This is a genomic window from Aeromicrobium sp. Leaf291 (genome assembly GCF_001423365.1).
Classification (GTDB): domain Bacteria; phylum Actinomycetota; class Actinomycetes; order Propionibacteriales; family Nocardioidaceae; genus Aeromicrobium.
Window position 1 is genome coordinate 559963 of the sequence record NZ_LMNM01000003.1, and the last position, 55447, is coordinate 615409.

The window sequence follows — 55447 nt, forward strand, 5'->3', positions numbered from 1 at the left end:
CGCCGATGAGCTCCTCGAGGTCGTCGGGGCGCCGGTAGAGGCGGTCGGGATGCCAGGCGAGCACGGCGTCGAGCTGGCCGGCGGACATCGCCTCGAGCATCGCGCGGTAGGACGGGCGGGGCTTGCCGGTCGAGGCCGAGAGGTCGTTGTCGACGTAGACGGGGCCGACCTCGAGCCCGAGCCGGGTGGCGAGCTCGCGGCACTCGGCCTCCTGACGGGCGACGCCCAGGCCTTCGGCGGAGCGGTCCTTCGAGATGCGGACGTAGACTGCGGCACGGCGCGATTGTGTATTCATAGCAGGCCGCTGAGCGTAGACGCCCGTGACGTGTTCAGGCAACCCTGGCGGACTCGTCGGTGATGGACCTCATCTCCGCCGGCATCGGCGACAGCAAGAACCAGGAGGACTGACCTCCCGGTCCACGCTCGCCACGACGCCCCCACGCCACCCGGCGCGGGGGCGTCGTGCTGGTACGTCATGCAGGAGGCGAGGGATCGACAGCAGCGGGTCAGGTTCCGTTCAGCCGTTCCTCATCCGGGCCGGGGAGGCTGGAGCCATGGACTCCTCATCCCGCATCGACATCGTGTTCGCTGCCTCGGTGGTCGCCGGGGCCTCCCTCACGGGCGTGCTGCTGCGCCTCCTCGGTGCCTGACCCCTCTCCCTGATCGTCGTCGCGGCCCGCCGGTGGCCGCGCGCCACACCGCTGACCGCCGGTAGGGTCGTCCCATGAGCGAGCGCCAGCGAGCGAATCACCGACACGTCATGACGACACGCCCGTACCATGCTCCTTCGACGGGGGTGGCGTCATGAGCGAGCGCCAGCGAGCGAATCACCGACACGTCATGACGACACGCCCGTACCATGCTCCTTCGACGGGGGTGGCGTCATGAGTCATCGCGAGCCCGTGCGACCGATCCAGCCGGAGCAGCAGGACGAGCCGACGATCGGTCGGCTCGTCGCCGACGCCAGTCGTGACATCTCCGCGCTCGTCCAGTCCGAGATCGCCCTGGCCAAGAGCGAGCTCGTGGTCAGCGCGAAGGCCGGCGGCGTGGGCGCGGCACTCTTCGCCGTCGCCGGGTTCATCGGGCTGCTGGTGATCATCCTGGTCTCGATCGCCTTCGCGTTCCTGCTGTCGATGACCGGCCTGCACCCCGCGTGGTGCTTCCTGATCGTGGCCGGCGCCTACGTGCTGCTCGCCGGCGTCCTGGTCCTGGTGGGCGTGCGGCTCATGAAGAAGATCCGCGCACCGCAGAAGACGATCGCCACCGCCAAGCAGATCCCGGCGGCGCTCAAGGGCCAGCACCAGGGAAGCGGCGCGGCCCGACGCTAGAGCCGGCCGCTACGCGCGCCGCCCCACGAGCGCGCCGACCACGCCGAGCACGACCGCCACGGCCCCGCCGAGGGCGGTCCAGACGAGCCACCCGTCGAACGACGTCACGCCGACGTCGGCCAGGGCGCGGAGCAGGTCGGCCTGCAGGCCGCTCGCACCGGCGTCGGAGACCGCGCGGTCACGCACGAGCCGCGCGAGGGCGGCGTCGGCGCCCGCGGCCGCGGCCGCGCCGACCCCGAGCCAGACGAGGACGACGGAACGACGCCGGGCTGCCAGCAGCGCCACCGCCGCGGCGACCGCCGCCACCGCCCCGGCACCCAGCGCCAGGCGCGGGCTCGCGTCGACGGCACGCAGCGAGGTGCCCGACGGGCCGCCGGCCACCTCCACCACCAGCTGGTCGGGCGCCTGCACCAGGCCGTCGGAGCGGTCGGCCACCAGGGCGGCGAGCGGGGCGAGGTCGAGCGGGACGGTCGAGGGGGCCGAGCCGGCGGCCGGGTCGTCGAGCAGGGCGGCGTGCGTGCGTCGCAGCGTCTCCTCCCAGGCGGCGGCGACGCGGCGGTCGGCGAGGGCGCGGTCCGCGGCCTCCTCGAGCAGACGACGCCCGGACTCGACCACCTGCGAGGGCAGGCCGGCCTGCTCCACGAGCCGGTCGGCCACGAGGGCCGCGGCACTGTCGCGCACCGCGGCCGTCCCGGTCACGTCGCGCGACAGCGAGACGAACCCCTCCTCGTCCTCGACGTAGGTGCTCGTCCAGGCCGCCGGGAGGGCGACGGCGAGCGCCACCACGGCCACGAGCCCGGCCACCGTGGCCAGCAGTCCGCGCATCAGGCACACCTCCCGGTGTCGACGGCCCGGTCGGCGGAGATGCCTTCGCGTGCGTCGTCCTGCGCCTGCTCGGCGGTGACGGCGTAACCGGTGGAGCTGTCGGACACCGAGGCCGCGAAGATGACGCCGAGCACCGCGCCGTCGGTGCTCACGAGCGGTCCGCCGGAGTTGCCGGAGCGGACCAGGCTGCGCACCGAGAACGCCTCGCGCAGCACCTGTCCGCGGTCGTAGATGTCGGGGCTGCGCAACGTGAGCTGCGAGCGGATCCGGGCCGCCCGCGCGTCGAACGGTCCGTTCTCGGGGTAGCCCAGCACAGCCGCCTCCTGGCCGGCCACACCCGAGGTGTCGAGCTCGAGGGCGGGCACGCCGAGGTCGTCGGTGGCGATCACGGCGAGGTCGAGCTCGGGGTCGAAGACGACGACGCGCCCGTCGAGGCGCCGCTCGCCCTCGACCGTGACGGTCGGGTCGTCGACCCCGGCCACGACGTGGGCGTTGGTCATGACGCGACCCGGGGCGTACACGAACCCCGACCCCTCGATGCCCCGCCCGCACTCGGCCGAGCCGAGGATCTTGACCACGCTGCGCGACGCCTCACGCACCCCCGGCTGCGAGAGCGTGGCGTCGTCGGGCGGTCCGACGGCCGTGATGGTCTCGTCGGCGAACGGGTCGATGTACCGCGGGAAGAGGTTCGCGTCGAGGGTCCGGCTGAAGGCACGCAGCGTGTCGGTGGCGGCACCGGGCATGACGGAGTCGACCTTGGCCAGCACGGTGGAGTCGCGCGACGCCTTGGCCAGGTACGGGATGGAGGTGCCGCTGACCGCGTAGCCGAGCGCCCAGGACGCGACGAGGACCGCGACCATGCTCAGCGCGGCACCGCCGACCGCGTCGACCGCGCGCAGGGGCGAGGCCCTGAGGCCGCCGCGCAGGTCGGTGCCGACGTACGTGCCGACCGCCTGCCCGACGGCGGCCGCGCCGATGACGATGCCTAGGCCCAGCAGCGAGGTGGTCAGGGAGGGGTCCTGCCGGTCGAGCAGGCGCGGGACGAGCCAGATGGCGCCGGCGCCGCCGACCACGAGGCCCGTGGTGGCCACCAGGTTGACCACGAACCCCTGCACGTACCCCGAGACCGCGTAGGCCACGAGCAGGACGGCGATGATGACGTCGAGGGAGCTCATGACGACGCCTCCGGGGGCTCGGGCAGGGCGCGGGTCACGGTGTCGTCCCACGGCTCGGCCCAGCCGAGCCGCTCGAACAGCCTCGAGATGATGCCGGCGGTGAAGCCCCACAGCGGCATCTCGGTGCCGATCTCGAACGCCGGACCGCGCCAGCCCGACGGGTGCTCGACGCTGAACCGGTTGTCGGGGTCGACGAGCAGCCGGAGGGGGTGGTGGATCACGTGCCCCACCTCGGCCGCCGAGACCGGCTCGAGCCGACGCGGCGCCGACCAGTAGCCGAGCACCGGGGTCACGGCGAAGTTGCTGGGCGGCAGCCAGAGCGTGGGGAGCGTGCCGAAGACCGTGACCTGGGCGGGGTCGAGCCCGACCTCCTCCTGAGCCTCGCGCAGGGCCGTGGCCGCCGCGTCGGCGTCGTCGGGGTCGCACGCCCCGCCCGGGAAGGAGATCTGGCCGGCGTGGTTGCGCAACGTCGGCGCGCGCTCGGTGAGCAGCAGCTCGGGACCGTGCTCACCGTCGGCGAAGCAGATGAGGACGGCGGCCGGTCGGGCGTCGGGCGGAGGGTGCGGGAACCGGGGTGCCAGCTGCTCGGCCTGCACCGAGCCGGCCAGGTCGGCGAGCGGCACGAGCCAGTCGGGAAGCCCGGACGGCGTGGGGCCGTCGGCCGGCGCGCGCCCCGCGGAGGCCTCAGGGCTCACGGCTGGACCTCCAGGTGCTGACGGACGGCGGCGGTCAGGTCGTCGTACGAGGTGAACGGGACCCGCTCGGTGGCGACCATTCTTCCCTGCGCGTCGACGAAGACCGTCTGCGGCAGGCCGACGACGCGCAACGGACCGCGCGTGGTGGAGTCCGGGTCGACGAGCTGGGGATAGGTGACGCCGGCGTCGGACGCGAGCCGCACGGCCGCCTCCGGGTCGCTGTCCTGCACGTCGATCCCGACGACGGTGAGCCGGTCCCCGGTCCGCTCGTCGAGCCGGGCGAGCAGCGGGAGCTCCTCGCGGCAGGGCTTGCACCAGCTGGCCCACAGGTTCACGACCGCCGGTCCGCGCAGGCGGGAGAGGTCGACCGTGCCGTCGGCGCCGAGGCACGCCAGCTCGAGCTCGGGAAGGGCGGCGTCACCGGAGGCGGGGGCGTCGTCGAGGCGCAGGTCGGAGCACGGGCGGATGCCGGCGTCCTGGGCCGCGGCGCGCGCCGCGGTGGTGTCGGGGTCTGCGGCGGGGGCGCCGGGACCGGCCGTGCCGCCGAAGGTCGGCTTGTCCGGTCCGGTGTCGACGTCGCTGCAGGCGGTGAGCAGCAGGGCCGTCGCGACGGCGGCGATGGCGAGCCTCCTCACGCGCGGCCCTGCGTGGTGACCAGCTTCTCGGCCTCGACGGGATCGGTGGGTCCGGCGCCGAAGGCCGGGCACCAGTGGGCCACGGGGCAGGCGCCACAGGCCGGCTTGCGGGCGTGGCAGCGGCGGCGTCCGTGCCAGATGAGGCGGTGGCTGAGCATCGTCCAGTCCTTGCGGGGGAACAGCGCGGCCACGGCGTGCTCGGTCCTGACCGGGTCCTTGGCCGTCACCGGGTCGACCCACTCGAAGCGCTGCACGAGCCGCGCGAAGTGCGTGTCGACGGTCAGGCCCGGCACGTCGAACGCGTTGCCCAGCACCACGTTGGCGGTCTTGCGTCCCACCCCGGGCAGCGTGACCAGGTCGCGCAGCCGGGGCGGCACCTCGGCGTCGAACCGCTCGACCAGGGCCGCGGCGAGCCGGACGACGCTGTCGGTCTTGGCCCGGTAGAAGCCCGTCGACCGGATGATCTCCTCGACGTGCTCGCGCGGGGCGGCCGCGAGCGCGGTGGCGTCGGGGTAGGCGGCGAAGAGGACCGGCGTGACCGCGTTGACCCGCCGATCCGTGGTCTGAGCCGACAGCACGGTCGCGACGAGGAGCTCGAACGGGGTGGCGAAGTCGAGCTCGCAGCCTGCCTCCGGATAGGTCTCGGCGAGCACCCGGTGGGTCTTGCGGGCCCGGCGCACGAGGCTCGTCGGAGGCTTGGGGGAACCCCCGAGGGCGACGTCCGGCACGATGCCAGAGTACGTGGCGACACCGACACCGGCCCGGCGTGTGGCAATCGGGCGCCTGGTAGGACAGACTGTGACCGACTCAACAGCCGATAAGGATGCCTGTGAACGACGACGTGCTGCGCCAAGCGCCGCTCTTCTCCGGTCTCGACGACGATGCCGCAGGAGCCCTCGAGGCCTCGATGACCCCGCTCAGCCTGAAGCGTGGCGAGGTCCTCTTCAACGAGGGTGACGACGGCAACCAGCTGTACGTCGTCACCGACGGCAAGATCAAGCTCGGGCGCACGTCGCCCGACGGACGGGAGAACCTGCTCGCGATCCTCGGGCCCGGACAGATGTTCGGCGAGCTGTCGTTCTTCGACCCCGGACCGCGTTCGGCCACGGCCACCTCCGTCACCGACGTGACGGTCCAGAGCCTCAGCCACGAGGCGCTCACCCCGGTCCTGTCGAGCCACGCCGAGGTCGCGATGGCGCTGCTCAACCAGCTCGCCGGGCGCCTGCGGCGCACCAACGAGGTCGTCGGCGACCTCGTGTTCTCCGACGTCCCGGGTCGTGTCGCCAAGGCCCTGCTCGACCTCGCGAGCCGCTTCGGGCGCAAGGCCGAGGACGGCGTGCACGTCAACCACGACCTCACGCAGGAGGAGCTGGCCCAGCTCGTCGGCGCCTCGCGCGAGACGGTCAACAAGGCCCTCGCCGACTTCGCCTCGCGCGGCTGGCTGCGCCTGGAGCCCCGCTCCGTGGTCATCCTCGACCTCGAGCGTCTGCAGCGTCGCGCGCGCTGACCCCGTTCGACCGCGAGCCCCGGGACCTGCTGGTCCCGGGGCTTCGTCGTGCGCGACGCCTTTCGTCCTGCGGCTGCGTCGCGTCGGGTGGGTCTCGTCCTGCGGCTGCGTCTCTTGGCGGGGCCTCGTCCTGCGGCTGCGCTGCTCCGGCTGGGTCTCGGCTCGGTCTCCGAAAGGGCCTCGACCGGCGGACGGGCTTCCGCTCGGCCGAGCCCCGGTGCCGCGGGCCGGTCCTGGGGCGTCGGAGGTAGGTGACGCACCGACCCGGGGCGTCGGAGGTAGGTGACGCACCTCAAACGACTCGGATGGAGTGCGTCTCCTACCTCCCACTGCCCCAGCCGCGTGAGAGGTAGGTAGCCCGCGGAATCGAAGCGTCAGAGGTGGGTGACCCGCGGCATGGAGGTCCGTATCCGCGCGCCACCTACCTTCGCCGTGCGAATAGCGCGCGCCACCTACCTCGGACGGCACATCCGGGGCCGCGCCGACGGCGCCCGCGTCAGAGCACGCCGCGGGGGCGGAACTGCACGCTGATCCGCGGGCCCACCGGCCTGGCGGTCTTGAGCACGGCGTGCTCCCAGGTGCGCTGGCACGAGCCGCCCATGACGAGCAGGTCGCCGTGGCCCACGACGAAGCCGATGGTGTCGCCCGGGCCGTGGTCCGTCGGGCGCAGGCTGAGCCGACGCGGAGCGCCGAGCGACAGGATCGCCACCATCGTGTCCTCGCTGCGCCCACGGCCGATCCGGTCGCCGTGCCAGGCGACGCTGTCGCGACCGTCGCGGTAGTAGCAGAGCCCAGCCGTCACGAAGTCCTCGCCCAGCTCGGCGCCGTAGTGCCGGTTCAGCGCGTCGCGCGCGTCGTCGAGCGCCGGGTGCGGCAGCACGGCACCCGATCCGTAGTGCGCCAGCAGCCGCGGGACGTCGACCGTGTCGTCGTACATCTCCCGCCTCTCGGCCCGCCACCGGACCTCGGTCTGCAGGCTCAGGAACAACGGGTCGGCGCCCTGCACCCAGCCCGGGCGGACGTCGACCCATGCGCCGTGGGCAAGCTCCCTGCGCTGCACCGAGGCGCCCAGCGGACCGACGACGGCCTCGTCGCCGACGTCGAGCAGCGAACCCTGGAACCACACCCGAGCATCGTAGGCGAGTTCGAACAGATGTTCTAGACGCCACGCCTTCCGAGGCTCGCCGGGGCGCCGACTACGCTGCCCCCATGAGCGCTTGGGACGCCCTCCTCGACCTGGTCGACGTGATCGCCGACGCGCGCGCCGACGTCGACGATGCCGTGCAGGCCGAGCTGACCGAGCTGCTGGTGGGGGCCATGCGCGACGGGACCGCCGACCGCGAGCTGGACCCCGGCCAGGCGGGCCTGTGGCTCGCCGCCCTCCTGCGCACCCACGCCGAGGTCCAGGACGAGGGCGAGGAGCGCTCCGACGACGCCCTCAGCATGCTCCGCGTCATCATCACGCGCTGGCTGCACCCCGGCCGGCTCGACCAGGCACCCCCGACGTTCGGCACCTGAGTCCCTAGCAGAGGACCGGCAGCCGAAGGTCCGGTCCCGCCATCCGAAACCGGACGCGTCCGGGCGCCGACGAGACGGAGGCTGTCGGCATGACCGACCGCCAGGACCACCCTGCCCCGCCCCGCCCCGACCGCGATCCCGCCGTCGATGACGCGCGCCGCTTCCACCTCTCCGAGGACTGGCTCGCGACGATCGTCGGCCTGACGCTGGTCGTGCTGACCGCCGCCGGCGTCGTCACCGAGGGCTGGTTGCCGCTGTGAGCGCCGACGCCTCCGCCGACGACCGGTCGGTCGTGGAGTACGGCGACCGACTGCACTCCCCCGCCGTGCTGGTGGGTCTGGCCGTGGTCGTCGCCACGGGCGCGGCCGCCCGCCTCCTGACCGAGAACGTGCCCACGTGGCTCGCCGACACCGCGCTCGCCGACGTCGGCGACGCCATCGAGTATCCCGTCTACGCGATCGCGCTGGGCCTGCTCGTCAACGCCCTGCTGTCCTCGCTCGGGGTGCGCGACCGCCTCGCGGGCGGCTTCCGCACCGAGTTCTTCATCAAGACCGGCCTGGTCGTGCTCGGGGCCACGGTGGTGCTCTCGGTCATCGCGCGGGCCGCAGGACCAGCGATCCTCCAGGGCCTGCTGCTCATCACGGGCGTCTTCGCCTTCACCTGGTGGTTCGCCGGACGCCTCGGGCTGGACGATCGCCTGCGTGCCCTCCTCGCGTCGGCCGTCGCCATCTGCGGGGTGAGCGCGGCCATCGCGGCCGCCGGCGCGGTGCGGGCCCGCAAGGAGCAGCTGGCCTACACGGCCAGCCTCGTCATCCTGTTCGCACTGCCCTCGATCTTCGTGCTGCCGTGGCTCGCCGACCTCCTCGGCCTCTCGCCCGCCGTCACCGGCGCCTGGCTCGGTGGCAACATCGACACGACGGCGGCCGTCACCGCTGCCGGCGCGATCGCCGGCGAGGAGCCTCTCCAGATCGCCTCGGTGGTCAAGCTGACGCAGAACGCGCTCATCGGCTTCGTCGCGGTGGGCCTGACGGCCTGGTTCGCGTTCAAGGTCGAGCGCGACCCCCAGGGTGAGCGCCCCCGCGCCATCGAGCTGTGGCACCGGTTCCCGAAGTTCGTGCTCGGCTTCATCGCCGCGTCCGTGATCGCGACGCTCTACCTGGAGCAGGCGTCGGCCGCGCGGGCCGAGGCGTTCGACACCGTCGTGAAGGGCCTGCGCGACTACGCGCTCATCCTGGCGTTCGTCTCGATCGGCCTGGAGTTCAAGGTGTCCTCGCTGAAGGAGGCGGGCTGGCGTCCGATCGGCGTCTTCGCCGCCGCGACGCTCGTCAACATCGGGCTCGCACTGGCGCTGGCCTCGGTGCTGTTCGCCGGGTTCACGATCTAGCCGCGCCCCGACGCACGTCCGCCCCGGTCCGTGCGGACCGGGGCGGACGTCCTCGTCGGGTCAGCTGGGGTCGTCCGGGCGCCCCTGCCGGCTGACCGTCACGCTGTCGCCACTCTCCGAGGGCTCCACGACGAGCGAGAAGTCGCCGTCGTGCTCCTCGACGCCCACGGCCACGGCCTCCTCGACGGCCTCGAGACCGAGTCGGTGGCGCACGATGACCGGGTCCGTCTGGAGGTCCTTGTACAGCGCGAGACACAGGCCCACCATGACGAACACGAACGGCACGGACGCGACGATCGTGATGTTCTGCAGACCGGTCAGGGCGTCGGAGCCCCCGATCACGAGCATGATCGCCGCGACGGCGCCGGTGAGGGCGCCCCAGAAGATGACCGACGGCTTGCTCGGCTCGGTGGAGCCGCGCTCGCTCAGCGTCCCCATGACGATCGACGCCGCATCGGCACCGGACACGAAGAAGATGCCGACGAGCACCATGACCAGCACCGAGGTGATGCTCGCCGCCGGGTACTGCTCCAGCAGCTGGAACAGGGCGAAGTCGGACTGGACGGCGCCGTCTGCACCGACGATGCCCGCGCCGTCGCGCTGCTCGAAGATGCCGGCGCCGCCGAAGATCGCGAACCAGACGAGGCTCACGAGGGTGGGGACGAGCAGGACTCCGGTGACGAACTCGCGGATCGTGCGACCGCGGCTGATGCGAGCGATGAACATGCCGACGAAGGGGGTCCACGAGACCCACCAGGCCCAGTAGAAGATCGTCCAGCCGGAGAGCCAGGCCTCCATGGCGTCGTCGCCGCTGGCCGCGGTGCGCGAGGCCATCTCGGTCATCTGCGAGGCGTAGTCGCCGAGCGCGGTCGGCACGAGGTTCAGGATGAACAGCGTCGGCCCGGCCACGAACACGAACACGGCCAGCACGAGCGCCAGCACCATGTTGGTGTTGGAAAGCCACTGGATGCCCCGCTCGATGCCGGAGACGGCCGAGAGGATGAACAGGATCGTCAGCACGGTGATGACGGAGACGAGCACGATCTTGCTCGGCTCGTCGATCCACCCGTTGAACTGCAGTCCGGCGCCGATCTGCAGGGCGCCGAGGCCCAGCGAGGCGGCGGATCCGAAGAGGGTGGCGAAGATCGCCAGGATGTCGATCACCTTGCCGGCCGGTCCTTCGGCGCGTCGGCCGAAGAGCGGGACGAAGGCCGACGAGATCAGCTGCTTGCGTCCCTTGCGGAAGGTGCCGTAGGCGATCGCGATGCCGACGACCGCGTAGATGGCCCAGGGGTGCAGGCCCCAGTGGAACATCGTGGAGGCCATGGCGCTCTGGACGGCCTCGTCGCTCTGCGCCTCGCCCGTGCCGGGCGGCGGCGACGCGAAGTGCGACAGCGGCTCGGCCACGCCCCAGAACATGAGCCCGATGCCCATGCCGGCGCTGAACATCATCGCGATCCAGGAGACGGTCCGGAACTCCGGACCCTCGTCGTCGCGACCGAGCGGGATCCGGCCGTACTTGGAGGCCGCGAGCCACAGGACGTAGATCACGAAGAACGACGCGACGAGCACGAAGAACCAGCCGGTGTTCGTGATGACCCACGAGCGCGACGTGTCCGAGGCCGCCTTGAGGCCGGACGTGCTCACCAGGCCCCAGACGACGAACCCGATCGCCACCACGCCGGTGAACCCGAAGACGACGGGGTCGATCCGTCGCTTCCAGCGTCCTGCAGATGCATGTTCTCGGTCAGTGAGGGTACTCACGAGGGCACCACCTCTTCCTTCGGCTCAGTCGTCATCGGCACAGTCGTTCGACATCGTCAGTCAGGTCCTGCGCACCCATGGGTGCACGGGACAACCTTTCGACCATAGCGACGCTGGCGCCGAGGCGCGAATCGCGGACGGGTCAGACGCGGCTGCCGCGCAGCTGCGCGAGGTAGACCAGCGCGGCCACGGTGCCGACGAGGTTGAGCAGCGACAGCGGGCTCCAGAGCACCAGGTGCGCCGCGAGCGTGAGGCCCAGGATCACGAGCCACGAGCTCTTCGGGAGCGTGTCGGCCACGGCGAACCGGGCGGGCGCACGGGTGAGGCAGTCCACGAGCGCGAACGCCTTGACCGCGAACAGGGCGAGCGACAGCACCAGCATCAGACCCGACTCGACCTCGAACACGCCTGGACCCTACCGGACGCACGAAGCGGCGGGCCCCTGTCGGGGACCCGCCGCTCGTGTGGTGAGCCGTGGCTCAGGACTGGCTGGTGGTGCTGCCCGTCGAGCTGCTGCTCGACGAGGTCTTCTTCGCGGGCGACTTCTTGGCCGTCGTCTTCTTCGCGGTCGCGGTGGACGACGTCGTCTTGGCCGGAGCCTTCTTGGCCGTCGTCTTCTTCGCGGTCCCGGTGGAGGACGCCTTCTTGGCCGTCGTCTTCTTGGCGGTGCTCTTCTTGGCCGTCGTCTTCTTGGCAGCCGACGTGGTGGCCGGGGCCTTCTTCGCGGCGGTCTTCTTGGTGGTGCTCGCGGCGGAGGCGGTCTTGGCCGGGGCCTTCTTGGCCGCGGCGGTCGTCGAGGAGGCGGCCGAGCGAGCGGCGGCCGACGTCTTGGCCGGGGCCTTCTTCGCGGACGACTTCGAGGCGGGGGCCTTCTTCGTCACCTTCGACACGGTGGCCTGGGCCTCGGCGACGATGTCCTCGGCGCGCTTCTGCACGTCGTCGGCCACGTCCTCGGCGGCCTTGCGGGCCTCCTTGATGTTCTTCTTGGCGTCCTTGCGCAGGGCGTCGAGCAGCTTCTCGCCGCGCTTCTGCACGTCGTCGAGCTTGAGGGCGCGTGCCTGGGCGACGAACTCCTCACCCTTCTGGAGCAGCTCGGCGTAGCTGGACTGCGCCTGGGCCTGCGCGGAGCCGACGAAGCCGGTGGCCTGCGAGCGGAGGTCGTCGATCTCGACCTTCTTGAGGGTGTCGGTGAGGTTCTTGACCTCATCGACCAGGGTCTTGATCTGGGCGTTGATCTGATCGGTGATGCTCATGTGGGTGTCTCCTCGGGAGAGGTGTCGGGATTGGCCTGGGTGACCGTTTCGGCAAGTGCCTCGTCCGGTGCGACGTCGGTGCCGACGAACGAGCGGTAGATGTCCAGCAGTGCCGTCTTCTGCCGCTCGGTCAGTCGGGCGTCGAGGGCGATGGCGTCCTCGACCATCCGCGCGCCGGACTCGTCGATGTCGATGAGACCGGCACGGACGTAGAGCGACTCGGCCGAGATGCGCAGCGCCTTCGCGATCTGCTGCAGGACCTCTGCCGAGGGACGACGCACGCCCCGCTCGATCTGGCTGAGGTACGGGTTGGAGACCTCGGACTTCTCAGCCAGCTGTCGCAGGGACATCTGCGCCTGGCGTCGCTGCTCGCGCAAGTAGTCGCCGAGGTTCTCGACGGCTCCTCCTACGTCCAGCTTGGCCATGTCTCCAGTGTGCTTGCATTTGCAAGCAAGTGCAAGCAGATCTGCATGCGACCCGTCTCACAACCGGTCAGAGGACCGGCCGCACCTCCCCGACGGCACGCCCGCCACCGAGCACCACCGGACGTTCGCGCAGCAGGTCGGCCTCGACGCCGGCCAGCTCGAGCGCTCGGTGCAGCACCACGAACAGGGGACGCTCGCCACCGTCCTCGATCTTGACCGCGAGGGCGGAGCCGTCCGCCAGCCCGGCCACGACCACGCTCTCGGCACCCGACTTCACCAGCGATCCCGGCACGGCGCGGGCCAGCGCCAGGTCGGGTCGGCGGGTCCCGCTGACCTGCTCGGGGTGGGCCACCATCGCGTCGGCCACCCGTCGTGCCGCCGTCCCCGTCTCCGCCTGGACGAGCCGACCGATGCCGCGGGCGAGACGCTCGAGCGACGTCGCGAGCAGCGGGGCTCCGCACCCGTCGACCCCGACCGTGTCGGGCGGGCCCACCAGGGCGGTGAAGGTCTCGGTGACGGCGCGCTGGACCGGATGGTCCGGATCCAGGTAGTCCTCGGTCGACCACCCCCGGACCACGCAGGTGAGCAGCATGGCGGCGTGCTTGCCCGAGCAGTCCATCCGGATCGGCAGACGTCCCTCGCCGGCACGCAGGACGGCTGCGTGCTCGTGCGGGTCCAGCGGGTAGGACGCCGGCGTCTGCAGGGCCGACTCGTCGAGGCCGCCCAGCGCGAGGATCTCGCGCACCCCCTCGAGGTGGAACGGCTCCGCCGAGTGGCTCGCGGCCGCGAGCGCCAGCAGGCGGGGCTCGAGGTCCAGGCCCGCCTCCACGAGGCCGGTCGCCTGGAAGGGCTTGTTCGTCGACCGCGGGAACACCACGACGCCGGGATCACCCAGCGACCACACCGTCTCGCCGTCGGGACCGACCCGCACGGCTGCTCCGCGGTGGCGGCTCTCCACGAGCCCGGACCGGGTGACCTCGGCGACGACGTCCATCGCTCCAGCGTAGGGCTCCACCGGCGCGGTCGAGCCCGCCCGGCCCTCCTGACCATCGGCTCATCCCACCAGTCCCATTGGTCACTTTCTTCCCACCCGTGTCGTTCTTCCACTACAGTGCCCTGATCTGGTACGGCGCACTCGGGCGTCGGCTTCCCTCACCAGAAGAGGACTGCATGCCTTCCCTGCGTCACGCCTTCGGAGCACCTGCTCTCGTCGTCGCCACCGTCATCGCCCTGCTCACCGGTGCCACGACGACCCCGGCAGCGGCGGCCGTCCCGGCCCCCCGTCCCACCGTGAGCACCACGCAGGACGCTGCCACGGTCAGCTGGCCGGCCGTGAAGGGTGCCGACCGCTACGCCGTCTGCCTCGTCCGCAGCGTCGGCGACACCTCGTGCACCGAGGGCTTCTTCACCACGAAGACCTCGCACACCTTCACGAAGCTCACCCCCGTCGCCGGGACCGACTACCTCGTGCACGTGCGCGCCTACGACGGCAGCGCTTCCGCCGCCAGCCCCCGCGTCGCGATCGACCTGCGTCCGGCCGCGCCGAAGGTGTCGGTCTCCACCGGGACCGACACCGCCGCCGTCTCGTGGACGGCGATCCCCGACGCGGACCGCTACGCCGTCTGCCTCGTCCGCAGCCTCGCCCAGACGTCGTGCACCGAGGGCTTCTTCACCACGAAGACCTCGCACACCTTCACGAAGCTCACCCCCGTCGACGGGACCGACTACCACGTGCACGTGCGCGCCTACGTCGGCAAGGCGTCCGCAGCCTCGCCGCGCACCCCGATCGAGCTGACCCTCAAGCCGGAGGCCCCCACCGGCCTCAAGCACGCGGTCAAGAGCTCCTCGGCCACCATCACGTGGAAGGCGGCCAAGAACGCCACCTCCTACGACGTGTGCGTCATGACCTTCGTCAAGGCCACGGCGTGCGAGCAGGTGACGCCTCGCACCACCGGGACCACCGCGACGCTCACCGGGCTGTCCCCCAACCTCGGGACCGACTACGTCTACATGGTCCGCGCCTACCGCGGCGACGCCCGCGCCGACAGCGCCCGCGCCCGCTTCGACCTGCCCGTCGGCGACGTCGCCTGGATCACCTTCGAGTCCTCCACCCCCACCAGCCTCACGCTGATCTGGAAGGCCGCCACCAACGCCGAGACCTACGTCGTGGACGTGTCGACGAAGAAGGACTTCAGCTCGGGCGTCCGCACGCAGCAGGTCGCCGGCACCCGGACCACGTTCACGGGCCTGGCCCCCGGCGTCCGCTACTACGCGCGGACCCGTGGCGACAACGCACCGGTCAAGGGGGCCGTCCGGGGCGTCACCACCCGGATCCTGCCGACCTCCGACGTCGACGTCCGCGTGGTCACCTACAACCTCTGCGGCCAGGACAAGTGCCGCTCCTCGAGCGGGATCGGCAGCTGGAAGAGCCGCAAGTCGCGTGCGGCGGCCGCCGTGCTCGGCACCGGCGCCTCGGTCATCTCGACGCAGGAGTCCGGCGACAAGGACACCAACTTCGGGTCGGTGCTCCCCGGGTTCCGCCGCGCGGCCTACATCTCGGCCAAGTCGCTGTTCTACAAGACGTCGGTCTACAACCTCAACCGCTCGGGCACGCTGACCCTCGACGCGGACCGCAGGCGCTACGCCGTGTGGGCCGAGCTCGTCGAGAAGAGCTCCGGCACCCCGTTCATCGTCGTCGACCCCCACCTCGAGCCGTACAAGGGCAAGACGAACGACGACCGCCGGTACGCCCAGACGCGCAGGATGCTGTCGCTGGTCGGGGCGCTCAACACCCGCGACCTGCCCGTCGTCTACGCCGGCGACGTGAACTCCAACAAGAACAACGCGAAGTACGCCGGCGGCTACGACGGCGTGCGCAAGGCGTTCCTCGCCGCCGACCACGTCGACTCCTTCGACCGGGCCCGCGCCGCCGACAACGGCGACCGGGCCGACGGCCACGCCTACAACGTCCTGTTCAACTCCTCCAACCAGGGCCAGGTCGTGCCGATCAAGAACGGCGACCACGTCGACGCGATCTACACGACCCCGGACGTCACGTCGCGCACCTGGAAGGTGGTCGTGGACCTCACGTCGGCGAACCGGTACCGCACGCCGTTCGCGAGCGACCACAACCCGCTGACGGCCTACCTCGGCATCCCCGGGCAGACCCAGAAGCCCTGAGGTCGGCCGCCGGGCAGCGGCGCAGAGGGTGGCCCGGCGAGCGTTCCTGAGCACGAACCTGCGGACCGGCCCACCCCAGGCGGCCGAGCCGGTTAGAATTCGCGCAGTCCGTCAGTCCGCCGCCATCCTCGTGCTGGAGCCTCTCCGTTGGTCACCCGTCGCCGCATCCCTGCAGGCCGTCGTGTCGCGACGCGTCCTGCGGGCCCGCCCTCACGCGGCGGCGCCCGGCGACGTCCCGGCGCGCGCGGCGGACGCAGCGGACGGCGTCGGCCCCGCCTCGGTCGCGTCGGGCTGCTCGTGGCCCTGGTCGCGGGCCTCGCGGTGCTGGCCGGTGGGTTGTGGTCGTCGCGCACGCTGCTCGACGACACCGCACCGCCGACCCGCCTCGCGGCGGAGACCCTGTCGCCCACGAGCGTCGAGCTCACGTGGGCGTCCACCGACGAGGTCGACGAGTACGTCGTCCACGTCGGCAGCGACCGCGCCCTGACGAAGGACGCCCTCAAGGTCACCTCCACCAAGAAGCAGGTGCTGGTCGAGGACCTGCAGCCCACCACGCCCGGCGGCGACCGCTTCTTCCGCGTCGACGCGGTCAAGGACGGCGAGATCGTGCGGTCCCGCACCGGTCGCTTCGTGCTGCCCCCCGGCGAGATGACGAAGGTGGCGGTCGACAAGACCGGCACCACGGGCGCCCGGCTGGAGTGGAAGCCGGTCGTCAACGCCCGGCAGTACGACGTGCAGGTCGCCACCGACAAGGACTTCGGTGAGCTGGTCCAGTCCGTGCGCACCGTGGGCAGCGAGCCCGAGCTGGTCACGGACGCCCTCGAGCCGGGTCGCCCGTACTGGTTCCGCGCGCGGCCGGTCAACGGCGACGTGGTCGGCGAGTTCGGGGCTGCGGTCGCCACCGAGACGCTCCCCGAGGACGTGCGGTTCAACGTCGGCACCTGGAACGTGTGCTCGGAGAAGTGCAAGGGCTACGCCGGACGGGCCCGGCAGATGGCGGCCTTCCTCAACGCCGAGAAGCTCGACCTGTTCGTCCTGCAGGAAGCGGGCGGCAAGCGGGTCGGCGGCACCACCAACGCGATCTTCACCGGCGGCGAGCGTGGCTTCCAGCGTGCGACGGGCGGCGCGAAGGCGCGCTACATCTTCTACCGACCGGCCCTGTTCACCCAGGAGAGCGGCGGCTTCTTCCCCGTCGGCCACGGTCGACACGCCACGTGGGCCCGGTTCACGGTCAAGGAGACCGGCCGCCAGTTCTTCGTCGTCGACGTGCACCTGGAGAACGGTCACGGCAACGACGGCAAGCGGCGCAGCGAGATGAACACGCTGATCTCGCGCATGCGGTCCATCAACGACGGCGGCCTGCCGATCGTCTACGCCGGAGACTTCAACTCCGGTCGCCACCGCGGCGCCGACTCCCCCGGCTCCATGATGCGAGGCATCGGACAGCGCGACACCGTCGACGTCGCGAAGAAGGTCGAGAACCGCGAGTTCAACACGGGCCACACGTTCTCCACGCGTCCCCTGCGCTCCGGCGCCCACGTCGACCACATCTTCGCCTCCGAGGAGTTCCAGGTGCTCGCCTGGAAGCAGCTCGTGCGGATGTCGGGCAGCAGCTACGCGTCACCGGTGCTGACGGACCACAACGCCCTGCGAGCCACGCTGTCGCTCGAGGGCAAGAAGGTCGACGTCGGCGAGCCGACGCCGGTCGTCGACGTCCCACCGGTCGACGACGTCCCGTCGCCGGGCTGAGTCCACCGCCACGGCAGGAGACCCGAACCGCATGAGCCCCGATCCTCTGGGACCGGCCGATCTGGCCGACCTGCACGTCATCATCCCCGCCGGGGGCGCCGGCACCCGGCTGTGGCCCCTCTCGCGCGCCGGCCGGCCCAAGTTCCTGCTCGACCTCACGGGCTCCGGCCGCACACTGCTGCAGCAGACGTGGGACCGCGTGACGCAGCTCGTGCCGCCGGAGCGCGTGCACGTGGTCACCGGGCCCCGTCACGCCGACGCGGTCCGCGAGCAGCTGCCCGCGCTGACGAGCATCTTCGTGGAGCCGTCCCCGCGTGACTCGATGCCGGCCATCGGCCTGGCCACGGCCGTCGTCCACCAGGACCACCCCGACGCCGTGGTCGCGTCCTTCGCCGCCGACCACGTGGTCTCCGGGGCCGACCGCTTCGCCGACGCCGTCGTCCAGGCGGTGCGCACCGCTCGCGACGGTCACGTCACCACCATCGGCATCGCCCCACGGTCACCGTCCACGGCGTTCGGCTACGTGGAGTCCGGAGCGCCCCTGAGCGTCGAGGGCGCCCCGACCGCACGGACCGTCGTGCGCTTCGTCGAGAAGCCGGACGAGGAGACGGCCAAGGCCTACCTGCGCGCCGGGACCTTCAGCTGGAACGCGGGCATGTTCGTCACCCGCGCCGACGTCCTCCTCGACCACCTGGCTCGCCTCCAGCCCACCCTGCACGACGGGCTGCGGCGCATCGCCACGGCGTGGGCCGGCCCCGACCGGCAGGCCGTGCTCGAGCAGGTCTGGCCCACGCTCACCAAGATCGCGATCGACCACGCCGTCGCCGAGCCGGTCTCGCTCACCGGCGGCATCGCGACCGTCCCCGGGCGGTTCGGCTGGGACGACATCGGTGACTTCGCCGCCCTCCACGACCTCGGGCACGACCAGGCGTCCTCGCCCGACGGCTCATCGCGCGACGAGCACACCCTCTGGATCGACGCCGACGGGCTGGTGCGCGCCCGGCCGGGCGTCACGGTCGCGGTCGTCGGCATCCCCGGTGCCGTGGTGGTGCAGACCGACGACGCACTGCTCGTGACCACGCTCGAGCACGCCCAGCGCGTCAAGGAGGTTCCGGCCGCTCTGTCGGCAGCCGGACGCGACGACCTGGTCTGACTTCCTCTGCATCCGTGTGGCGGCGGGTGAGTGGTCGGCCGCGACTGCGGCGGCTGGCCTTCGTCCTGCGGGTGCGTCGCTGTGGCTCCACGTCGGGTCGGGCTCCGAAGGGCCTCGACCGGAGCAGYGGGTCTCGRCCCGGCTGGGTCTGCGGGGCGCGGCTGGGTTCTCGCTCGCTGCTGCGTCGCTGTGGCTCCGAGTCGGGGCGGTCTCCGAAAGGGCCTCGACCGGAGCAGCGGGTCTCGACCCGGYTGGGTCTGCGGGGCGCGGCCACGATTCTCCATCTGCGCGTGATCCACGCACGATTCTTCCTTCGCGTGGACCGTGCCACGCGAAGGGAGAATCGTGGCGACGAAAAGGGGCCCCGCACGGGCAGGGATTCTCCCTTCTCGTGGACCGTCCCACGCAAAGGAAGAATCCCTGCCCATCCGCCGCGCACCGGCGCCCCGGCGGACGCAGGATTCTGCCTTCGTGCGCAGAACCCCGAACGATGCTGCGTTCCGCACCGGATCCCGTAGCGAACGCAGCATCCTTCGCCCCCTCGCACACGAACGCAGAACCTTGCGTCACCCCCAGCCACGCTCCGAAAGCCCACCCGAGCCCGGACCCGCCGCCGGTCGAGGCCCTTTCGGAGACCGACCCGACTCGCACCCACAGCAACGCAGCCCCAAGGCACGACTCCGCCACAGCAACGCAGCAGCAGGACGACGACCCACCCACAGCAACGCAGCAGCGAGCGAAGACTCAGACGAGGTCGGTCAGCTCGGCGGGCGGGAGGTCGGGAGCCGGCGTGTAGGCCTGCGCCACCTCGCCCGTGCCCACCGCGTGCAGCACGCCGTCGGACTCGTCGGCGAAGAGGGCCTCGCCGCGGGCGAGCTTCTCCCGCTCCCCGATCTCGTTGACGACCTCCACGTCGCCCCCGAGGCAGACGACGATCCGCCGACCGTCGTCGGGCAGGCGCGCACCGTCGGGCTCGGCCGACGAGCACTGCGTGATCGACAGCGCGAACTCACGCAGGCCGGGGCTGTAGACGTCGGTGGAGAAGCCGAACTGGTCGGCCTCGACGCGCGCCAGGCGCGACATGCCGCGGTCGAGGCATCGCACCAGGCCCTGCGGGTCGAGGTGCTTGCCGGTGAGGCCGCCACGCAGCACGTTGTCGGAGGACACCATGACCTCCACGCACAGCCCGCTGAGGTGGGCGTGGATGATGCCCGCACCGAGGTAGGCCGCCTCGCCGGGCTGGAGGGTGAGCCGGTTGAGCAGCAGCGACATCACGACACCGACGTCGCCCGGATGGTGCTCGCCGACCAGGACCGCCGTGGCGTAGGCACGCTTGATGTCGATGCCGCGCTGCTCAGCGTCGCGGCACGCCGTCACGACCTCGGCGACCTCCTCGGGCGACGGCGGATCGGTCAGCAGGTCCTCCACGACGCGCACGATGCCGAGGAACCCGGGCTGACGACGCAGGCTCTCGACGAGGTCCTGGACCCGCGGGACGTCGATGGCGGCCAGCACGCGCAGGATCTCGGCCGTGGGCCGGAAGCCGACGAGCGTGTCGAACGCCGTCAGCGCGTAGACCATCTCCGGCTTGGGGTGGGGGTCCTTGTAGACGCGGTGGGGCGCGTCGAGCGGGACGCCGGCCGCCTCCTCGGCCCGGTAGCCCTCCTGGGCCATCACGGCGTTGGGGTGGACCTGGATGGAGAGCGGCCGGTCCGCGGCGAGGATCTTCAGCATGAAGGGCAGCTCGCCGGCGACCTCGCGCAACGAGACCGGACCCTTCGCGCCCTGCACGCGCGAGGGGTTGAGCGGGTGGGTGCCCATCCAGATCTCGGCCACCGGGCCCCCGGCCGGCGGCCGACCGAGGAAACGAGGGATCGCCTCCGGCGAGCCCCAGTCGTAGTCGCGATCAGGGTTCTCGAGTCGTCGCATCTCGTCCTCTCGGAAGGCCGTGGCCGCCGTCAGCCCTTGGGGTGGCGAGGCTTGCGGTACTTGTCCTTCGCGCCCTTGCCGGGCGGTCCGCCCTTCGAGCGGTAGCCGCCCGCACGGTCGTCGCGCCCGCTGCCGTGGCTGCGGCCCTGCGGGCCGCCGTCGCGCTTCAGGTCGATCCGCCGGCCGGAGATCCGGGTGTCCGAGAGCGCCTCGAAGACCGCGTCCGGCAGATCCTGCGGGAGCTCGACGACGGCGTGGTCGACGCCGATCGTGATCTTCCCGAAGTCGGCGCGCCGCAGTCCTCCCTCGTTGGCCAGGGCGCCCACGATCATCGAGGGCGAGACCTTGTGGCGCTTGCCCACCGCGATCCGGTACGGCGTCCACCCGTCCTTCGAGGGACGCGGTCCGCGGTCGCTCGTGTCGCGCGCCGGACGCTCGGGGCGCTCGCGCCGCGCCGCCTTGGGCGGGTCGGGGCGCAGGAAGAACTCCTTGTCGTCGGTGCTCATGACGGCCAGGGCGGCGGCGACGTCGAGCATCTCGACGTCGTGCTCGCGCACGTAGTCCTCGACCAGGCCGCGGAACGCGTGGAACTGGGGCGAGCCCATGCTGTCGGTGATGGCCTGGGCGAACTTGGCCGTCCGGCGGGCGTTCACCTCGTCGACGCTCGGCACGCCCGTCTCCTCGACGGCGCGACCCGAGACCTTCTCGATGGCCGACAGCAGACGGCGCTCACGGGGGGTGACGAAGAGGATCGCCTCGCCGCTGCGTCCGGCGCGCCCGGTGCGGCCGACCCGGTGCACGTAGGCCTCGGGGTCGTGCGGGATGTCGTAGTTGACCACGTGGGTGATGCGGTCGACGTCGAGCCCGCGGGCCGCGACGTCGGTGGCCACCAGGATGTCGAGCGCACCCGACTTGAGGGCGTTGACCGTGCGCTCGCGCTGGGCCTGGGCGAGGTCGCCGTTGATGGCGGCAGCCGAGAAGCCGCGCGTCCGCAGACGCTCGGCGAGCTCCTCGGTGGCCGACTTGGTGCGGACGAAGATGATCATCCCGTCGCCGCTCTCGACCTCCAGCAGGCGCGTGAGCGCGTCGAGCTTCGCGTGGTGCGAGACCGGGATCCAGCGCTGGCGCACCGTGCTCGTGGAGGAGCGCGCCTGCGGCGTCGCGATGTCGGCCGGGTCGTGGAGGTAGCGCTTGGCCAGACGACGGATCGCCGGCGGCATCGTGGCCGAGAACAGCGCCACCTGCTTGTACTCGGGGGTGTCGGCGAGGATCCGCTCCACGTCCTCGGCGAACCCCATCGCCAGCATCTCGTCGGCCTCGTCGAGGACGAGGTGGTCGAGACCGGTGAGGTCGAGGCTGCCGCGGTCGAGGTGGTCCATCACGCGGCCGGGCGTGCCGACGACGACGTGGGCGCCACGCTCGAGGCCCGCCAGCTGGGCACCGTAGCCCTGGCCGCCGTACACGGGCAGCACCCGGATCCGACGCCCCTTGGGCGTGTAGGACGTCATGGCCTCGCACACCTGGAGCGCGAGCTCACGGGTGGGGGCGAGCACCAGCGCCTGGGTGGAGGCACGGTCGGGGTCGATCTTCTGCAGGATCGGCAGGGCGAACGCGGCCGTCTTGCCGGTACCGGTCTGGGCGAGACCGACGACGTCACGACCGGCCAGGAGGGCCGGCACGGCCGCCTCCTGGATCGGCGTGGGGGTCTCGTAGCCGAGGCGCTCGAGGACCTGCACGAGCTCGTCGTCGAGACCGAGGTCGGAGAACGGCCGAGTCGGCGCGACCGGCTGGTCGGGGGCCGGCTCGACCACGGTGTCCGCAGGGCCGGTCTCGACAGGGCTCGCCTCGACAGGGCCGGCCTCGACGGGACCGGTGCCGCCGGGAGCAGGCTCGCCGGGGACGGTGTCGTCGGGGGACGCGGGCGCGGGTACGTCGTCGTTCATGGGACTCCTGGTGCTGACTGCGAGACGGGGGAACCCCGTCGTGACGCAGGGTGCAAGCGATAGTGTTCCGTACCGGTGCCCCCGAGACCAATCCCGGCGACCCGAGAAGGACCCTCAGCAGGCCCGCCCATCCCCCAGCCAGCAAGGAGACGGTGCGCGATGCCGACGCCGACCACCCGCCGTTCCCTCGGCTCGCGGTGGATCCTGGTCGTGGTCCTCGGCGTGCTCGGTGCCGTGGCGGGGCAGCTGCTCGTGTCCGGCATCACACCGCGCTACGAGGCCTCGGCCGAGGTCCTCGTCGAGCCGCCCGTCGGCACCGAGGAGGTGCCCGCCCGCACGCTCTCGGCCCGGACGCTCGAGTCGTACGGTCGGATCCTGGGCGGACCCGCGCTCGTGGGCCGCGCCGGCGAGGCGCTCGGCACCACGCCGATCCCCCGCGACGACGTCACCTCCGGCGTGGTCGGCGACAGCACGATCCTGAAGGTCACCGTGCGCGACGACAGCCTGGCCGACGCGCGCGAGGCCGCCGGACAGGTCGCCGAGGAGTTCACCACCTGGCTCGCCACGAAGCAGGAGGACCTCGACGCCGCACAGCGCGAGACCACGCTCGTGATCGACCCGGGCTCGGGCTCCGCCTCGCCCGTGGAGCCGACGCGGTGGCCCTACCTGCTCGGCGGGCTGCTCGCGGGCCTGCTGATCGGCCTGGCCGTGGCTCGGTGGCGCCAGTCGACCGACCGGGGCATCGCCACCACCGACGACCTCGAGGCGGCCACAGGCTCACCCGTGCTGGGCGCGATCGCGCACGACCGGGCCGCGCACGACTCCCCCCTGCTCACCTCGCTGTCCCCTCAGCACCCCCGCGCCGAGGCGGTGCGCATCCTGCGCACCAACCTTCAGTTCGTCGACGTCGACCACGACCGGACCGTCGTGGCCGTCACCAGTGCCGTCGAGGCCGAGGGCAAGACGACCACCGCCTGCAACCTCGCCATCGCCCTCGCGCAGTCGGGCCTGCGGGTCGCGCTGGTCGAGGGCGACCTGCGCCGGCCCCAGCTCGCGGAGTCGTTCGGCCTGGAGAGCACCGTCGGCCTGACGACGGTGCTGGTGGGCCGTGTCGACCTCGACGAGGCCTTGCAGGAGACCGAGGTCCCCGGGCTCGACGTCCTCGCGAGCGGCGCCCGTCCGCCGAACCCGGCCGAGATCGTGCAGACCGGTGCCATGGAGCGCCTCGTCGCCGACCTGCGCCAGCGCTACGACGTCGTGCTGATCGACGCACCGCCCCTCCTGCCGGTCGCCGACGCCGCGATCCTGTCGCTGCTCGCCGACGGCGCGCTGCTCGTGGTGCGCCACGGACGCACCGGGCACGACCAAGTGCGCGCCGCGGTCGACCGGCTCGACACGGTCGGCGCGAAGCTGTTCGGCAGCGTGCTCTCCATGACGCCCCGCCGGGCCGCCGGCCGCTACGGCTACGGGTACGAGTACGCCCAGGGGAAGTCCTCGCGCCGACGTCGGCGCTGACTACGTCGCCGGCGTCAGGCCGGCTGCAGCAGCGACAGCGTGCGCGCGATCGACGCCGTCGCCTCGTCGATCAGGTCGGCCGTGCCGCGGTGCACCGCCGGTGAGCGCCGGAAGGGGTCCGGCACGTCGGCGCGCGCCGGTCCCGTGCTGCGGCGGCGGGCCGCGTCGGCGACGAGCTCGGGCAGGTGCGTCGCCTCGTGCCCCTCGACGAGCGCCGCGAACTCGAGCAGCGTGAAGGTCTTGCGCAGGGCACCGGGGTCGAGCTCCAGCACGGCGGACCGGTGCTCCTTGGTGGCGGTCAGCACGAGGTCGGCGCCCCGGACGTGGCGCACCTCCAGCGGCTGCGAACGGAAGTCGGAGCCGTCGATCTCGAGCCGGGCGAGCTCGAGGCGCACCATGCTGTCGACGGGCGCGTCGCGCCAGCCCATCACCCCGGCGCTGGCGACCTCGAAGGTGGACGGGTCGAGTCGTTCCTTCAGGAGCAGCTCCATGAGGGGCGAACGACACACGTTGGCCGTGCACACCGCGAGGATGCTCCACCGACTGCGCTCGGGACGGGCGCCCACCTCAGGGGCCCGACCGCGGTCGGACGTGCAGCCCCACCTCGGGGTCGACCACGGGCTCCTGTCCTGCGGCCACACCGTCGACGACCAGCGCGGCGTCGACCGGGACCGAGCGCTTGACGAGGGCCAGACCGATGGGACCGAGCTCGTGGTGCAGGGCGCGCGACCCGAGCACGCCGACCGCCTTGCCCGGCTCGTCGGAGCGCTCCACGGCGCTGCCGGGTGCGGGCAGCCGGTCGGGCGAGCCGTCGAGGTGCAGCAGGACCAGCCGACGCGGCGGCCGGCCCAGGTTGTGCACGCGGGCGACGGTCTCCTGGCCCCGGTAGCAGCCCTTGTCGAGGTGGACGGCCCGCTCGAGCAGGCCGACCTCGTTGGGGATCGTGCGGTCGTCGGTGTCGACGCCGAAGCGTGGCGTCCCGGACGCGATGCGCAGGGCCTCCCAGGCCCACGTGCCTGCCGGGCGGCCGTACCGCTGGGGCCACGAGGCCACCGTGTCGCGCGGCTCGATGGCCCATCGCGCGCCCCTGCCGTCCTGCTCGGCGGCGTGCAGCCCCACGACGGCGTGGGTGGCGGTGACGTCGGCGACCTCGACCCGCGTCATGAACCGCATGCGGTCCAGGAACGTGACGAGCGCCGCGCTGGCGCCGGGCTCGGTGTGCGCCCAGAAGGTGGTGCCGTCGTCGACGCCCTCGAACGCGTGCTCGATGCGGCCCTGAGGGGTGAGCACGAGCCCCTCGGTGGCCAGCCCGGGCTCGAGCCGCTCGAGGTGCTGGGTCGTGAGCGAGTGCAGCCAGGTGAGCCGGTCGGGGCCGGTGACCGTCAGCACGTCCCGGTGCGAGAGGTCGACGAAGCCGTCGCCCTTCTCGAGACGACGTTGCTCGACGGTGAGCTCGCCGTAGTGGGCCGCGACGCCGTGGTCGGGGCGGTCGGCCTCGACGGCACCCTCGAGGTCGAGCAGGGGGCTGCGGCGCCGCGCCGGGGCGAGGCCGTCCGCGGCGGCGGGGTCGGGCTGCGGCTCAGACACGGGCGAGCTTCCCCCACAGGTGCGACTGCATGGTCTGGCCCTCGGCGGCCTTGTCGATCGCGTACATGAGCGAGCCTTCGACCAGGCCGTACATGCGCTGGCCGGCGGTGTACTCCGCCGCCGACTGGGTGCGGGCGACGATGTCGGTCGCGAGCGTGATGCGGGGTCCCTCGGCGACGCCGTACCAGACCTCGGCGTACCCGGTGGGGTGGGCGAGGACCAGCTCGACGTTGATGCCCTTGCCGCCCTCCACGAGACCGGCAGGCCTCAGGAAGCCGGTCTCGAGGTCGCCGGGGCCGATCCGCTCGCCGGACTCGTCGGTGACCCACGACCGGCTGAAGTAGTGCAGGAAGGGCCGGGTGTCGTGGGCGAGCACGACGTCCTGCTCGAAGGAGTAGGGCTCGATCGTCGGGTAGTCGCCACGCCCGTTGCCGTGCCAGGTGCCGAGCAACCAGGCCAGGGGCGCGACGTCGGGGTGGAGGTCGGCGGGGATCTCGAAGGCCATGGGGTCCATCGTATCGACGCGCGCTAACCTGCCGACGTGCGTGCGGTCGTCCAGCGGGTGAGCGAGGCCTCGGTCGTCGTCGACGGCGAGGTCGTCGGCTCCGTGGGCGGCACCGACGCGGACGCCGACCATCTCCTCGTGCTGCTCGGCGTCACCCACGACGACACCGTGCAGAAGGCCGACGCGCTCGCGCGGAAGGTGCACGGCCTGCGCATCCTGCACGACGAGGTCTCGGTCGCCGACACCGGCGGCGCGGTCCTCGTCGTCAGCCAGTTCACGCTCTACGGCGACGCGCGCAAGGGGCGGCGTCCCACGTGGACGGCCGCCGCACCGGGCGCCGTGGCCGAGCCGCTGTACGACGAGTTCTGTGCCGCCCTGCGGGCCCTGGGCACGACGGTCCCCAGCGGCCGCTTCGGTGCCGACATGCAGGTCCGCTCGGTCAACGACGGGCCGTTCACCGTCCTGCTCGAGCTGTAGCGCCTTCGCATTCTGACCGTCCTTTCAGGTGAAGGACGTAGGATTCTCGAATCGGCGTCGGCGAACGTGCCCCGGCGCCGTCGTCCTGACCCCACCAGAACATCGAACGGGAGTGCCATGTCGCGTCGCGAGAAGCGAGCGCGCCGCGAAGTCAAGGGCAAGCGTCGCGCCGGCGGCGTCCCCTTCCACCGCCGGCACCGCAAGCTGGTCGTGGGTGTCGTCGGCGCCCTCGTCCTCGTCCTCGGCACGGGCACCGCGTACGCCTACTACCTCAACGCCCAGCTGGGCAACGTCGGGCGGGTCGAGAACAAGCTGAAGGAAGCCGACCGCCCCGATCCCGACAAGGGCAAGGCGCTCAACATCCTGCTGCTGGGCTCCGACAAGGGCAAGAAGGTCGAGGGCGCCGAGGACACGACGCTGGCCGAGGACGCCGCCTCCGGGTCGTGGCCGGCCGGCAAGTACCGCAGCGACACGTTGATGATCGCGCACATCACGTCGGACCGGAAGAAGGTCTACCTCGTCTCGATCCCGCGTGACACCTACACCGACATCTACGACGAGACCGGCACCAAGCAGTCGACGCAGAAGATCAACGACGCCTTCGCGGAGTTCGGCCCGAACGGTGCGATCTCGACCGTCGAGAACCTCACCGACCTGCGCATGCGGCACCTCGCGATCATCGACTGGGACGGCTTCAAGAGCCTCTCCAAGGCCGTCGGCGGCGTGCCCGTCTACATCCCCCGGCCGTTCTACGACCCCAAGCAGAAGGTCCAGTGGGAGGCCGGCGAGCAGACCCTCGAGGGCAAGAAGGCCCTCGCCTACGTGCGCACGCGCTACGGCCTGCTCCGCGGCGACTTCGACCGCATCGCCCGCCAGCAGAACTTCCTGCGGTCGCTCATGAAGAAGATGCTCGCGCGCGACACCATGAGCAACCCCATCAAGCTGACCCGCACCCTCACCGCGGTCACCAAGAACCTCACCGTCGACGCCGGCTGGGACCCGGGCGACATGCGTGCGCTCGCGCTCTCGCTGCGCGGCACCGGGTCCGACGACGTCACGTTCCTCACGGCTCCGGTGGCCACCACCGAGACCATCCCGGTCGTCGGCAGCATCGTCAGGCTCGACGAGGCCAAGAACGCCGAGCTGTTCACCGCGCTGCGCGAGGACCGCATGGACGAGTACCTGGAGAAGTACCCCGACGACCAGCTCGCCGACGAGGACCAGATCGGCTGACGCGCCGGCTCAGCCGCAGGCCGAGCGGACCCGGACGTCGTTCGCGCCGGCCTCGATGCCGGGCGTGGTCGTGAGCACCGCGTCGCTCGTCTGCCCCTCGCCCGTGCGCACCTGGACCTCCAGGTCGACCGACTCCCCGGGTCGCAGGGTCACGGGGACGACCGTCACCCGACGGTCGCCGATCCGCCCGCCCGACGGTGTCCGCTCGACGTCGGCCAGCCGCACGCGCTCGAACACGCCGCCGGCCGGTGCCACGACCCGCACGGAGAGCCTCTGGTCCCCCGGGCGCAGTCCCGGGAGCTCGAGCCCCGTGATGGAGATCGGGAGCGCGGTGTCGGGGACCGTGGAGGTGAGCGTGGTGCGCAGCGTGAGCACCTGCGCCCGGTCGTCGACGCACCGCACGGAGCGGAGCGTGGACGACGCGTCGAGGTAGTACTGCAGCTTCGCGCCCTTGCTGTCGTCGACGTACACGCCCACGTGGGCCCGGTCCCGCGTCTGCGGGAGCGCACCCGCGACGCCCGTGGAACGGATGCGGCGCTGCTCGGACTCGTCAGCCGACCACACGAGGACCCGGTTGTCGACGCTGGCCTGCACGAGGGCCTCGAGCACGGGCTGGGTGGCGCCCTGCCCGTCCACGAACGCGTCGAAGATGCGGCGGGCGGCGTCCTCGAACACGGCGTCCTGCCCGAGCAGGTCGGTGGCGTAGCGGCGGTAGACGCCGTTGAGCAGCTCGTCGACGGCGTTCTCGGCCGTGAGCCGCGTGCCGTCCTCGAGCGTCACCGGCCCGAGCCCCTGCAGGAGGTAGCCCAGCGTCACCGGGTCGACGGACACGACGCCGTCGAAGCGCGTGTCGAGCTCCTCGCCCACGAGGGAGCTCGCGAAGGCCGCGGCCTCGGGGAAGTCGGGCACGGCGGTCGTGTTGCGCAGGTCCGTCGCGGCGGTCACCGGCACGGCACCGAGCTGGTCCTCCGGCACCGTCAGACGCGGCCTGTCGTTCGGCGGCACGTCGATGGCCGAGCCCTGCGTGCGCATGCGCACCTTGCCGCGATCGGCCTCGATGACGGCGAACGATCCCGGGATGCCGCCGAGCGAGCGGATCTCGGCGTTGTTCTGGATGAGCAGGAGGTAGCGGCGGCGCTCGCTCCCGCCCAGCATCTCCGGCAGCAGCGCGGCCGCGGTGTCCGCGACGCGTGCGGCCGACGCGGCGCTGGTCAGGGAGCCCTGCAGGCGGCGGACCGGCGCCTGGAGCCGGCCCGCGACCTTCTGCGGCTCGATCTCGCCCACGCCGCGTGCAGCGCGCTCGAGGGCCTCGCGCGGGCCGGCCAGGCGTGGTGCCACGGCCTCGAGGTTCGCGATGTCGACCCGTCCGTCGCGCGGCGAGAACGCGTCGAGCCCCACCTGGGCGGTGACGTCGACGATCGTGGGCACGGCCTGGGTGGCGACCCGGTCGACCTCGCGCGCGACCACGCGCACGGCGTCGACGTCGTCACCGACGATCGGGACGTGGGAGAACACCGCCCACAACGGACCATCCGTCGAGGCGTGCGCGCGGCCTGCGGCGTCGGTCAGGACCGCCGACGTCTGCCGCGCACCGTCCGCGTCGCCCTGCGCCACCTGGGCCAGGAGCAGCTGGGACTGGTCGCTCGCCCGCGACAGCAGGATCGCTGCGCGCACCCCCTGCCAGGCCAGGACCACGACGCAGACCGTGAGCACCGCTCCCGTCACGGCCAGACCCAGCCGGACCCACCCTGCCCGGTCGTACCGCTCGGGCAGGAAGCGTGGCGACGCCACGACGGGTCAGCTGCTGCGGCGGCGTTGGACCACGGCGCCGATGCCGGCGAGCACGAGCAGTGCACCGAGCACCAGCAGCCAGAGGTCGGTGCCACCGGTGCCGGGCAGGATGCCGGCCGCGTCGCCGGCGTCGGCGTCCGCGTCGGCCGCGGCGTCGCCGTCGTCGCCACCACCGACCACGACGAGCACCTCGGCGCTCACGGCGCCGAGGTCGCCGCACGTCGCGACGACCTGGGTGCTGCGGGTGCTGGAGGCGGCCGGTGCCGTGAAGGTCGCCACGAGCTTCGTCGTGTCGTCCTCGCTGAACGACTGGTCCTCGTAGCTGACCGTGATGATCGTGGGCTGGTCCGCCGTGACCGTCGCGGTGAACGTCTCGCCGGGGGCGACCCGCGTCTTCGACAGCTGCAGGTCGCAGACGGTGGGCGGGTAGGGCGCGTCGGCCGAGGCGAGGCCGGCCGCCGAGGCGGGAGGGACCGCTGCCACGAGGGCGAACGCGGCCAGCGCGGAGGCGACCAGAGTCGCGACGATCTTCTTCATGACACTCCCAGGCGGTGACGGATCCCACGCGCACGCGGCCCCGTGGAGGAGCGTGCTCGACGGTAGAACGACGCTCGGTGCCGGAAGGTCACGCCCGAGGACGCGAAAAACCCCGGACCGGCAGGTCCGGGGTCTCTCGGGTCGAGCCGTGGTGCGTGACTCAGACGTGCACGGGCACCCGGTCGATGTCGACGACCACGTCGGCGACCACGCCGACCGCGGCCGCGACCGCGAGATCGACGGCCTCCGAGCGCGGCGCGAGCGTGCGCAGCGTCCACTCGCCGGGGCCGGCGAAGAACCGGAACTGGCCGGTCGCCGAGGTCGGGACCTCGGCGGTGAACTCGCCGGTGCGGTCGAGAAGACGCACGTAGGCGTTGCCGACCGGCTCGTCACCGCGGACGACGACGCCCTGGATGACGGCCTGGTTCGCGACGTCGACACCCTCGAGGCTGGGTCCGCCCTTGATCGCTCCGCACATGTCAGGCCTCCCCGCGCTCGTCGCCGATCGCCACGGGGACGCCCCGCAACGAGCCGTACTCGCTCCACGAGCCGTCGTAGTTCTTGACGTTCGGGTAGCCGAGGATCTCGTTGAGCACGAACCACGTGTGCGAGCTGCGCTCACCGATGCGGCAGTACGCGATGGTGTCCTTGCCCTCGTCGAGGCCGGCCTGGGCGTAGAGCTCCTTGAGCTCCTCGTCCTTCTTGAAGGTGCCGTCGTCGTTGGCGGCCTTGCTCCACGGGACGTTGCCGGCCGTGGGGATGTGACCGGCGATCTGCGCGGCCTCCTGCGGCAGGTGCGCCGGGGCGAGCAGGCGTCCGGCGAACTCGTCGGGGCTGCGGACGTCGATGAGGTTCTTCGTGCCGATCGCCTCGATGACCTCGTCGCGGTAGGCGCGCACGGACTCGTCCGGCTCCTGTGCGGTGTACGTGGTGGCCGGGCGGTCCGGGACGTCGGCGCTCAGCTCGCGGCTGTCGAGCTCCCACTTCTTGCGGCCACCGTCGAGCAGACGGAGGTTCTCGTGGCCGTAGTAGGTCAGGTACCAGTAGGCGTACGCGGCGAACCAGTTGTTGTTGCCGCCGTAGAAGACGACGGTGTCGTCGTTGGCGACGCCCTTCCTCGAGAGCAGCTCCTCGAGCTTCTCCTTGGAGATGAAGTCGTGGCGCACGCCGTCCTGGAGGTCCTTCTTCCAGTCCAGCTTGATGGCGCCGGGGATGTGGCCCTTGTCGTAGGCCTCGGCGTCCTCGTCGACCTCGATGAGGACGACCTTGGGGTCGTCGAGGTGCTCCTCGACCCAGTCTGCGGTGACGAGCGCGGTGTCGCGGCTCATGGTGATACCTCCGTGTGTTGACCCACTGGGCGTGGGGATGGGGCTGTGTGGTCGGGGTGGGTGGTGGTCAGGCGGGCTGGCGCGACGCGGTGGCGCGACGCGCGAGCAGGTAGAGCTCGCAGCCGAGGCAGAAGCCGACGGCCGCGTTGAGGAGCGCGGCCACGAGGGCGAGAGCCGTGGCGGCGTAGCCCACGGCGTCCGCTCCGGCGACGAAGCCCACGAGGGCGACGGCCACGAACGCGAGGCCGACCGTCTGCGCGAACCGCGGAGGGCGGGCGTCCTCGGGCTCGGCCGGCGGGCCGATGCGCGGTCGGACGAGCCGCGCGAAGGCGACCGCGTACGGCGAACGGTGCAGGTGACCGCTCGCGCCGATCGCGAACACGATGCCCTGCGCGGCGAGCAGGACGACGGCGGCCGAGGTCGGCAGGACCAGGGCCAGCGCCAGCACGACCGACGTGATCGCCGCGGCGAAGCGCTGGCCGCGCGGGTCCACGTGCGTGGGACGTGACATGAGGAACTCCTGGAGGAGGGAGGCGCGCGCGACCGCAGGGGTCGACGTCGGCCGGGACAGGTCGGCTCGTGACCGCGGGTGGGTGCTCGCGCGGTCGATCAGCGAGGACGACAGAGCGCGGAGCGCGTGCGGCAGTGGTCCACCGCGAGGCGCCGCGTCAGGTTCGTCGAGCCGGTCATGGGACCAGCGTAGGCCGCGCGCGGCTGCGAACCTGCTTTCTGTCTCGCATGACGGACAGCCGTCTCGCAGAATGGACGGGTTGCCCGCGGAGACCGAGAGTGTCAGCGAGGCGCGTCAGGCGTCGAGGACCGCCACCACCTGGTCCCGACGCGGGAGACCGGACGCGCGGCTCAGCACCACGCCGTCGGCATCGACGACGAGCACGGTGGGCGTGCGCAGGATGTTCAGCCTTCGGACCAGGTCGAGGTGGGACTCCGCGTCGACCTCCACGTGCGCGACGTCGGCCCGGGTCGAGACGACGTCGGTGAGCAGGGCCCGGGTGGCACGGCACGGGCTGCAGAAGGCGCTGGAGAACTGGACGAGCGTGAGCCGGTCGCCCAGTGCCGCACCGATCTCGTCGGCCGTGACGCGCGGGACGTCCGCGAGCTCGCCCGACCCAGCGGGCTCGACCGGGTCGGCGGTGCCCTCCGTGGCGGCCGCGGGACGGCTCGTGAACCGGCCGTTGCGCCGCTGCATCACGAGGGCGAGCAGGGCCGTGGCCACGAGGGCGGCGACGAGGACGAGGGCACCGGTCACCTGCCCAGGCTACGTGGACGGACCACGTCCGAATCAGACCACGAGGACCGCGAGCTGGGCGCCCAGGTGCGCCACCGGAGCTGCCAGGGCCACCGAGAGCGCCGCCGGGAACACCCAGAGCTCCGGCCCCGACGTCGTCCCACCGGCGGTCCAGGCACGGCCGACCACCTGGCCCAGCAGGGCGCACAGCGCCGCACCCGCGCCGACGGCCGTGCCGAGGACCCACGTGCCGGACCCGTCGACGACGAGCGGGACGGCCGCTCCCGCACCTGCCCCGGCCAGGACGGCCACCGACGCGAGCACCACGCGGTCGCCCGGCGCGGCCCAGACGAGCACGGCGACCGACAGCCCGACGCCGGCCATGAGGACCACGTCGGTCGACAGGGACGCCCGCGCTGCCGCCACCCAGCCCGCGGCCAGCGTGGCCAGGACGCCGAGCGTCACCGTCGCAGCGGTGGAGCGGACGAGGTGCTCGCGGCCGTCGCGGCGCAGCATCTGGGTGAACCAGGCGAGGGCCACCACGACGGCCACCCCGGCGAGGACGCCCGCGAGCACGCCGGACGACAGGAGCGCGTCGCGGGCCGCCCGCGTGCCGGAGGTCCCGGCGAGCAGGCTCGGATCGAGGGCCAGCCCGGTGGCCACCAGGCTGCCGGCCACGACCGGCACGAACGCGCCCGAACGGACCTGCTCCAGGCCCGCCGAGGGCGGGGCCGCGGCCACCAGGACCTGGACGAGCAGCACGCCGGCGGCGACCAGCCACAGCTCACCCGTGGTCACGGCGAGAGCGAGCAGCCCCGCGAGCGCGGTCGACAGCAGCGACGACACGAGGCGGGGCATCTGAGCATGATGCCAAACCAGCCGGTGCCCCGCGGCCGGTTCAGCCACCGGCGAAGGGGGGCAGGAACTCGACCAGCGACCCCGGCTCGAGCGCCACGTCGGCGTGGTCGCGACCCCCGACCGGCACCTCGCCGACGAGCACGGAGCAGATGCCCAGGACGTCCGCGAAGCGCCGGTCCCCCGGGCGTCGTCGCACCACGGCGGCCTCCACCTCGGCCAGCGTGGCGCCGACGACGGTCTCCGTCTCGACGCCCGCGGCGGCACGCGCGGCAGCCCAGTAGCGCACCGTGACGCCGTCACGACCGCTCGCAGCGGCGAGTGTGACGTCGTTCTCTTCCGCGACACCTTCTGGTGATTCGTCCGACACATGCACTATTCTCGACCATGCGACGAGGCCACGGTGACATCACCTGGCCTCTTGTCATAACCAGCACCACCAGCACGCACGCACGCAGCACCAGCAACACCACAGAAGCCCAGCAACACCACGGAAGCACTGACGCAGGCGGTCCCCTCGGGGTGACGCTCCGGACCGGTACCACCTGCGTGCGGCGGGCACCGCGCCCGCGGCAGAACGACGGAGGGACCTCGTGTCGCACCTCTTGCTCCTGACCAAGAGCACCCAGTCCTCGGTGGAGGTGCTGCCCGCGCTCGCGCTGCTGCCCCACCACGTCAAGATCCTCCCCGCCGAGGCGAGCGCGCTGATCGACGCGCCACCGTCCGACGCGGTCCTCGTCGACGGTCGCCACGACCTCGCCCAGGTGCGCAGCCTCACCCGGGTCATCCGCACGACCGGCATCGAGTGCCCGCTCGTGCTGATCCTCACCGAGGGCGGCCTCGCGGTCGCCGCCTCGGACTGGGGCATGGACGACGTCATCCTCACCACGGCAGGACCCGCCGAGCTGGAGGCACGCCTCCGCCTCGCCATGGGACGCGTGGCCGCCGGCCAGGACGGCGACGACGACTCCCACCTCATCGCCTCCAGCGGCCTGGTCGTCGACGAGGCCACCTACACCGCCAAGCTCGAGAACCGCACGCTCGACCTCACCTTCAAGGAGTTCGAGCTGCTCAAGTTCCTCGCCCAGCACCCCGGCCGGGTGTTCACCCGCCAGCAGCTGCTGCAGGAGGTGTGGGGCTACGACTACTTCGGCGGCACGCGCACGGTCGACGTCCACGTGCGTCGACTCCGCGCCAAGCTGGGCACCGAGCACGAGACGCTCATCGGCACCGTGCGCAACGTCGGCTACCGCTTCGTCGCCACCACCCCCGACACCGAGGAGCGTCCCTCGCAGGCCGCCTCCAGGGTCCCGGGTCCGGGTGCCCGCGCCTGACGGACCACGACGCCCGGCGCGTCAGCCCTGCAGCATCAGGGCGGCCACGGTGACGCCGGATGCCACGACGAGCGCTCGCAGGACCAGGTCGGGCAGGCGTCGACCGATGATCGACCCGACGTAGCCGCCGCCGACGGACCCGGCCCCGAGCAGGAGCACGACGGTCCAGTCCAGGGGTGCGACGAAGACGAAGATCGCGGTCGCGACGAGGTTGGACGCGAGGATCGCGCCCGTGCGCAGTGCGCTGATCACGGCCATCGGCAGCTCCAGCCCGAAGGCCAGCACGGCGATCATCATGACGCCCTGCCCGGCGCCGAAGTAGCCGCCGTAGACCCCGCACGCCGCGGTGCCGAGCCCCACGCCGGCGCCCACCCGCGGCGGGCCGGTCACGTGGTCGGGGCCCCGCCGGGACCGGACCCGTCGCGAGATGAGCGGCTGCGTGGCCACCAGCGAGCAGGCGAAGAGGATGAGCCAGGGCACGGCCGACTCGAACACCGAGGAGGGGAGCCGCAGGAGCAGGAGCGCGCCGACCACGGCGAACAGGCCGCTGAGCCCGAGCACGGTCGCGGTCACGCGAGGGTGCAGGGAGAGCTCGCGGCGGTAGCCGAAGGACCCGCTGAGCCCGGCCGGCACCAGTCCCACGGTGTTGGAGGCGTTGGCCGTGACGGGCGGGACGCCGAGCGCCACGAGGACCGGGAAGCTCACCAGGGACGCCACGCCGATCGACGCGGTGGCGATGCCCGCACCGAAGCCCGCCGCGACGATCGCGGCGACCTCCCCCGCGCTCACGCGGGTGGTTCGCGCAGGATCGCGACGTCGCTGACCTGCTCGACGTGGTCGTGCATGGCTCGCGCCGCCTCGTCGGCGTCGCCGGCGCGGATGGCGGCCGCGATCCGTCGGTGGGCGGCGAGCGAGTCGCGGGGCCGGCCGGGCTGGCCGAGGGACTCGATGCGGGTCTCGAGCACGAGCTCGCTGATCTCGGCCATCATGCGGGCCAGCAACGTCGAGTGCGCGGCGGCGGTGACGGCGGCGTGGAACTGCTCGTCGCCGGCGACGCCGCGACCGCCGGCGTCGATGTCGGCCTCCATGCCGTCGAGCGCGGCGTCGATGGCGTCGGCGTCGGCGTCGCTGCGGCGCTGCGCGGCGAGCGCGGCGATCTTGGTCTCGAGCGCGTCGCGGGCGTCGATGACGTCGGGCAGCCGCTGGGCGTGCTCGCGGATCGCCTCGGTGATGCGCCGGACCCCGGAGCCCCCCGTGAGGATCGCGCCGTCGCCGTGGCGCACCGTGACGGCGCCGACGACCTCGAGCGCGACGAGCGCCTGGCTGACCGTGGCGCGGCTGACGCCGAGGCGCGTGGCGAGGTCGCGCTCGGGCGGGAGACGGTCGCCGGCGCCGAGCCCGTTGTCGGCGACCCACGTGGCGATCTGCTCGGCCACCTGCTCGTAGAGGCGGGGGCGCGCGACCGGTCGGAGGCCGTCGTTCGGGGAAGCCATGGAGCCAGGGTATTGACAATCGGCTCAGATGACTATTGGCTAGGCCACTGATCCATCGGGGGTGACTCCCGTCACACGACCCTCGTCACGACTGCACAGGAGGCTCCCGCCATGGGACCGGAACTCATCGCGATCATCGCGCTCGTCGCGCTGTTCGTCATCGGCACGCTGCTGCCGATCAACATGGGAGCCCTGGCCTACGTGGCCGCGTGGCTCGTCGGCATGTACGCGCTCGACCTCGACGAGAAGGAGATCCTCGCCGGGGTGAGCGGCGACCTGATCCTCACCCTGATCGGCGTCACCTACCTCTTCGCGATCGCGAAGAACAATGGCACCGTCGACCTCATCGTCACCACCGCCGTGAAGGCGGTCGGCGGGCGCGTCGCGCTGATCCCGTGGGTCATGTTCGCGGTCACCGCGCTCCTGACGTCCATCGGCGCAGCGAGCCCCGCGGCCTGCGCCATCATCGGCCCCATCGCGCTCGGCTTCGCCGGCAAGTACAAGATCAGCCCGCTCATGATGGGCATGTTCGTCGTGCACGGCGCCCAGGGCGGCGGCTTCTCCCCCATCAGCATCTACGGCACCATCACCAACTCGGTCATGCGCGAGAACGGCCTGCCCGTCAGCGAGATGACGGTGTTCCTCGCCAGCCTCGTGGTCAACCTGGTCATGGCCGCCATCCTGTTCTTCGCCCTCGGTGGTCGCCGCCTCATGTCGCAGCGCATCGAGCCCGGCGACGACGACACCCTGACCGCCGACCTGCACACCGGTGGCGCGAAGGTGACCGCCCGCGGCTACGGCGTCGACGCCCCCACCGGCACCGCCGCGACGGGCGTCCGCACCGACCAGGTGCTCACGCTCGTCGCCTTCGTGGGCGTGGCCGTCGTGGCCCTCGCCTTCGACAAGAACATCGGCTTCGTGGCCATCACCGCCGCCGTCATCCTCGCCATGCTGTCGGCACAGGAGCACAAGGGCGCCGTCAGCCAGATCGCCTGGCCGACCGTCCTGCTCGTGGCCGGTGTCAGCACGTACGCCGCGATCCTCACGCAGGCCGGCTCGCCGGAGTACGTCGGTGGCTGGGCCGCCGGCCTCGGCGCCGTGGCCATCGGCGCCCTGATCCTCTGCTACGTCGGCGGCGTGGTCTCGGCGTTCGCGTCCTCCACCGCGCTGCTGCCCGTGATCGTGCCGATCGCCATCCCGCTCATCGTCGACGGCGGCATCCACCCGGCCATGTTCATCGCGGCCCTGGCCATCAGCTCGACCATCGTCGACGTGAGCCCGTTCTCCACGAACGGCGCGCTCATGCTCGCGAACCGGCCGGACACCGTGACCGAGCAGGTCTACTACAAGCAGATCCTGACCTACAGCGTGATCGTGGTGCTGGTGGGTCCGCTGCTCGTCTGGGCCGCGCTCGTGCTGCCGGGATGGGGGGCCTGACATGACGAGCTCCGGACCGCTCTCGGACCTGCTGGTCGTCGACCTCTCCCGCGCTCTCGCCGGGCCGCACGCCACGATGATGCTGGGCGACCTCGGCGCCCGCGTGGTCAAGATCGAGGCCCCCGGCCACGGCGACGACACCCGCGGATGGGGTCCGCCCTTCCGCTGGCCCCACGCCGACGGGCACGTCGGCACGGCCGACGAGGCCGACCCCGACGGGCAGCGCGAGTCGACCTACTTCCTGTCGGCCAACCGCAACAAGGAGTCGGTGGCGCTCAACCTCAAGGACGAGGCCGACCGCGACGTCTTCCTCGCCCTGGTCGACCGCGCGGACGTGCTGGTCGAGAACTTCCGCACGGGCGTGCTCGAGCGTCTCGGGCTCGGCCTCGACGGCCTGTGCGAGCGCAACCCCCGCCTCGTGGTGCTCTCGATCACCGGCTTCGGGCACGACGGGCCCGAGGGGGGCCGCTCCGGCTACGACCAGATCGCCCAGGGCGAGGCCGGGCTGATGTCCATCACGGGCTCCTCGCCGGACGATCCCCAGAAGGTCGGCACCCCGATCTCGGACATCCTGGCCGGCATGTACGGCGCCTACGGCGTCATGACCGCGCTGCACGAGCGGGAGCGGACCGGCCGCGGCCAGGTGGTGCGCACGTCGCTGCTCGCCGCCACGGTCGGCGTCCACGGCTTCCAGGGGACCCGCTGGACCGTCGCGGGCACCGTCGGCCGGGCGCAGGGCAACCACCACGCGTCCATCTCGCCGTACGGCCTGTTCCGCTGCGCCGACGGAGCCGTGCAGATCGCCGTCGGGAGCGAGGGCCTCTGGCACGACTTCTGCGCCGGCTTCGACGTCGACCCCGACCTCGAGGGCTTCGCGACGAACCCCGAGCGGGTCGCCCGTCGCGAGGAGGTCGTCGAGCTGGTCGAGCAGGTCTTCGCCGACTGGAAGGCCGAGGACCTGCTCGCGCGGCTCGCCGAGGTCGGCATCCCCGCCGGCAAGGTGCGCACCCTCGACGAGGTCTACGCCTGGGACCAGACCCACAGCCAAGGGCTCCTCGTCGACGTCGAGCACGCGACCCTGGGTAGCGTGACGCTGCCGGGTCCGCCGTTGCGGTTCTTCGACGGCGGCGGGGTCGAGACGACCCGCACCGACCACCAGGCACCCCCCACGCTGGACCAGCACGGCGGCTCCGTCCGTCGCTGGATCGACGAAGGAGAACGATGACCGAGCGTCAGAGCGGTGGGCGGATCGGCGCCCACGACCTGGTGGAGCTCGTGCTCGACCCCGGGTCCCACGAGTCCTGGGACGAGCCGATCGACGTCTCGGGCTACTCCCCCGAGTACCGCGCCGCGGTCGAGAAGGCCGCGGCACGGGCCGGCACCGACGAGTCCGTGATCACCGGGCGGGGCCTCGTGAAGGGCCGGCCCGTGGCCTTCGTGCTCAACGAGTTCGGCTTCCTCGCCGGATCCATCGGTCGAGCCGCCGCCCAGCGCATCACGAGCGCCGTCCGCCGGGCCACGGCCGAGGGCCTGCCCCTGCTCGCCTCCACGGCCTCGGGCGGCACCCGCATGCAGGAGGGCACGCCCGCGTTCGTGCACATGGTCGACATCTCCCGCGCGATCATGGACCACCGCGCGGCCGGTCTGCCCTACCTCGTGCACCTGCGGCACCCCACCACCGGCGGCGTGTTCGCCTCGTGGGGCTCGCTCGGGCACGTCACGGTGGCCGAGCCCGGCGCCCTCGTCGGCTTCCTCGGGCCCAAGGTCTACGAGCTGCTGGAGGGTCGGCCGTTCCCGGCCGGCGTCCAGGTCAGCGAGAACCTGGCCGAGCGGGGCATCATCGACGAGGTCGTGCTGCACGACGAGCTGCCGATGGTCGTCGACCGCGCCCTCGGCATCCTGGTGGACGCCGCAACGGAGTCCACGCGGGACCGCCGCCCGGGTCGCGAGCCCGACGCCGAACGTCGCCTGAGCACGTGGGAGTCCATCGAGCTCACCCGCGGCGAGGGACGCGCCGGGGTGCGCCACCTGCTCCGGCACGGCAGCGACGCCACCGTGCGGCTGCAGGGAACCGACGAGGGCGAGCGTGACAGCGCGATGCTCGTGTCCCTGGCGCGCCTGGACGGCGTCCCGTGCGTCGTGGTCGGCCAGGACCGCACCACCCAGACGCCCGCCAACCCCATGGGGCCGGCGGCGCTGCGCGAGGCACGGCGCGGGATGCGTCTGGCCCAGGAGCTGGGCCTGCCGCTCGTCTCCGTCATCGACACGCCGGGCGCCGAGCTCTCCCCCGAGGCCGAGGAAGGATCGATCGCCGGCGAGATCGCCCGCTGCATCGCCTCGATGTCGACCCTCACCGTCCCGTCGGTGTCGGTGCTGCTGGGCCAGGGCTGCGGTGGCGGCGCGCTCGCGCTCCTGCCGGCCGACGTCGTGGTGGCCACCGAGAACGCGTGGCTGTCACCCCTGCCGCCCGAGGGTGCGAGCGCGATCGTGCACGGCGACGTCGACCACGCGCCCGAGATGGCCGAGCAGCAGCGCGTCTCGGCGCTCGACCTGCACGAGCTCGGCACCGTGCACCACGTGGTGCCGGAGCCGGCGGACGACACGCCGGAGGCGCTCGCGAGCGCGGTGGCGGCCGAGGTCGGCCACCAGCTGCGTCGGCTCGCCGACCTGCACCGCGGCTGACCCCCGCGGCGCGCCGACCACGGACCCGGTGCGCCGCGGGGTCTCGCACCCCGCGTCATCATGGAGGCATGAGCCTGTCCGACCTCGCCCGTGCCGCCACCGACGTCGACGGCGTGGAGCCCCTCAACGAGGCGACCCGCATCGCGCTGCGGGAGGGCGACGAGCCCCGCGTGCTGCTGGAGCGCGACGAGGTGGCGGCCGCGGTCGCCTTCTCCGACGCACCCGCCGAGCTGGTGGTGCATCCCGACCACCGCCGCCAGGGCATCGGCCGGGCGCTCCTGGACCAGCTGGTCGACCGCGGGGAACGTCGGCTCTGGGCGCACGGCGACCTGCCCGCCGCACAGGCGCTGGCCGCCTCGGCCGGGTTCACGCCCGAGCGCACCCTGCTGGTCCTGCGTCTCGTGCTCGGCGAGCAGGCCCCCCAGGAGCGGGCGATCGAGGGCGTCACGCTGCGCGGCTTCCGTCCCGACGACACCGACGCGGTCGTCGCGGTGAACGGGCGCGCGTTCGCCCACCACCCCGAGCAGGGCGCCATGGACCGCGCCGACTTCGAGCGGCGCGCTGCCGAGCCGTGGTTCGACCCCGCAGGCCTGTTCGTCGCGGAGGACGAGCGGGGCGAGGTCGTCGGCTTCCACTGGACCAAGGTCGAGGGGGACACCGGCGAGGTCTACGTCGTGGGGGTCGACCCGGCCGCGCACGGCCGCGGGCTCGGCACCGCCCTCACCGCGCGCGGTCTGCGCCACCTGCACGAACGAGGCCTGCGGACCGTCGACCTCTACGTCGAGGGCGACAACGACGCCGCCCTCACCGTCTACCGTCGGCTCGGCTTCGTCGAGCACGCACGCGACACGCTCTACGCCCGCGCGTGAGCCGCGCCGACGTCAGCTGAGACCGCGCTGCAGCGCGGCGGCGGCCCGGCGCATGGCCCGCGGCGCGGAACGACCGATGCCCACCATGTTCGCGAAGCCGTGGATGAGCCCGCGCTCCTCCACGTGCTCCACCGTGACGCCGGCGGCCCGCAGGTGCTCCACGTACGCGGTGCCCTCGTCGCGCAGTGGGTCGAAGCCCGCCGTCACGACGTAGGCGGGTGCCGCTCCGGTGGCGTCCTGGCGCAGCGGGGACAGTCGCGCGTCGGCCCGGTCCTCGTCACCGGCCAGGTAGCTGTCGGAGCACAGGTCCATGAAGGCCTTCGTGAGCAGGTACCCCTCGCCGAGGAGCGTCCGGCTGGGGAGCTCCTCCACGAAGTCGGTGGCCGGGTAGATCAGCAGCTGGAAGGCCGGCGCGACCACGTCGTCGGCGTGGGCGGCGTGCTGCGCCACGAGGGCCGAGAGGTTGCCGCCGGCACTGTCGCCGCCCACGGCGATGGCGGACGGCTCGATGCCGAGGCCGGTGGCGTGCTCGGTGACCCAGCGCCAGGCGGCCCACGCGTCCTCGAAGCCGGCCGGGAACTGCGCCTCCGGCGCCAGGCGGTAGTCGACGGAGACGACCCGCACCTGCGCCTCCTCGGCCAGGAACCGGCAGACGGCGTCGTAGGCGTCGAGGTCGCCGTAGACCCAGCCGCCGCCGTGCAGGTACACGAGCGCCGGGGACCGGCCGCTGAGTCCTCGGGGCGTGTAGAAGCGCAGGGCGAGCGGTCCGCCGGGGCCGTCGATGGTGCGGTCGGTGACCGCACCGATCGGCTGGGCGCCGCCGAGCATCTGGAAGGCCTCGGTGTACATGCGACGGCCGCGAGTGATCGACAGGGTCTCCACGGCGGGGCCCTGCAGGCCCATGATCCGCAGGAGGAGCTGCATCTCCGGATCGAGCGTGCGGCCCTCGACGGTGCGGGGCCGACCGGCGAGCCGCCTGATCACCGGCGTGGGGAGGGAGAAGAGGCCTTGGGCGCCCTTGGCCTGCACCAGCGCCAGCAGCTTCGTCGTCGACACCATGCGCGCACCATAGCGCCCCACGTCGGTCCATGACCCCCGTGTCCGCCGCGACGTCGGCGTCCGTCGAGCCCGGCACACGTCGTCGTTCAAGCACTGTTCACCTGGGCTTGCGACACTCGACGTGTGGACACCACCGATCTGGACCTCCCCGCGGTCGAGACACCCGCATCACCCGACGAGTTCGACGTCGACCCGCCGTTCGACCCCGCCGACGGCGAGCTGCCCGCGGACCGCTTCCTCGACCGAGAGCTGTCGTGGATCGCGTTCAACGCCCGGGTGCTCGAGCTCGCCGACGACGCCTCGCTGCCCCTGCTCGAGCGCGTGCGCTTCCTGTCGATCTTCGCCAGCAACCTCGACGAGTTCTTCATGGTGCGCATCGCCGGCCTCAAGCGCCGCATCGCCGCCGGCGTGGCCGTGCCCTCGGCCAGCGGCTTCCACCCCAAGGACGTGCTCGCCAGCAGCCTCGAGGCCAGCCACGGCCTCATGATCGAGCAGGCACGCGCCTTCGCGTCCGACGTCGTGCCGGCGCTCGCCGAGGCGGGCATCGCCCTCGTCCGCTGGGACGACCTGACGCCGAGCGAACGCGCCGACGTCAGCGCCACCTACCGCGACCGGGTCTTCCCGGTGCTCACGCCGCTGGCGGTCGACCCGGCCCACCCCTTCCCCTACATCTCCGGCCTCTCGCTGAACCTCGCCCTGGTGCTGCGCAACCCCGAGACCGGCAAGCAGCACTTCGCGCGCGTCAAGGTCCCGCCGATCATCGACCGCTGGATGCCGACGAGCGACGGTCGCCACGTCCCCCTCGAGGACGTCATCGCCGCCCACCTGGACCTGCTGTTCCCCGGCATGGAGATCGTGGCCCACCACGCGTTCCGCGTGACCCGCAACGAGGACCTCGAGGTCGAGGAGGACGACGCCGAGAACCTGCTCAAGGCGCTCGAGAAGGAGCTGCTGCGGCGCCGCTTCGGCCCGCCCGTGCGGCTGGAGGTCGAGGAGACGATCGACGCCGAGGTGCTCGACCTGCTCGTCTCCGAGCTGGGCATCAGGCAGGACGAGGTGTTCCGTCTCCAGGGTCCGCTCGACCTGCGCAGCCTGGGCGAGATCGCCGACCTCGACCGTCCCGAGCTGAAGTTCGACCCGTTCGTCCCGGGCACCCACGAGCACCTGGCGGAGGTCGAGACCGCGAGCCCCGCCGACCTCTTCGGCACGCTGCGTCGCCGCGACGTGCTCGTGCACCACCCGTACGACTCCTTCGCCACGAGCGTGCAGCGCTTCATCGAGCAGGCCGCCGCCGACCCGCACGTGCTCGCCATCAAGCAGACGCTCTACCGCACGTCGGGCGACTCCCCCATCATCGACTCCCTCGTCGATGCCGCCCGTGCGGGCAAGCAGGTGCTCGTGCTCGTGGAGATCAAGGCCCGCTTCGACGAGCAGGCCAACATCCGCTGGGCCCGCAAGCTGGAGCGCGCCGGCTGCCACGTCGTCTACGGCCTGGTGGGGCTGAAGACGCACTGCAAGCTGGCCCTCGTGGTGCGTGACGAGCCCGACGGGCTGCGCCGGTACGCCCACCTCGGCACGGGCAACTACAACCCCAAGACGGCCCGCCTCTACGAGGACTTCGGCCTGCTGACGAGCGACCCCGACATCACCAACGACCTGCTCGAGCTGTTCAACGCCCTCTCGGGGTTCGCCCACCAGAGCGAGTACCGCAGCCTCATGGTGGCTCCGTCGGGCCTGCGCGAGGGCCTGCTGGAGCACATCGGTCGCGAGATCGAGCACCACCGGGCCGGACGGCCCGCCGGGATCTCGTTCAAGGTGAACTCCCTCGTCGACGAGGGCGTCATCGACGGTCTGTACCAGGCGTCGCGCGCCGGCGTCCCCGTGCGACTCGTCGTGCGCGGCATCTGCACGCTCCGACCGGGCGTGCCGGGGCTGAGCGACAACATCGAGGTGCGCAGCGTGCTCGGGCGCTACCTGGAGCACAGCCGGGTCTACTGGTTCGCCGGTGGCGGGAGCCCCGAGGCCTGGATCGGGTCGGCCGACCTCATGCACCGCAACCTCGACCGCCGTGTCGAGGTGCTGGTGCGGGTGCCCAGTGCCGAGCACGTGCAGACGCTCGGTGACCTGCTCGCCAGGATGGCCGACGACGCCACCAGCTCCTGGCACCTCGGCGCCGACGGCACGTGGACCCGCCACGCGACCGAGCGCGACGTGCAGACCGAGCTGATCGCCCGCGCCAAGCGCCGCCGCAGCCGCGCGGCCTCCTGAGGCCGTTCAGCAGGCGGCGAAGAGCAGGGCGCCCGTGCCGAGCATGAGCACGGTGCCGTCGGCGGACCGGTCGAACGACAGCGCCACCGTGGCCTGGTCCACCGTGGTGGAGGGGTCGCGCAGCTCGTCCTCCACCTGGCCGGTGCGCCCGATGAAGGGGCCGGTCGCGAGCCGCTCGCGGATCGGCGCCTGCTCCCGGGCGGTCGAGACGTCGTCAAACGTCATCGCGAAGGTCGCGGTCTGTGCACTGGCGCCGGAGCCCCCGCGGTCGGTGAGGGACCGCCCCGCGAACGAGTAGGCCTGCAGACGGCCCTCACGCGCCTGCACGGCGTCGGCGGCGGCGCGGTCGGTGTCGGGCACCGCGGCGGCGTCGCACCCCAGCGAGCCCGCCTGCAGCAGCACGGTGTCGGTGCCGGCCAGGGCCTGGGCGGTGTCGGCCGCCTGGCGCACCGTGGCGAGCGACGCGTCGCGGCCCGTGGCCGTCCGCACGACCTGGTCGGCGGCCTCGGGCGCGGTGGCGGCCACCAGCACGCCGGCCGAGCGCACGAGCCGCACCGCGGTGAACTGGTCACCGAGACCGTTCTCGGTGAGGACCTGCGGCGTGGCGCTCCACCCGTCGCCGTCCTGGTCGAACCCGGCCTCGCGAAGACCGTCCTCGACCTCGCTCCAGGACAACGCGTCACCGGGTGCGACCACCAGGACCCCGGCACCGAGGTCCTGCACGAACGCCTCCCAGCGGACGTCGTCGGTCGACCAGCCGAGCGCCTGGGGCACGGCCTCGCCGATGTCGGAGAGCGCCGACCGCGTGGCCAGGTCGCGCGTGGCGGGATCGGCCACCCCGGAGTCGCGGATGCGGTCCCAGTCGGTGAAGCCCAGCACCGTCGTGTCGGCCGGGGCGACCGCCAGCGCCGACGCCAGCGGCCCGCGGACGTCGGCCCGCCCGAGGACCTGCTGCCCCGGTCCCGTGACGGCCCAGGCGACCCCGGCGGCGAGCGCGAGCACCACGAGCGGGACGACGGCGAGCACCACGACCGACGGGCTCCTGCGCACCACCGGACCACCTCCTCGTCGTCTCGCCAGGTCGGTTCGTCACCGTCTGGACACCTTGGACGTGAACAATACGAGGCATGTCACGTGAACGTCCGCTGACCGCCGCCGGCGCCGTCACCTGGAGGCGCGCCACCCCTCGTCCCGACGACACGAGTCGACGCCCCGTCGAGCTCCTCCTCGTGCACCGTCCGCGCTACGACGACTGGACGTTCCCGAAGGGCAAGCCCGACCCCGGGGAAGACCTGGTGACGACCGCGGTCCGCGAGGTCGCCGAGGAGACCGGGCAGCGGATCCGGCTCGGCCACCCGCTGCCCGACACGCAGTACCGCGTGGCCGGCGGCCCCAAGCGGGTCAGCTACTGGGCGGCCCGTGTGGTCGGCCGCACCGAGACGCCCTTCGTGCCGAACCGCGAGGTCGACGAGGTGCGGTGGGTGCGGCCGGGGCACGCCCGCAAGCTCCTCAGCTACGACCACGACCACGACCTGCTCGAGGCCTTCCTGGACCTGCGCGACGACAAGGCCCACCGCACCCGCACGCTCGTCGTGGTCCGCCACGGCAAGGCGAGGGCGCGCGAGAGCTGGTCCGGGGAGGACGCGCTCCGCCCACTGACCCTCGTCGGCGAGCGCCGCGCCGAGGCCCTCGTGCCGATCCTGCAGGCGTACGGGGTGCGGCGCGTCGTCACCAGCCCGGCCGAGCGCTGTGCGGCCACCGTGGAGCCCTTCGCCCGGTCCATCGGCGCGTTCCTGAAGATCGACGACCGGCTCACCGAGGACACCCGCCGCTCCGACGTGCGCCGCTGCGTCGACGCCGTCCTCGACGCCAAGCCCCCCGCCGTGATCTGTGGGCACCGCCCGACGCTTCCGTGGGTGTTCGAGGCGCTGGGGGTCGAGGCCCCCGACCTCGCCCCCGGCGAGGGGGTCGTGCTGCACCACCGCCGCGGGAAGGTGCTCGCCTCCGAGCCGCTGGGGAGACCTGCGTCACCCCGCTGACCAGCGACGAGTCCGCTTCCTTCGCCCATCGTTCACCGGCCGTTCACCGTCCTACGGGTCCCGATACACCTGGCTTCCCTAGCGTCCACGACGACAGAAGCATGTGATCATCGAAGGGACACCCCCCGTGAACCGCACCACGCTGCGTGCAGCCGCCCCCGCGGCACTCGCTCTCACCCTCGCTCTCGGACTCTCCGCCTGTGGCGCCTCCAACGAGGGCGACTCCGGCTCGGGCTCGGGCGACTCGTCGCTCTCCGGCACCCTCAACGGTGCCGGTGCCAGCTCGCAGGAGGCTGCCGTCGGCGCCTGGAAGGCCGGCTTCCAGTCCGCCAACAGCGACGTGACCGTGAACTACGACCCCGCCGGCTCCGGCGCCGGTCGCGAGCAGTTCATCGCCGGTGGCGTCGACTTCGCCGGCTCCGACGCCTACCTCGAGGACGACGAGCTCACCAAGGCCCAGGAGCGCTGCGGCGGTCCGGTCGTCGAGGTCCCCACCTACGTCAGCCCCATCGCGGTCATCTACAACCTCGAGGGCGTGGACGAGCTGAACCTCTCGCCCGAGAACATCGGTGCGATCTTCGAGGGCAAGATCACCAAGTGGAACGACTCGGCCATCGCGGCCGACAACCCCGACGCCGACCTCCCGGACACCACGATCACCCCCGTCCACCGCTCGGACGACTCGGGCACCACCAAGAACTTCACCGCCTACCTCGAGGCCGCCTCCGGTGGCTCGTGGAGCGGCGGCGAGGTCGAGACCTGGCCGATCAAGGGTGGCGAGGCCGCTCAGGGCACGTCGGGCGTCGTCCAGGCCGTCACCAACGGCAACGGCACGATCGGCTACGCCGACGAGTCGCAGGCCGGTGACCTCGGCCAGGCCAAGGTCAAGGTCGGCGACGAGTTCGTCGAGGTCAGCCCCGAGGCCGCGGCCAAGGTGCTCGACACCGCCACCGAGGTCGAGGGCCGCGACGCCACCGACATCGCCCTCGACATCGAGCGCGACACCACCGAGGCCGGCGTGTACCCGATCGTCCTCGTGTCGTACATGATCGGCTGCGAGTCCTACGACGAGGCGCCGAAGGCCGACCTCGTCAAGGGCTGGCTCGAGTACGTGACCAGCGACGAGGGCCAGAAGACGGCCGCCGAGCAGGCCGGCTCCGCGCCGCTCACGGCGGACTTCGCCAGCAAGGTCGCCGAGGCCGTCGGCGCCATCAAGGCCGCCAGCTGATCGGATCCGGTCCCCGACCTCAGGCCCCCACGGGCCGGGTCGGGGACCGGACCGGCTCGTCTCCCCCCTACCCGGAAGGACCGTCGTGACCTCGAAGCTCGCCCCCGAGCCTCCCCAGGCCCGCCGCGCCCCGACGCGCCCCGGCGACCGAGTGTTCTTCGGCCTCTCCTTCGGCGCCGCGCTCCTCATCCTGCTGACGCTCGCCGGCGTCGCCCTCTTCCTGACCGTCGAGGGCATCCCGGGCATCACGGCCTCGCCCGACGAGGTGAAGAGCGGCCAGAGCTTCGTGCCCTACGTGTGGCCGCTCGTCTACGGCACGCTCCTCGCCGCGGTGCTCGCCCTGGTCATCGCGGTTCCCGTGGCCATCGGTGTGGCGCTGTTCATCTCGCACTACTCGCCGAAGCGACTCGGGTCGGTCTTCGGCTACGTGATCGACCTGCTGGCCGCGGTCCCGAGCGTCGTCTACGGAGCCTGGGGCATCATCTTCCTCGCCCCGACGATCGTGCCCTTCTACCGGTGGCTGAACGAGAACCTGGGCTTCATCCCCCTGTTCGCCGGACCGCCGTCGCCGACGGGGAGCACCATCCTCACCGCCGGCATCGTGCTGTCGATCATGATCCTGCCGATCATGACCGCCATCTGCCGGGAGATCTTCCTGCAGACGCCGCGTCTGCACCAGGAGGCCGCGCTCGCACTCGGCGCCACCCGCTGGGAGATGGTCCGCATGGCCGTCTTCCCGTACGCGCGATCCGGCATCGTCTCCGGCGCGATGCTCGGCCTGGGCCGCGCGCTCGGCGAGACGATGGCGGTGGCCATGGTGCTCTCGCCCGCGTCGGTCGTCACGGCCAACCTGATCAGCTCGACCAACCCCAGCACGATCGCGGCCAACATCGCCCTCAGCTTCCCCGAGGCCAGCGGCCTGACCGTCAACGCGCTCATCGCCTCCGGCCTCGTCCTGTTCGTCATCACCTTCGCCGTCAACTTCGCCGCCCGCGCGATCGTGGACCGGCGCAAGGACTTCTCGGGAGCCAACTGATGACCACCACCGATCCCCGTCCCCAGCGCTCCCGCGAGACCGAGGAGCTCCTCGACTCCCTGCGCGGCGCGACGCTGCCGCTATGGGCGCCGCGCGTCGTGGTCGGAGCCGCTGCCACGGTCGCGGTCCTGGCCTCCCTCTCCGGCATCGGACCGGTCCGGGGCGTCCTGCTCGGCTGGTTCCTCACCTTCGCGCTGCCGATCTGGTCGCGCCTCGTGGAGGGCAGCCGCAAGGCCGTCGACCGGCTCGTCACGCTCCTCGTCTTCTCCGCCTTCGGCCTCGCGCTCATCCCACTGGCCAGCATCATCTGGACCGTGCTGTCGCGCGGCGTGCCCGTGCTGTCCGGCGAGTTCCTCAACGCCTCGATGCGCAACGTCGTGGGCGAGGGCGGCGGGATCTACCACGCCATCATGGGCACGCTGCTCATCACCGGCGCAGCGACGCTCATCAGCGTGCCGATCGGCCTGTTCACCGCCATCTACGTGGTGGAGTACGGCGCCGGCAAGAAGATCTCCAGCTGGATCCGCTTCCTCGTCGACGTCATGACCGGCATCCCGTCGATCGTGGCCGGCCTGTTCGCCTACGCCCTGTTCGTCATCTTCTTCGGTGAAGGCGTGCGCATGGGCATCGGCGGCTCGGTGGCCCTCTCGGTGCTGATGATCCCCGTGGTGGTGCGCTCCAGCGAGGAGATGCTCAAGCTCGTGCCGAACGAGCTGCGCGAGGCCGCGTTCGCCCTGGGCGTGCCGAAGTGGCGCACCATCGCGAAGGTCGTGGTGCCCACGGCCCTGGCCGGCATCGTCACCGGCATCACGCTCTCGATCGCCCGTGTGATCGGCGAGACGGCCCCGTTGCTGATCATCGCCGGCGCCACGGACTCCACCAACTTCAACCTCTTCGACGGACGCATGGCCACGCTGCCGGTGTTCGCCTACTCCTCGATCCGCTACCCGGGCGTCCCGCCGGAGTTCAGCATCGACCGCGCATGGGGAGCGGCGCTCGTGCTGCTCGCCCTCGTGATGCTGCTCAACCTCGTCGCACGTCTCGTGTCGTACTTCTTCTCACCCAAGGGCGAAAGGTAAACCCCGATGGCCAAGAGCATCGACGTCTCCGACCTGAACATCTACTACGGCGACTTCCTCGCCGTGGAGGGCGTCAACATCGCGATCCCCGCCCGCGCGGTGACCGCCTTCATCGGCCCCTCGGGCTGCGGCAAGTCGACCTTCCTGCGGTCGCTGAACCGCATGCACGAGGTCATCCCCGGCGCCTACGTGCAGGGCAAGGTGCTCATCGACGGCGAGGACCTCTACGCCGACGAGATGGACCCGGTGAACGTGCGCCGCATGGTGGGCATGGTCTTCCAGCGCCCCAACCCGTTCCCGACGATGTCGATCTACGACAACGTGCTGGCGGGCCAGAAGCTCAACAGCAAGCGGATGAAGAAGTCCGAGTCCGACGACATCGTGGAGCGCTCGCTGCGCAGCGCCGGTCTGTGGGCCGAGGTCAAGGACCGCCTCGCCCGCCCGGGCTCCGGGCTGTCGGGTGGTCAGCAGCAGCGCCTGTGCATCGCCCGCGCCATCTCGGTGGAGCCCGAGGTGCTGCTCATGGACGAGCCGTGCTCGGCCCTCGACCCGATCTCCACGAGCGTCATCGAGGACCTGATCCACGAGCTCAAGGAGAAGTACACGATCGTCATCGTCACCCACAACATGCAGCAGGCGGCGCGTGTCTCCGACGACACCGCGTTCTTCAACCTGGCGGGCGTGGGCAAGCCGGGCAAGCTCGTCGAGTTCGGCCGCACGGAGAAGATCTTCTCCAACCCCGAGGAGTCGGCCACCGAGGCCTACATCCAGGGCCGGTTCGGCTGAGCCGACCGAGCAACGCGTCCTCGACGCCCGTCCCTCTCCGGGGCGGGCGTCGCTGCGTTCCGCCCCGGTCTCGCCGATTCCCAGGTCGACCTGGGAATCTCCCGGGCTGCATGGTTCTCCCAAGGCGGCACGGGAAGCAACCCGTGCATCCCGGGGTTCAGCCCCGGCCGGGTCAGGGCAGGAAGAACTGGGCGACGCCGTAGAACCCCGCCGCGACCGCGGCAGCCGCGGGGATGGTGACGATCCAGGCGGTGACGATGCCCTTGGCCACGCCCCAGCGCACCGCGCTGAAGCGCTTGGTGGCGCCCGAGCCCATGATGGCCGAGGTGATCGTGTGCGTCGTCGAGACGGGGGCGTGCAGGCCGATCGCCATCACGTAGAGCACCGTGGCGGCCACGCCCTCGGCCGCGAAGCCGCGGGGCGGGTCGAGGTCGATGATGCGACGCCCGAGGGTGCGCATGATGCGCCACCCGCCCGAGTAGGTGCCGGCCGCGATGGCGGAGGCGGCGGCGATGATGACCCAGAGCGGGACGTCGGAGCCGTCCTCGAACCCACCGGCGACGAGCGCGAGGACGATGACGCCCATCGTCTTCTGCGCGTCCTGCAGGCCGTGGCCGAGCGACATGCCGGCCGCCGAGACGGTCTGCGCGTGGCGGAAGCCGCGGGCGACCTTCCCTGGGTTGGCCTTGCGGAATATCCACATGATGGCCGTCATCAGGGCGAAGGCACCCGCGAAGCCCAGCAGCGGCGAGAGCACCATCGGGATGGCGACCTTCTCGACGAGGGTCGCCCAGTCGACTGCCGTGGCCGAGGCAGCGCCGGCGCCGACGATGCCGCCGATGAGGGCGTGCGACGACGACGAGGGGATGCCGAAGTACCAGGTGATGAGGTTCCAGGTGATCGCGCCGATCAGCGCCGCCAGCACGATCGTCAGGCCGTGGGCGCGATCCATGTCGACGCCGGACGACACCCGTGAGTCGATGTCGATGATGCCTTGGATCGTCTGGGCCACCCCCACACCGAGCAGGGCCCCCACGAAGTTGAGGACCGCCGCCATCGCCAGGGCGATGCGCGGGGTGAGGGCACGCGTCGAGATCGAGGTCGCGATCGCGTTGGCCGCGTCGTGGAACCCGTTCGTGTAGTCGAAGACGAGCGCGATCACGACGACGGCAATCACCATCGTCAGGACGAGGTCCATGGCTCAGGACTCCTTGACGGCGATCTGCTCCACCGTGTTGGCCACGGACTCCAGGGCGTCGATCGCGTGCTCGAGGGAGTCGACGACGTCCTTGAGCTTCAGGACCTCCAGCGACTTGTAGCTGCCGCTGAACAGGTCGGCGAGGATGCGCCGGTAGGACCGGTCGCCCTGGTTCTCGAGGCGGTTGATCTCGATCCAGTACTCCTCGAGGTCCTTCATGGTGCGCAGTCGGGGCATGGCCTCGGCGGTCAGCTGGCAGGCGCGCTGCAGGACCTCGACCTGGGCGGCGAACTGGCTGGGCAGCTCGCCGATCTCGTAGAGGCCGATCAGGTCGACCGTCTCCTCCATGAAGTCCATGACGTCGTCGAGGCTGCTGGCGAGGCGGTAGATGTCCTCGCGGTCGAACGGCGTCACGAACGTCGAGTTGACCCGCTTGACGATCTTGTGGGTCGTCTCGTCGGCCTGGTGCTCGGCGTCGCGCATCTGCTCGCCGAGGGCGACGCGGTCGACGTCGGGGTCGAGGACTTGTGCCAGGAGGTTGGCACCGTGCACGAGGTGGGATGCGGCTTCTGCGAAGAGGTCGTAGAAGGACGTCTCCACCGGACGGATGCGAAATCGCACGCCAAGCTCCTGTCGATTCGGTTCAGGCCGAGACAACTGTAGGTGCTGACGTTCACCAAGTGTCAATCGGCCGGACCTCGAGGGTCCGTTCAGCGGATGTCGAGGCCGAGGAACGCGTCGACCTCGGCCTGCGTCATGGGGGTCTCGCGGTTCGACGCGGCGATGATCAACCGGCTCGTGAGCTCGATCTCGTCGAGCACGTCGTCGTCGCGAAGACGATCGTCGAGGGGCTCGAGCATGGGGTGCTCCGATGATGCAAGGGGATGTCCACCGCCCGGGGGGAGGCGGTGCGCCCAGGGTAACCCCACCGGCCACCTCTCGGCAGCAGTTCGCGCCGATGGCGACGGCCCGGCGGCCGCGTCCACCGAACGCTGGCAGACTGGCCTCGCCAGGGCCTCTAGCTCAACTGGCAGAGCAGCGGACTTTTAATCCGCGGGTTGTGGGTTCGAGTCCCACGGGGCCTACGACTCCGCCGCCGCGCGCCGGATCCACGATCCGGACCTGGCCGGTCAGCCGAGCCCGGCCGTCGCGTCGATCGAGGGAAGGGGCTCCGCGCACAGGCGCTCGGCCTCGGCGCGCTCGAGCCCGAGGGCCACGAGGACGTCGGACGTGACACCGTCGACCGTCTCGGCCTCGTCGAGCCCTGGACGCTCGTGCAGGAGGTGACCCAGCTCGATCATGGCGCCGGTGACCACCACCATCGCGCGGTCCAGGTCCATGTCGAGGAAGCGTCCGGCCTCCTGCGCCGCGCGGATGTCGCGGCGGGCGCGCGGCCCCATCCCGTCCGGCGACTGGGAGAGCGCATGGCCCTGAGTCAGCAGCACGCGACTGATCTGGGGCTCGAGCCGGTGCAGGCGTCCCGTGAGCCGGAAGCTGCGCGCGAAGAGGGCCGCCGGATCGGTCGTGCCGTCGTCGACGGCGTCCAGGGACTCCGCCCACTGCGACAGTGCGGACTCGATCGCGGCGGCGAACAGCTCGTCCTTCGAGGCGAAGTGGTTGTAGAAGGTCCCGATGCCCACGTCGGCGCGCTCGGTGACCTCCTGGATCGGGACGCCCAGCCGGCCCTCCACCAGCAACCCCTGCGCTGCCTCGATGAGGGCGGCGCGCGTGCGGGCACGGCGCTTGTCGAAGCGTGACGTGCTCACAGGGGCGGCCATGGCGACGATCCTAGCCCGCGAGAACGCTTGACCACGGACCGTCGCATCCCTACTCTGAAGAAATCTTCAGTTTCGGAGGAATCCTCAATGCGTGAGCACGACCCCAGTCACCGTGACCTGCACAGCGAGCAGGGTCCGCGGGCGGGTGAGCACCGCCACCGGTCGGCGCAGCCCGTCATCAAGGTGCACGACATCGCATGGCTGGAGTTCGAGAAGCCGGACCTCGCGGCGGCCGAGGTGTTCGCCCGGGCCTTCGGGTTCTCCGTGACGCACCGCTCGGCCCACGAGCTGAACCTGCGAGGCGCGCTGCCCGGCAGCCCGTGCGTCATCATCCGCAAGGGGGAAGGCTCACGGTTCGTGGGCCCCGCCTTCCGCGCCGCGGCCACGACGGACCTGCTCCGCCTTGCCGAGGCCACCGGCACCAAGGCCCGCCGCCTGCCGGAGCACCTGGGCGGTCTCAGCGTCGACGTCCGTGAGCCGGCCGGCGCTCTGGTGCGCGTCGTGGCCGACACCATCGAGCACCCTGCCCTCGAGACCCAGCCGGTCCACACGTTCAACTTCGGCGGGACGCAGGACCGCGCGAACCAGACCCAGCGCCCACCACGTGCGCCTGCCGTCGTGGAGCGCCTCGGGCACGTCGTGCTGCAGACCACGCAGTACCTGGCGTCGCTGGACTGGTACCTCGACCACCTGGGCCTGATCGTCTCGGACTTCCTGTACTTCCCGGGCCAGCGCCACCGCGGGCCGACGATGAGCTTCATCCGCTGCGACCGCGGCGACACCCCGGCCGACCACCACACGCTGGCGATGACCCTCGGTCCCCGCAACCGTTACGTGCACTCGGCGTACCAGGTCGCCGACCTCGACGCGCTCGCCGCCGGCGGGGAGCACCTCAAGGACCTCGGCTACCACCACTCGTGGGGCATCGGCCGTCACATCCAGGGCAGCCAGATCTTCGACTACTGGCGCGACCCGGACGGCTTCCTCGTCGAGCACTTCAGCGACGGCGACATGTTCGACGCCTCGCTCGAGCCCGGATGGGCCGAGATGACGGCCAGCGGTCTCGCCCAGTGGGGCCCGCCCGCGACCGCGGACTTCCTCGGCATCGCCCCCGGCCGGGAGTCGTTGCGCGAGGCGCTCTCGATGACCACCGCTCTGCGTACCGACAACGAGTTCGACCTGACCCGCCTGCTCGGCCTGATGAAAGTTGCCCGCTCATGACCCTTCCCGTCCTGCGCACCGCCGACGCCTGGTGGCTGCAGCGTCCCGACGGCGCCGTCCGCATCGCGACCGACGCCACCACGACCGCCGAGCTGCTCGCCGACCGCGACGCCGTGCTCGCGGCCCGCGACTCCGGTGACCCGGTCCCGGTCGACGGCCTCGCCCTCGTCTCGCCCGTCACGGCCCCGTGCCGCGTCGTGGCCCAGATGGCGAACTACGCGAGCCACGCCAAGGACGCGGGCATGGACCCGGACTCGGTCCCGCTGGCGTTCTTCCGCAAGGCCTCCGGGTCGATCAGCGGCCCCACCGACGACATCGTGCGTCCGGCCCACGTCACCCTGCTCGACTACGAGGTGGAGATCGGTCTCGTCCTCGGGCGCGAGGTCCCGGTCGGCAGCGATGT

Annotated in this window: 57 protein-coding genes and 1 tRNA gene (2 of these 58 running past the window's edge); 25 read left to right on the forward strand and 33 right to left on the reverse strand. The window is 72.0% G+C overall.

Features of this window, described 5'->3' with window-relative positions; genetic code table 11:
- Positions 1-295, reverse strand: the 5' end (the start) of a protein-coding gene (locus ASF35_RS16530) for a recombinase family protein (protein WP_055969989.1). 1130 nt of this gene lie to the left of the window's left edge; the window shows 295 of its 1425 coding nt (coding positions 1-295); the start codon lies at positions 293-295; its stop codon lies beyond the left edge, outside the window.
- 589 nt (positions 296-884) lie between these two features.
- Between ASF35_RS16530 and ASF35_RS16535 the strand changes: the two genes are divergently transcribed.
- Positions 885-1328 carry a phage holin family protein gene (locus ASF35_RS16535; protein WP_055969992.1) on the forward strand — a complete coding sequence of 148 codons (444 nt, stop codon included), beginning with the start codon at positions 885-887 and terminating at the stop codon, positions 1326-1328.
- Between the two features lie 9 nt (positions 1329-1337).
- Here the strand turns inward: ASF35_RS16535 and ASF35_RS16540 are convergent, their stop codons facing one another.
- The 5 genes from ASF35_RS16540 to nth are packed head-to-tail and all read right to left on the reverse strand — an operon-like array spanning position 1338 to position 5386.
- A complete protein-coding gene (locus tag ASF35_RS16540; RefSeq protein WP_055969995.1) occupies positions 1338-2153 on the reverse strand; it encodes a hypothetical protein in 816 nt (271 codons plus the stop codon).
- Entirely contained in the window at positions 2153-3328 is a 1176-nt protein-coding gene (locus ASF35_RS16545) for a MarP family serine protease (protein ID WP_055969997.1), read from the reverse strand. Before ASF35_RS16545 ends, ASF35_RS16540 begins: the two co-directional genes overlap by 1 nt.
- Positions 3325-4023, reverse strand: coding sequence for a CoA pyrophosphatase (locus tag ASF35_RS16550; protein ID WP_055970000.1), 699 nt, complete (start codon positions 4021-4023; stop codon positions 3325-3327). Before ASF35_RS16550 ends, ASF35_RS16545 begins: the two co-directional genes overlap by 4 nt.
- Positions 4020-4658, reverse strand: coding sequence for a TlpA disulfide reductase family protein (locus tag ASF35_RS16555; RefSeq protein WP_055970003.1), 639 nt, complete (start codon positions 4656-4658; stop codon positions 4020-4022). The genes ASF35_RS16550 and ASF35_RS16555 overlap by 4 nt, the downstream gene beginning before the upstream one ends.
- The gene (nth, locus tag ASF35_RS16560; RefSeq protein ID WP_055970006.1) at positions 4655-5386 is read right to left on the reverse strand and encodes an endonuclease III; all 732 of its coding nucleotides are present in this window, start codon (positions 5384-5386) and stop codon (positions 4655-4657) included. Before nth ends, ASF35_RS16555 begins: the two co-directional genes overlap by 4 nt.
- Before the next feature lie 95 nt (positions 5387-5481).
- Between nth and ASF35_RS16565 the strand changes: the two genes are divergently transcribed.
- Positions 5482-6165: a Crp/Fnr family transcriptional regulator gene (locus tag ASF35_RS16565; protein ID WP_200914344.1), complete on the forward strand. Its 684-nt coding sequence runs from the start codon at positions 5482-5484 to the stop codon at positions 6163-6165.
- A gap of 496 nt (positions 6166-6661) precedes the next feature.
- On the opposite strand, the gene ASF35_RS16570 is transcribed toward ASF35_RS16565, so the two are convergent.
- Entirely contained in the window at positions 6662-7291 is a 630-nt protein-coding gene (locus ASF35_RS16570; RefSeq protein WP_055970012.1) for an alpha-ketoglutarate-dependent dioxygenase AlkB, read from the reverse strand.
- Between the two features lie 83 nt (positions 7292-7374).
- On the opposite strand from ASF35_RS16570, the gene ASF35_RS16575 reads away from it, so the two are divergent.
- From ASF35_RS16575 to ASF35_RS16580, 3 genes are all read left to right on the forward strand, one after another.
- Positions 7375-7683 carry a hypothetical protein gene (locus ASF35_RS16575; RefSeq protein WP_055970015.1) on the forward strand — a complete coding sequence of 103 codons (309 nt, stop codon included), beginning with the start codon at positions 7375-7377 and terminating at the stop codon, positions 7681-7683.
- Between the two features lie 89 nt (positions 7684-7772).
- Positions 7773-7943 (forward strand): hypothetical protein, encoded by a 171-nt coding sequence (locus tag ASF35_RS18400; protein WP_164468775.1) that lies wholly within the window; start codon positions 7773-7775, stop codon positions 7941-7943.
- On the forward strand, positions 7940-9067 hold the full coding sequence (locus ASF35_RS16580; RefSeq protein ID WP_055970018.1) for a YeiH family protein: 1128 nt from the start codon (positions 7940-7942) through the stop codon (positions 9065-9067). The genes ASF35_RS18400 and ASF35_RS16580 overlap by 4 nt, the downstream gene beginning before the upstream one ends.
- Before the next feature lie 60 nt (positions 9068-9127).
- Here ASF35_RS16580 and ASF35_RS16585 read toward each other — a convergent pair whose 3' ends face one another.
- The 5 genes from ASF35_RS16585 to ASF35_RS16605 form a co-directional block, all read right to left on the reverse strand.
- Positions 9128-10831, reverse strand: a complete 1704-nt coding sequence (locus ASF35_RS16585; RefSeq protein WP_082495564.1) for a BCCT family transporter — start codon at positions 10829-10831, stop codon at positions 9128-9130.
- A 142-nt stretch (positions 10832-10973) separates the two neighbouring features.
- Positions 10974-11237 carry a DUF2516 family protein gene (locus ASF35_RS16590; protein WP_055970024.1) on the reverse strand — a complete coding sequence of 88 codons (264 nt, stop codon included), beginning with the start codon at positions 11235-11237 and terminating at the stop codon, positions 10974-10976.
- A 73-nt stretch (positions 11238-11310) separates the two neighbouring features.
- A complete protein-coding gene (locus ASF35_RS18190) occupies positions 11311-12084 on the reverse strand; it encodes a hypothetical protein (protein ID WP_055970027.1) in 774 nt (257 codons plus the stop codon).
- On the reverse strand, positions 12081-12509 hold the full coding sequence (locus ASF35_RS16600; RefSeq protein WP_055970030.1) for a helix-turn-helix domain-containing protein: 429 nt from the start codon (positions 12507-12509) through the stop codon (positions 12081-12083). Before ASF35_RS16600 ends, ASF35_RS18190 begins: the two co-directional genes overlap by 4 nt.
- Before the next feature lie 67 nt (positions 12510-12576).
- Complete coding sequence (locus ASF35_RS16605) at positions 12577-13503, reverse strand: asparaginase (protein WP_055970033.1); 927 nt, start codon at positions 13501-13503, stop codon at positions 12577-12579.
- 176 nt (positions 13504-13679) lie between these two features.
- Here ASF35_RS16605 and ASF35_RS16610 point away from each other — a divergent pair, with 176 nt between their 5' ends.
- From ASF35_RS16610 to ASF35_RS16620, 3 genes are all read left to right on the forward strand, one after another.
- The gene (locus ASF35_RS16610; RefSeq protein ID WP_055970036.1) at positions 13680-15689 is read left to right on the forward strand and encodes a hypothetical protein; all 2010 of its coding nucleotides are present in this window, start codon (positions 13680-13682) and stop codon (positions 15687-15689) included.
- Positions 15690-15986: 297 nt separating this feature from the next.
- Positions 15987-17438, forward strand: coding sequence for an endonuclease/exonuclease/phosphatase family protein (locus ASF35_RS16615; protein ID WP_055970039.1), 1452 nt, complete (start codon positions 15987-15989; stop codon positions 17436-17438).
- 31 nt (positions 17439-17469) lie between these two features.
- A complete protein-coding gene (locus tag ASF35_RS16620) occupies positions 17470-18591 on the forward strand; it encodes a mannose-1-phosphate guanylyltransferase (RefSeq protein ID WP_055970042.1) in 1122 nt (373 codons plus the stop codon).
- A 744-nt stretch (positions 18592-19335) separates the two neighbouring features.
- Here the strand turns inward: ASF35_RS16620 and manA are convergent.
- A complete protein-coding gene (manA, locus tag ASF35_RS16625) occupies positions 19336-20520 on the reverse strand; it encodes a mannose-6-phosphate isomerase, class I (RefSeq protein WP_055970045.1) in 1185 nt (394 codons plus the stop codon).
- Between the two features lie 29 nt (positions 20521-20549).
- Complete coding sequence (locus ASF35_RS16630) at positions 20550-22463, reverse strand: DEAD/DEAH box helicase (protein WP_082495566.1); 1914 nt, start codon at positions 22461-22463, stop codon at positions 20550-20552.
- 159 nt (positions 22464-22622) lie between these two features.
- On the opposite strand from ASF35_RS16630, the gene ASF35_RS16635 reads away from it, so the two are divergent.
- The gene (locus ASF35_RS16635) at positions 22623-23978 is read left to right on the forward strand and encodes a CpsD/CapB family tyrosine-protein kinase (RefSeq protein WP_055970049.1); all 1356 of its coding nucleotides are present in this window, start codon (positions 22623-22625) and stop codon (positions 23976-23978) included.
- Positions 23979-23992: 14 nt separating this feature from the next.
- On the opposite strand, the gene ASF35_RS16640 is transcribed toward ASF35_RS16635, so the two are convergent.
- Genes ASF35_RS16640 through ASF35_RS16650 form a run of 3 tightly spaced genes read right to left on the reverse strand, consistent with a single transcriptional unit; the run spans position 23993 to position 26070 of the window.
- Positions 23993-24619: a hypothetical protein gene (locus ASF35_RS16640; protein WP_369797021.1), complete on the reverse strand. Its 627-nt coding sequence runs from the start codon at positions 24617-24619 to the stop codon at positions 23993-23995.
- Complete coding sequence (locus ASF35_RS16645; RefSeq protein ID WP_200931789.1) at positions 24546-25565, reverse strand: folate-binding protein YgfZ; 1020 nt, start codon at positions 25563-25565, stop codon at positions 24546-24548. The genes ASF35_RS16640 and ASF35_RS16645 overlap by 74 nt, the downstream gene beginning before the upstream one ends.
- Positions 25558-26070 carry an FABP family protein gene (locus tag ASF35_RS16650; RefSeq protein ID WP_055970308.1) on the reverse strand — a complete coding sequence of 171 codons (513 nt, stop codon included), beginning with the start codon at positions 26068-26070 and terminating at the stop codon, positions 25558-25560. Before ASF35_RS16650 ends, ASF35_RS16645 begins: the two co-directional genes overlap by 8 nt.
- A gap of 36 nt (positions 26071-26106) precedes the next feature.
- Here ASF35_RS16650 and dtd point away from each other — a divergent pair, with 36 nt between their 5' ends.
- Complete coding sequence (dtd, locus tag ASF35_RS16655) at positions 26107-26547, forward strand: D-aminoacyl-tRNA deacylase (protein ID WP_055970056.1); 441 nt, start codon at positions 26107-26109, stop codon at positions 26545-26547.
- A gap of 117 nt (positions 26548-26664) precedes the next feature.
- Positions 26665-27780, forward strand: a complete 1116-nt coding sequence (locus ASF35_RS16660; RefSeq protein WP_055970059.1) for an LCP family protein — start codon at positions 26665-26667, stop codon at positions 27778-27780.
- Positions 27781-27789: 9 nt separating this feature from the next.
- On the opposite strand, the gene ASF35_RS16665 is transcribed toward ASF35_RS16660, so the two are convergent.
- The 8 genes from ASF35_RS16665 to ASF35_RS16700 form a co-directional block, all read right to left on the reverse strand.
- Positions 27790-29571, reverse strand: coding sequence for a DUF4012 domain-containing protein (locus ASF35_RS16665; RefSeq protein ID WP_055970062.1), 1782 nt, complete (start codon positions 29569-29571; stop codon positions 27790-27792).
- A gap of 6 nt (positions 29572-29577) precedes the next feature.
- The gene (locus tag ASF35_RS16670) at positions 29578-30108 is read right to left on the reverse strand and encodes an LPXTG cell wall anchor domain-containing protein (RefSeq protein WP_055970065.1); all 531 of its coding nucleotides are present in this window, start codon (positions 30106-30108) and stop codon (positions 29578-29580) included.
- Between the two features lie 160 nt (positions 30109-30268).
- Entirely contained in the window at positions 30269-30586 is a 318-nt protein-coding gene (locus ASF35_RS16675) for a DUF1416 domain-containing protein (RefSeq protein WP_055970068.1), read from the reverse strand.
- Between the two features lies 1 nt (position 30587).
- Complete coding sequence (locus tag ASF35_RS16680) at positions 30588-31436, reverse strand: sulfurtransferase (RefSeq protein WP_055970071.1); 849 nt, start codon at positions 31434-31436, stop codon at positions 30588-30590.
- A 67-nt stretch (positions 31437-31503) separates the two neighbouring features.
- Positions 31504-31947 carry a DUF4395 domain-containing protein gene (locus ASF35_RS16685; protein WP_055970074.1) on the reverse strand — a complete coding sequence of 148 codons (444 nt, stop codon included), beginning with the start codon at positions 31945-31947 and terminating at the stop codon, positions 31504-31506.
- A 294-nt stretch (positions 31948-32241) separates the two neighbouring features.
- Positions 32242-32703 (reverse strand): thioredoxin family protein, encoded by a 462-nt coding sequence (locus tag ASF35_RS16690; protein ID WP_055970077.1) that lies wholly within the window; start codon positions 32701-32703, stop codon positions 32242-32244.
- A gap of 33 nt (positions 32704-32736) precedes the next feature.
- Complete coding sequence (locus tag ASF35_RS16695) at positions 32737-33540, reverse strand: hypothetical protein (protein ID WP_055970080.1); 804 nt, start codon at positions 33538-33540, stop codon at positions 32737-32739.
- A gap of 40 nt (positions 33541-33580) precedes the next feature.
- Complete coding sequence (locus ASF35_RS16700) at positions 33581-33826, reverse strand: MoaD/ThiS family protein (protein WP_055970081.1); 246 nt, start codon at positions 33824-33826, stop codon at positions 33581-33583.
- 304 nt (positions 33827-34130) lie between these two features.
- Here ASF35_RS16700 and ASF35_RS16705 point away from each other — a divergent pair, with 304 nt between their 5' ends.
- Positions 34131-34871 carry a response regulator transcription factor gene (locus ASF35_RS16705; protein WP_055970084.1) on the forward strand — a complete coding sequence of 247 codons (741 nt, stop codon included), beginning with the start codon at positions 34131-34133 and terminating at the stop codon, positions 34869-34871.
- A gap of 21 nt (positions 34872-34892) precedes the next feature.
- Here the strand turns inward: ASF35_RS16705 and ASF35_RS16710 are convergent, their stop codons facing one another.
- Together ASF35_RS16710 and ASF35_RS16715 are read right to left on the reverse strand one after the other, a co-directional pair.
- A complete protein-coding gene (locus ASF35_RS16710; protein WP_055970088.1) occupies positions 34893-35660 on the reverse strand; it encodes a sulfite exporter TauE/SafE family protein in 768 nt (255 codons plus the stop codon).
- Positions 35657-36364, reverse strand: coding sequence for a FadR/GntR family transcriptional regulator (locus ASF35_RS16715; RefSeq protein ID WP_055970090.1), 708 nt, complete (start codon positions 36362-36364; stop codon positions 35657-35659). Before ASF35_RS16715 ends, ASF35_RS16710 begins: the two co-directional genes overlap by 4 nt.
- 111 nt (positions 36365-36475) lie before the next feature.
- Here ASF35_RS16715 and ASF35_RS16720 point away from each other — a divergent pair, with 111 nt between their 5' ends.
- From ASF35_RS16720 to mshD, 4 genes are all read left to right on the forward strand, one after another.
- Positions 36476-37801, forward strand: coding sequence for an SLC13 family permease (locus ASF35_RS16720; RefSeq protein ID WP_055970093.1), 1326 nt, complete (start codon positions 36476-36478; stop codon positions 37799-37801).
- A gap of 1 nt (position 37802) precedes the next feature.
- Positions 37803-39026, forward strand: coding sequence for a CaiB/BaiF CoA-transferase family protein (locus ASF35_RS16725; RefSeq protein ID WP_055970096.1), 1224 nt, complete (start codon positions 37803-37805; stop codon positions 39024-39026).
- Positions 39023-40483 carry a carboxyl transferase domain-containing protein gene (locus ASF35_RS16730; protein WP_055970099.1) on the forward strand — a complete coding sequence of 487 codons (1461 nt, stop codon included), beginning with the start codon at positions 39023-39025 and terminating at the stop codon, positions 40481-40483. The genes ASF35_RS16725 and ASF35_RS16730 overlap by 4 nt, the downstream gene beginning before the upstream one ends.
- A gap of 68 nt (positions 40484-40551) precedes the next feature.
- The gene (gene mshD, locus ASF35_RS16735) at positions 40552-41352 is read left to right on the forward strand and encodes a mycothiol synthase (RefSeq protein WP_055970102.1); all 801 of its coding nucleotides are present in this window, start codon (positions 40552-40554) and stop codon (positions 41350-41352) included.
- Positions 41353-41364: 12 nt separating this feature from the next.
- Here the strand turns inward: mshD and ASF35_RS16740 are convergent, their stop codons facing one another.
- A complete protein-coding gene (locus ASF35_RS16740) occupies positions 41365-42411 on the reverse strand; it encodes an alpha/beta hydrolase (RefSeq protein WP_055970105.1) in 1047 nt (348 codons plus the stop codon).
- Positions 42412-42534: 123 nt separating this feature from the next.
- Here ASF35_RS16740 and ASF35_RS16745 point away from each other — a divergent pair, with 123 nt between their 5' ends.
- A complete protein-coding gene (locus ASF35_RS16745; RefSeq protein ID WP_082495569.1) occupies positions 42535-44679 on the forward strand; it encodes an RNA degradosome polyphosphate kinase in 2145 nt (714 codons plus the stop codon).
- A 6-nt stretch (positions 44680-44685) separates the two neighbouring features.
- Here the strand turns inward: ASF35_RS16745 and ASF35_RS16750 are convergent, their stop codons facing one another.
- Positions 44686-45732, reverse strand: a complete 1047-nt coding sequence (locus ASF35_RS16750) for a hypothetical protein (protein WP_055970108.1) — start codon at positions 45730-45732, stop codon at positions 44686-44688.
- A gap of 74 nt (positions 45733-45806) precedes the next feature.
- Between ASF35_RS16750 and ASF35_RS16755 the strand changes: the two genes are divergently transcribed.
- The 5 genes from ASF35_RS16755 to pstB all read left to right on the forward strand — a co-directional run bounded on the left by ASF35_RS16755 (position 45807) and on the right by pstB (position 50847).
- Positions 45807-46718 (forward strand): NUDIX domain-containing protein, encoded by a 912-nt coding sequence (locus ASF35_RS16755; RefSeq protein ID WP_055970110.1) that lies wholly within the window; start codon positions 45807-45809, stop codon positions 46716-46718.
- Positions 46719-46845: 127 nt separating this feature from the next.
- Positions 46846-47946, forward strand: coding sequence for a phosphate ABC transporter substrate-binding protein PstS (gene pstS / locus ASF35_RS16760; protein WP_055970113.1), 1101 nt, complete (start codon positions 46846-46848; stop codon positions 47944-47946).
- An 85-nt stretch (positions 47947-48031) separates the two neighbouring features.
- Entirely contained in the window at positions 48032-48982 is a 951-nt protein-coding gene (gene pstC, locus ASF35_RS16765) for a phosphate ABC transporter permease subunit PstC (RefSeq protein WP_055970115.1), read from the forward strand.
- Positions 48982-50061 (forward strand): phosphate ABC transporter permease PstA, encoded by a 1080-nt coding sequence (gene pstA, locus ASF35_RS16770; RefSeq protein WP_055970119.1) that lies wholly within the window; start codon positions 48982-48984, stop codon positions 50059-50061. Before pstC ends, pstA begins: the two co-directional genes overlap by 1 nt.
- A gap of 6 nt (positions 50062-50067) precedes the next feature.
- Positions 50068-50847, forward strand: a complete 780-nt coding sequence (pstB, locus tag ASF35_RS16775; protein WP_055970123.1) for a phosphate ABC transporter ATP-binding protein PstB — start codon at positions 50068-50070, stop codon at positions 50845-50847.
- Positions 50848-51019: 172 nt separating this feature from the next.
- On the opposite strand, the gene ASF35_RS16780 is transcribed toward pstB, so the two are convergent.
- The 3 genes from ASF35_RS16780 to ASF35_RS18195 all read right to left on the reverse strand — a co-directional run bounded on the left by ASF35_RS16780 (position 51020) and on the right by ASF35_RS18195 (position 52905).
- Positions 51020-52045, reverse strand: coding sequence for an inorganic phosphate transporter (locus tag ASF35_RS16780; protein ID WP_055970125.1), 1026 nt, complete (start codon positions 52043-52045; stop codon positions 51020-51022).
- A 3-nt stretch (positions 52046-52048) separates the two neighbouring features.
- The gene (locus tag ASF35_RS16785) at positions 52049-52666 is read right to left on the reverse strand and encodes a DUF47 domain-containing protein (RefSeq protein ID WP_055970137.1); all 618 of its coding nucleotides are present in this window, start codon (positions 52664-52666) and stop codon (positions 52049-52051) included.
- An 89-nt stretch (positions 52667-52755) separates the two neighbouring features.
- Complete coding sequence (locus tag ASF35_RS18195; protein ID WP_156364687.1) at positions 52756-52905, reverse strand: hypothetical protein; 150 nt, start codon at positions 52903-52905, stop codon at positions 52756-52758.
- A gap of 152 nt (positions 52906-53057) precedes the next feature.
- Between ASF35_RS18195 and ASF35_RS16790 the strand changes: the two genes are divergently transcribed.
- Positions 53058-53130 (forward strand) — tRNA-Lys (locus ASF35_RS16790).
- Between the two features lie 45 nt (positions 53131-53175).
- On the opposite strand, the gene ASF35_RS16795 is transcribed toward ASF35_RS16790, so the two are convergent.
- Positions 53176-53823, reverse strand: coding sequence for a TetR/AcrR family transcriptional regulator (locus tag ASF35_RS16795; protein WP_055970147.1), 648 nt, complete (start codon positions 53821-53823; stop codon positions 53176-53178).
- Between the two features lie 87 nt (positions 53824-53910).
- Here ASF35_RS16795 and ASF35_RS16800 point away from each other — a divergent pair, with 87 nt between their 5' ends.
- Both ASF35_RS16800 and ASF35_RS16805 read left to right on the forward strand, forming a co-directional pair.
- Positions 53911-55044 carry a VOC family protein gene (locus ASF35_RS16800; RefSeq protein WP_055970148.1) on the forward strand — a complete coding sequence of 378 codons (1134 nt, stop codon included), beginning with the start codon at positions 53911-53913 and terminating at the stop codon, positions 55042-55044.
- A protein-coding gene (locus ASF35_RS16805; RefSeq protein WP_055970151.1) for a fumarylacetoacetate hydrolase family protein crosses the window boundary here: on the forward strand, positions 55041-55447 show its 5' end (the start). The gene runs 532 nt beyond the window's last position; only the first 407 of its 939 coding nucleotides appear in the window; it begins with the start codon at positions 55041-55043; its stop codon lies beyond the right edge, outside the window. Before ASF35_RS16800 ends, ASF35_RS16805 begins: the two co-directional genes overlap by 4 nt.

Excerpts from the sequence above, each read along its gene's own strand:
- ASF35_RS16535 (WP_055969992.1), top strand. The coding sequence starts at position 885 with ATGAGTCATCGCGAGCCCGTGCGACCGATCCAGCCGGAGCAGCAGGAC.
- ASF35_RS16540 (WP_055969995.1), bottom strand. The coding sequence starts at position 2,153 with ATGCGCGGACTGCTGGCCACGGTGGCCGGGCTCGTGGCCGTGGTGGCG.
- ASF35_RS16545 (WP_055969997.1), bottom strand. The coding sequence starts at position 3,328 with ATGAGCTCCCTCGACGTCATCATCGCCGTCCTGCTCGTGGCCTACGCG.
- ASF35_RS16565 (WP_200914344.1), top strand. The coding sequence starts at position 5,482 with ATGCCTGTGAACGACGACGTGCTGCGCCAAGCGCCGCTCTTCTCCGGT.
- ASF35_RS16575 (WP_055970015.1), top strand. The coding sequence starts at position 7,375 with ATGAGCGCTTGGGACGCCCTCCTCGACCTGGTCGACGTGATCGCCGAC.
- ASF35_RS18400 (WP_164468775.1), top strand. The coding sequence starts at position 7,773 with ATGACCGACCGCCAGGACCACCCTGCCCCGCCCCGCCCCGACCGCGAT.
- ASF35_RS18190 (WP_055970027.1), bottom strand. The coding sequence starts at position 12,084 with ATGAGCATCACCGATCAGATCAACGCCCAGATCAAGACCCTGGTCGAT.
- ASF35_RS16600 (WP_055970030.1), bottom strand. The coding sequence starts at position 12,509 with ATGGCCAAGCTGGACGTAGGAGGAGCCGTCGAGAACCTCGGCGACTAC.
- ASF35_RS16605 (WP_055970033.1), bottom strand. The coding sequence starts at position 13,503 with ATGGACGTCGTCGCCGAGGTCACCCGGTCCGGGCTCGTGGAGAGCCGC.
- ASF35_RS16610 (WP_055970036.1), top strand. The coding sequence starts at position 13,680 with ATGCCTTCCCTGCGTCACGCCTTCGGAGCACCTGCTCTCGTCGTCGCC.
- ASF35_RS16620 (WP_055970042.1), top strand. The coding sequence starts at position 17,470 with ATGAGCCCCGATCCTCTGGGACCGGCCGATCTGGCCGACCTGCACGTC.
- manA (WP_055970045.1), bottom strand. The coding sequence starts at position 20,520 with ATGCGACGACTCGAGAACCCTGATCGCGACTACGACTGGGGCTCGCCG.
- ASF35_RS16630 (WP_082495566.1), bottom strand. The coding sequence starts at position 22,463 with ATGAACGACGACGTACCCGCGCCCGCGTCCCCCGACGACACCGTCCCC.
- ASF35_RS16635 (WP_055970049.1), top strand. The coding sequence starts at position 22,623 with ATGCCGACGCCGACCACCCGCCGTTCCCTCGGCTCGCGGTGGATCCTG.
- ASF35_RS16650 (WP_055970308.1), bottom strand. The coding sequence starts at position 26,070 with ATGGCCTTCGAGATCCCCGCCGACCTCCACCCCGACGTCGCGCCCCTG.
- ASF35_RS16660 (WP_055970059.1), top strand. The coding sequence starts at position 26,665 with ATGTCGCGTCGCGAGAAGCGAGCGCGCCGCGAAGTCAAGGGCAAGCGT.
- ASF35_RS16670 (WP_055970065.1), bottom strand. The coding sequence starts at position 30,108 with ATGAAGAAGATCGTCGCGACTCTGGTCGCCTCCGCGCTGGCCGCGTTC.
- ASF35_RS16675 (WP_055970068.1), bottom strand. The coding sequence starts at position 30,586 with ATGTGCGGAGCGATCAAGGGCGGACCCAGCCTCGAGGGTGTCGACGTC.
- ASF35_RS16680 (WP_055970071.1), bottom strand. The coding sequence starts at position 31,436 with ATGAGCCGCGACACCGCGCTCGTCACCGCAGACTGGGTCGAGGAGCAC.
- ASF35_RS16685 (WP_055970074.1), bottom strand. The coding sequence starts at position 31,947 with ATGTCACGTCCCACGCACGTGGACCCGCGCGGCCAGCGCTTCGCCGCG.
- ASF35_RS16695 (WP_055970080.1), bottom strand. The coding sequence starts at position 33,540 with ATGCCCCGCCTCGTGTCGTCGCTGCTGTCGACCGCGCTCGCGGGGCTG.
- ASF35_RS16715 (WP_055970090.1), bottom strand. The coding sequence starts at position 36,364 with ATGGCTTCCCCGAACGACGGCCTCCGACCGGTCGCGCGCCCCCGCCTC.
- ASF35_RS16720 (WP_055970093.1), top strand. The coding sequence starts at position 36,476 with ATGGGACCGGAACTCATCGCGATCATCGCGCTCGTCGCGCTGTTCGTC.
- ASF35_RS16725 (WP_055970096.1), top strand. The coding sequence starts at position 37,803 with ATGACGAGCTCCGGACCGCTCTCGGACCTGCTGGTCGTCGACCTCTCC.
- ASF35_RS16730 (WP_055970099.1), top strand. The coding sequence starts at position 39,023 with ATGACCGAGCGTCAGAGCGGTGGGCGGATCGGCGCCCACGACCTGGTG.
- mshD (WP_055970102.1), top strand. The coding sequence starts at position 40,552 with ATGAGCCTGTCCGACCTCGCCCGTGCCGCCACCGACGTCGACGGCGTG.
- ASF35_RS16740 (WP_055970105.1), bottom strand. The coding sequence starts at position 42,411 with ATGGTGTCGACGACGAAGCTGCTGGCGCTGGTGCAGGCCAAGGGCGCC.
- ASF35_RS16755 (WP_055970110.1), top strand. The coding sequence starts at position 45,807 with ATGTCACGTGAACGTCCGCTGACCGCCGCCGGCGCCGTCACCTGGAGG.
- pstA (WP_055970119.1), top strand. The coding sequence starts at position 48,982 with ATGACCACCACCGATCCCCGTCCCCAGCGCTCCCGCGAGACCGAGGAG.
- pstB (WP_055970123.1), top strand. The coding sequence starts at position 50,068 with ATGGCCAAGAGCATCGACGTCTCCGACCTGAACATCTACTACGGCGAC.
- ASF35_RS16780 (WP_055970125.1), bottom strand. The coding sequence starts at position 52,045 with ATGGACCTCGTCCTGACGATGGTGATTGCCGTCGTCGTGATCGCGCTC.
- ASF35_RS18195 (WP_156364687.1), bottom strand. The coding sequence starts at position 52,905 with ATGCTCGAGCCCCTCGACGATCGTCTTCGCGACGACGACGTGCTCGAC.
- ASF35_RS16795 (WP_055970147.1), bottom strand. The coding sequence starts at position 53,823 with ATGGCCGCCCCTGTGAGCACGTCACGCTTCGACAAGCGCCGTGCCCGC.
- ASF35_RS16800 (WP_055970148.1), top strand. The coding sequence starts at position 53,911 with ATGCGTGAGCACGACCCCAGTCACCGTGACCTGCACAGCGAGCAGGGT.